The 56566-nt window shown below is 70.5% G+C and carries 55 protein-coding genes and 2 pseudogenes (1 of these 57 only partly in view); 25 read left to right on the top strand and 32 right to left on the bottom strand.

Annotated elements, in window-relative coordinates:
* Positions 1 to 86: 86 nt before the first annotated feature.
* Positions 87 to 860 carry a DeoR/GlpR family DNA-binding transcription regulator gene (locus LX88_RS20580; protein ID WP_258949405.1) on the bottom strand — a complete coding sequence of 258 codons (774 nt, stop codon included), beginning with the start codon at positions 858 to 860 and terminating at the stop codon, positions 87 to 89.
* A gap of 141 nt (positions 861 to 1001) precedes the next feature.
* Between LX88_RS20580 and LX88_RS20575 the strand changes: the two genes are divergently transcribed.
* Both LX88_RS20575 and LX88_RS20570 read left to right on the top strand, forming a co-directional pair.
* Complete coding sequence (locus tag LX88_RS20575) at positions 1002 to 1760, top strand: DeoR family transcriptional regulator (protein ID WP_258949404.1); 759 nt, start codon at positions 1002 to 1004, stop codon at positions 1758 to 1760.
* A 134-nt stretch (positions 1761 to 1894) separates the two neighbouring features.
* Positions 1895 to 3028, top strand: a complete 1134-nt coding sequence (locus LX88_RS20570; RefSeq protein ID WP_258949403.1) for a hypothetical protein — start codon at positions 1895 to 1897, stop codon at positions 3026 to 3028.
* Between the two features lie 21 nt (positions 3029 to 3049).
* On the opposite strand, the gene LX88_RS20565 is transcribed toward LX88_RS20570, so the two are convergent.
* Entirely contained in the window at positions 3050 to 3871 is an 822-nt protein-coding gene (locus LX88_RS20565) for an IclR family transcriptional regulator (protein ID WP_258949402.1), read from the bottom strand.
* A 687-nt stretch (positions 3872 to 4558) separates the two neighbouring features.
* Here LX88_RS20565 and LX88_RS20560 point away from each other — a divergent pair.
* Positions 4559 to 5203: pseudogene (locus LX88_RS20560) on the top strand (sensor histidine kinase); the annotation flags it as partial.
* Positions 5204 to 5212: 9 nt separating this feature from the next.
* Here LX88_RS20560 and vanX read toward each other — a convergent pair.
* The 4 genes from vanX to LX88_RS20540 form a co-directional block, all read right to left on the bottom strand.
* Positions 5213 to 5812, bottom strand: a complete 600-nt coding sequence (gene vanX, locus LX88_RS20555; protein ID WP_258949401.1) for a D-Ala-D-Ala dipeptidase VanX — start codon at positions 5810 to 5812, stop codon at positions 5213 to 5215.
* Positions 5809 to 6807, bottom strand: a complete 999-nt coding sequence (locus LX88_RS20550) for a D-alanine--D-alanine ligase family protein (protein ID WP_258949400.1) — start codon at positions 6805 to 6807, stop codon at positions 5809 to 5811. The genes vanX and LX88_RS20550 overlap by 4 nt, the downstream gene beginning before the upstream one ends.
* On the bottom strand, positions 6804 to 7766 hold the full coding sequence (locus tag LX88_RS20545; protein WP_258949399.1) for a D-isomer specific 2-hydroxyacid dehydrogenase family protein: 963 nt from the start codon (positions 7764 to 7766) through the stop codon (positions 6804 to 6806). Before LX88_RS20545 ends, LX88_RS20550 begins: the two co-directional genes overlap by 4 nt.
* A 70-nt stretch (positions 7767 to 7836) precedes the next feature.
* Positions 7837 to 8475 carry a TetR/AcrR family transcriptional regulator gene (locus LX88_RS20540; RefSeq protein ID WP_258949398.1) on the bottom strand — a complete coding sequence of 213 codons (639 nt, stop codon included), beginning with the start codon at positions 8473 to 8475 and terminating at the stop codon, positions 7837 to 7839.
* 134 nt (positions 8476 to 8609) lie between these two features.
* Between LX88_RS20540 and LX88_RS20535 the strand changes: the two genes are divergently transcribed.
* From LX88_RS20535 to LX88_RS20525, 3 genes are read left to right on the top strand one after another with little or no spacing between them, the layout of a single operon-like run.
* Positions 8610 to 9413: an SDR family NAD(P)-dependent oxidoreductase gene (locus LX88_RS20535; protein WP_258949397.1), complete on the top strand. Its 804-nt coding sequence runs from the start codon at positions 8610 to 8612 to the stop codon at positions 9411 to 9413.
* Between the two features lie 4 nt (positions 9414 to 9417).
* Positions 9418 to 10545, top strand: coding sequence for a DUF5938 domain-containing protein (locus LX88_RS20530; RefSeq protein WP_090063387.1), 1128 nt, complete (start codon positions 9418 to 9420; stop codon positions 10543 to 10545).
* Positions 10545 to 12083 (top strand): acyl-CoA synthetase, encoded by a 1539-nt coding sequence (locus tag LX88_RS20525; protein WP_258949396.1) that lies wholly within the window; start codon positions 10545 to 10547, stop codon positions 12081 to 12083. Before LX88_RS20530 ends, LX88_RS20525 begins: the two co-directional genes overlap by 1 nt.
* 2 nt (positions 12084 to 12085) lie before the next feature.
* Here the strand turns inward: LX88_RS20525 and LX88_RS20520 are convergent, their stop codons facing one another.
* Positions 12086 to 12847: an SDR family oxidoreductase gene (locus LX88_RS20520; RefSeq protein ID WP_258949395.1), complete on the bottom strand. Its 762-nt coding sequence runs from the start codon at positions 12845 to 12847 to the stop codon at positions 12086 to 12088.
* 27 nt (positions 12848 to 12874) lie between these two features.
* Positions 12875 to 13309 (bottom strand): hypothetical protein, encoded by a 435-nt coding sequence (locus LX88_RS20515; RefSeq protein ID WP_258949394.1) that lies wholly within the window; start codon positions 13307 to 13309, stop codon positions 12875 to 12877.
* A 101-nt stretch (positions 13310 to 13410) separates the two neighbouring features.
* Here LX88_RS20515 and LX88_RS20510 point away from each other — a divergent pair, with 101 nt between their 5' ends.
* Positions 13411 to 14019, top strand: a complete 609-nt coding sequence (locus tag LX88_RS20510; RefSeq protein ID WP_258949393.1) for a TetR/AcrR family transcriptional regulator — start codon at positions 13411 to 13413, stop codon at positions 14017 to 14019.
* On the opposite strand, the gene LX88_RS20505 is transcribed toward LX88_RS20510, so the two are convergent.
* Together LX88_RS20505 and LX88_RS44335 are read right to left on the bottom strand one after the other, a co-directional pair.
* Positions 14016 to 17018, bottom strand: coding sequence for an MGH1-like glycoside hydrolase domain-containing protein (locus LX88_RS20505; protein WP_258949392.1), 3003 nt, complete (start codon positions 17016 to 17018; stop codon positions 14016 to 14018). The two genes, LX88_RS20510 and LX88_RS20505, sit on opposite strands and share 4 nt — an antisense overlap.
* A gap of 24 nt (positions 17019 to 17042) precedes the next feature.
* Positions 17043 to 18200 carry a glycosyltransferase gene (locus tag LX88_RS44335; protein WP_258949391.1) on the bottom strand — a complete coding sequence of 386 codons (1158 nt, stop codon included), beginning with the start codon at positions 18198 to 18200 and terminating at the stop codon, positions 17043 to 17045.
* 57 nt (positions 18201 to 18257) lie between these two features.
* Here LX88_RS44335 and LX88_RS20495 point away from each other — a divergent pair, with 57 nt between their 5' ends.
* Positions 18258 to 18911 carry a class I SAM-dependent methyltransferase gene (locus LX88_RS20495; protein ID WP_258949390.1) on the top strand — a complete coding sequence of 218 codons (654 nt, stop codon included), beginning with the start codon at positions 18258 to 18260 and terminating at the stop codon, positions 18909 to 18911.
* Here LX88_RS20495 and LX88_RS20490 read toward each other — a convergent pair.
* Together LX88_RS20490 and cmtR are read right to left on the bottom strand one after the other, a co-directional pair.
* Positions 18868 to 19289 (bottom strand): annotated as a pseudogene (locus tag LX88_RS20490) (hypothetical protein). The gene LX88_RS20495 and the pseudogene LX88_RS20490 overlap by 44 nt on opposite strands.
* Positions 19282 to 19599, bottom strand: coding sequence for a Cd(II)/Pb(II)-sensing metalloregulatory transcriptional regulator CmtR (cmtR, locus tag LX88_RS20485; protein WP_258949389.1), 318 nt, complete (start codon positions 19597 to 19599; stop codon positions 19282 to 19284). Before cmtR ends, LX88_RS20490 begins: the two are co-directional and overlap by 8 nt.
* Positions 19600 to 19828: 229 nt before the next feature.
* Here cmtR and LX88_RS20480 point away from each other — a divergent pair, with 229 nt between their 5' ends.
* Both LX88_RS20480 and LX88_RS20475 read left to right on the top strand, forming a co-directional pair.
* Positions 19829 to 20413, top strand: a complete 585-nt coding sequence (locus LX88_RS20480; RefSeq protein WP_258949388.1) for a class I SAM-dependent methyltransferase — start codon at positions 19829 to 19831, stop codon at positions 20411 to 20413.
* 118 nt (positions 20414 to 20531) lie between these two features.
* Positions 20532 to 21896: an alpha-amylase gene (locus LX88_RS20475; RefSeq protein WP_258949387.1), complete on the top strand. Its 1365-nt coding sequence runs from the start codon at positions 20532 to 20534 to the stop codon at positions 21894 to 21896.
* Between the two features lie 52 nt (positions 21897 to 21948).
* Here the strand turns inward: LX88_RS20475 and LX88_RS20470 are convergent, their stop codons facing one another.
* The 4 genes from LX88_RS20470 to LX88_RS20455 form a co-directional block, all read right to left on the bottom strand.
* The gene (locus LX88_RS20470; RefSeq protein ID WP_258949386.1) at positions 21949 to 23082 is read right to left on the bottom strand and encodes a S1 family peptidase; all 1134 of its coding nucleotides are present in this window, start codon (positions 23080 to 23082) and stop codon (positions 21949 to 21951) included.
* 158 nt (positions 23083 to 23240) lie between these two features.
* The gene (locus tag LX88_RS20465) at positions 23241 to 24341 is read right to left on the bottom strand and encodes a zinc-binding dehydrogenase (RefSeq protein WP_258949385.1); all 1101 of its coding nucleotides are present in this window, start codon (positions 24339 to 24341) and stop codon (positions 23241 to 23243) included.
* Positions 24338 to 24751 carry an acyl-CoA thioesterase gene (locus LX88_RS20460; RefSeq protein ID WP_258949384.1) on the bottom strand — a complete coding sequence of 138 codons (414 nt, stop codon included), beginning with the start codon at positions 24749 to 24751 and terminating at the stop codon, positions 24338 to 24340. The genes LX88_RS20465 and LX88_RS20460 overlap by 4 nt, the downstream gene beginning before the upstream one ends.
* A 13-nt stretch (positions 24752 to 24764) precedes the next feature.
* On the bottom strand, positions 24765 to 27134 hold the full coding sequence (locus LX88_RS20455) for a helix-turn-helix transcriptional regulator (RefSeq protein ID WP_258949383.1): 2370 nt from the start codon (positions 27132 to 27134) through the stop codon (positions 24765 to 24767).
* A gap of 225 nt (positions 27135 to 27359) precedes the next feature.
* Here LX88_RS20455 and bdeA point away from each other — a divergent pair, with 225 nt between their 5' ends.
* Positions 27360 to 28175 carry a bis(hydroxyethyl) terephthalate hydrolase gene (bdeA, locus tag LX88_RS20450; protein WP_258949674.1) on the top strand — a complete coding sequence of 272 codons (816 nt, stop codon included), beginning with the start codon at positions 27360 to 27362 and terminating at the stop codon, positions 28173 to 28175.
* A 195-nt stretch (positions 28176 to 28370) separates the two neighbouring features.
* On the opposite strand, the gene LX88_RS20445 is transcribed toward bdeA, so the two are convergent.
* Positions 28371 to 29615 (bottom strand): MFS transporter, encoded by a 1245-nt coding sequence (locus LX88_RS20445; protein ID WP_258949382.1) that lies wholly within the window; start codon positions 29613 to 29615, stop codon positions 28371 to 28373.
* A 279-nt stretch (positions 29616 to 29894) separates the two neighbouring features.
* Here LX88_RS20445 and LX88_RS20440 point away from each other — a divergent pair, with 279 nt between their 5' ends.
* Positions 29895 to 32150, top strand: coding sequence for an NHL repeat-containing protein (locus tag LX88_RS20440; RefSeq protein ID WP_258949381.1), 2256 nt, complete (start codon positions 29895 to 29897; stop codon positions 32148 to 32150).
* Positions 32151 to 32189: 39 nt separating this feature from the next.
* Here the strand turns inward: LX88_RS20440 and LX88_RS20435 are convergent, their stop codons facing one another.
* Positions 32190 to 33161 (bottom strand): helix-turn-helix transcriptional regulator, encoded by a 972-nt coding sequence (locus tag LX88_RS20435; protein ID WP_258949380.1) that lies wholly within the window; start codon positions 33159 to 33161, stop codon positions 32190 to 32192.
* Positions 33162 to 33256: 95 nt separating this feature from the next.
* Between LX88_RS20435 and LX88_RS20430 the strand changes: the two genes are divergently transcribed.
* The gene (locus tag LX88_RS20430) at positions 33257 to 33652 is read left to right on the top strand and encodes a RidA family protein (protein WP_258949673.1); all 396 of its coding nucleotides are present in this window, start codon (positions 33257 to 33259) and stop codon (positions 33650 to 33652) included.
* Positions 33649 to 34116, top strand: a complete 468-nt coding sequence (locus LX88_RS20425) for a DUF488 family protein, N3 subclade (RefSeq protein ID WP_258949379.1) — start codon at positions 33649 to 33651, stop codon at positions 34114 to 34116. Before LX88_RS20430 ends, LX88_RS20425 begins: the two co-directional genes overlap by 4 nt.
* A 70-nt stretch (positions 34117 to 34186) precedes the next feature.
* Here LX88_RS20425 and LX88_RS20420 read toward each other — a convergent pair whose 3' ends face one another.
* Positions 34187 to 34978 carry a PaaX family transcriptional regulator gene (locus LX88_RS20420; RefSeq protein ID WP_258949378.1) on the bottom strand — a complete coding sequence of 264 codons (792 nt, stop codon included), beginning with the start codon at positions 34976 to 34978 and terminating at the stop codon, positions 34187 to 34189.
* Between the two features lie 90 nt (positions 34979 to 35068).
* Here LX88_RS20420 and LX88_RS20415 point away from each other — a divergent pair, with 90 nt between their 5' ends.
* The 5 genes from LX88_RS20415 to LX88_RS20395 are packed head-to-tail and all read left to right on the top strand — an operon-like array spanning position 35069 to position 39990.
* Positions 35069 to 35947, top strand: coding sequence for an SDR family NAD(P)-dependent oxidoreductase (locus tag LX88_RS20415; protein ID WP_258949377.1), 879 nt, complete (start codon positions 35069 to 35071; stop codon positions 35945 to 35947).
* A gap of 11 nt (positions 35948 to 35958) precedes the next feature.
* Positions 35959 to 36834 carry an amidohydrolase family protein gene (locus LX88_RS20410; RefSeq protein WP_258949672.1) on the top strand — a complete coding sequence of 292 codons (876 nt, stop codon included), beginning with the start codon at positions 35959 to 35961 and terminating at the stop codon, positions 36832 to 36834.
* On the top strand, positions 36831 to 37289 hold the full coding sequence (locus LX88_RS20405; RefSeq protein ID WP_258949376.1) for a MaoC family dehydratase: 459 nt from the start codon (positions 36831 to 36833) through the stop codon (positions 37287 to 37289). The genes LX88_RS20410 and LX88_RS20405 overlap by 4 nt, the downstream gene beginning before the upstream one ends.
* A gap of 9 nt (positions 37290 to 37298) precedes the next feature.
* Positions 37299 to 38615, top strand: coding sequence for an MFS transporter (locus LX88_RS20400; RefSeq protein ID WP_258949375.1), 1317 nt, complete (start codon positions 37299 to 37301; stop codon positions 38613 to 38615).
* On the top strand, positions 38554 to 39990 hold the full coding sequence (locus LX88_RS20395; protein WP_258949374.1) for an acyl-CoA synthetase: 1437 nt from the start codon (positions 38554 to 38556) through the stop codon (positions 39988 to 39990). The genes LX88_RS20400 and LX88_RS20395 overlap by 62 nt, the downstream gene beginning before the upstream one ends.
* Here LX88_RS20395 and LX88_RS20390 read toward each other — a convergent pair.
* Positions 39959 to 40591 carry a TetR/AcrR family transcriptional regulator gene (locus tag LX88_RS20390; protein WP_258949373.1) on the bottom strand — a complete coding sequence of 211 codons (633 nt, stop codon included), beginning with the start codon at positions 40589 to 40591 and terminating at the stop codon, positions 39959 to 39961. The two genes, LX88_RS20395 and LX88_RS20390, sit on opposite strands and share 32 nt — an antisense overlap.
* A 97-nt stretch (positions 40592 to 40688) precedes the next feature.
* Here LX88_RS20390 and LX88_RS20385 point away from each other — a divergent pair, with 97 nt between their 5' ends.
* The gene (locus tag LX88_RS20385) at positions 40689 to 41459 is read left to right on the top strand and encodes an SDR family NAD(P)-dependent oxidoreductase (protein WP_258949372.1); all 771 of its coding nucleotides are present in this window, start codon (positions 40689 to 40691) and stop codon (positions 41457 to 41459) included.
* Here the strand turns inward: LX88_RS20385 and LX88_RS20380 are convergent.
* Positions 41448 to 44270 carry an ATP-binding protein gene (locus LX88_RS20380; protein ID WP_258949371.1) on the bottom strand — a complete coding sequence of 941 codons (2823 nt, stop codon included), beginning with the start codon at positions 44268 to 44270 and terminating at the stop codon, positions 41448 to 41450. The two genes, LX88_RS20385 and LX88_RS20380, sit on opposite strands and share 12 nt — an antisense overlap.
* Before the next feature lie 53 nt (positions 44271 to 44323).
* Here LX88_RS20380 and LX88_RS20375 point away from each other — a divergent pair, with 53 nt between their 5' ends.
* Positions 44324 to 45187, top strand: coding sequence for an alpha/beta fold hydrolase (locus LX88_RS20375; RefSeq protein WP_258949370.1), 864 nt, complete (start codon positions 44324 to 44326; stop codon positions 45185 to 45187).
* Positions 45188 to 45209: 22 nt separating this feature from the next.
* Here the strand turns inward: LX88_RS20375 and LX88_RS20370 are convergent, their stop codons facing one another.
* From LX88_RS20370 to LX88_RS20345, 6 genes are all read right to left on the bottom strand, one after another.
* The gene (locus tag LX88_RS20370; protein WP_258949369.1) at positions 45210 to 45578 is read right to left on the bottom strand and encodes a sunset domain-containing protein; all 369 of its coding nucleotides are present in this window, start codon (positions 45576 to 45578) and stop codon (positions 45210 to 45212) included.
* Positions 45579 to 45587: 9 nt separating this feature from the next.
* Complete coding sequence (locus LX88_RS20365) at positions 45588 to 46553, bottom strand: hypothetical protein (RefSeq protein ID WP_258949368.1); 966 nt, start codon at positions 46551 to 46553, stop codon at positions 45588 to 45590.
* Between the two features lie 199 nt (positions 46554 to 46752).
* Positions 46753 to 47271 carry a hypothetical protein gene (locus LX88_RS20360; RefSeq protein WP_258949367.1) on the bottom strand — a complete coding sequence of 173 codons (519 nt, stop codon included), beginning with the start codon at positions 47269 to 47271 and terminating at the stop codon, positions 46753 to 46755.
* The gene (locus LX88_RS20355; RefSeq protein WP_258949366.1) at positions 47264 to 48364 is read right to left on the bottom strand and encodes a hypothetical protein; all 1101 of its coding nucleotides are present in this window, start codon (positions 48362 to 48364) and stop codon (positions 47264 to 47266) included. The genes LX88_RS20360 and LX88_RS20355 overlap by 8 nt, the downstream gene beginning before the upstream one ends.
* Positions 48365 to 48375: 11 nt before the next feature.
* Complete coding sequence (locus LX88_RS20350; RefSeq protein ID WP_258949365.1) at positions 48376 to 48762, bottom strand: FixH family protein; 387 nt, start codon at positions 48760 to 48762, stop codon at positions 48376 to 48378.
* Entirely contained in the window at positions 48759 to 50090 is a 1332-nt protein-coding gene (locus tag LX88_RS20345; RefSeq protein WP_258949364.1) for a DUF8832 domain-containing protein, read from the bottom strand. The genes LX88_RS20350 and LX88_RS20345 overlap by 4 nt, the downstream gene beginning before the upstream one ends.
* Before the next feature lie 135 nt (positions 50091 to 50225).
* On the opposite strand from LX88_RS20345, the gene LX88_RS20340 reads away from it, so the two are divergent.
* Together LX88_RS20340 and LX88_RS20335 are read left to right on the top strand one after the other, a co-directional pair.
* On the top strand, positions 50226 to 51359 hold the full coding sequence (locus LX88_RS20340; protein WP_258949363.1) for a sensor histidine kinase: 1134 nt from the start codon (positions 50226 to 50228) through the stop codon (positions 51357 to 51359).
* Entirely contained in the window at positions 51356 to 52009 is a 654-nt protein-coding gene (locus LX88_RS20335; RefSeq protein WP_090063441.1) for a response regulator, read from the top strand. Before LX88_RS20340 ends, LX88_RS20335 begins: the two co-directional genes overlap by 4 nt.
* Here the strand turns inward: LX88_RS20335 and LX88_RS20330 are convergent.
* The 5 genes from LX88_RS20330 to LX88_RS20310 form a co-directional block, all read right to left on the bottom strand.
* Positions 51987 to 52331, bottom strand: coding sequence for an EthD domain-containing protein (locus LX88_RS20330; RefSeq protein WP_258949362.1), 345 nt, complete (start codon positions 52329 to 52331; stop codon positions 51987 to 51989). The two genes, LX88_RS20335 and LX88_RS20330, sit on opposite strands and share 23 nt — an antisense overlap.
* 62 nt (positions 52332 to 52393) lie before the next feature.
* On the bottom strand, positions 52394 to 53023 hold the full coding sequence (locus LX88_RS20325; RefSeq protein WP_258949361.1) for a hypothetical protein: 630 nt from the start codon (positions 53021 to 53023) through the stop codon (positions 52394 to 52396).
* Between the two features lie 96 nt (positions 53024 to 53119).
* Positions 53120 to 53764 (bottom strand): response regulator transcription factor, encoded by a 645-nt coding sequence (locus tag LX88_RS20320; RefSeq protein ID WP_258949360.1) that lies wholly within the window; start codon positions 53762 to 53764, stop codon positions 53120 to 53122.
* A complete protein-coding gene (locus tag LX88_RS20315) occupies positions 53749 to 54801 on the bottom strand; it encodes a hypothetical protein (RefSeq protein ID WP_258949359.1) in 1053 nt (350 codons plus the stop codon). The genes LX88_RS20320 and LX88_RS20315 overlap by 16 nt, the downstream gene beginning before the upstream one ends.
* Positions 54794 to 55822, bottom strand: coding sequence for a sensor histidine kinase (locus LX88_RS20310; protein ID WP_258949358.1), 1029 nt, complete (start codon positions 55820 to 55822; stop codon positions 54794 to 54796). Before LX88_RS20310 ends, LX88_RS20315 begins: the two co-directional genes overlap by 8 nt.
* 102 nt (positions 55823 to 55924) lie before the next feature.
* Here LX88_RS20310 and LX88_RS20305 point away from each other — a divergent pair, with 102 nt between their 5' ends.
* Both LX88_RS20305 and LX88_RS20300 read left to right on the top strand, forming a co-directional pair.
* A complete protein-coding gene (locus tag LX88_RS20305; protein ID WP_258949357.1) occupies positions 55925 to 56491 on the top strand; it encodes a VanZ family protein in 567 nt (188 codons plus the stop codon).
* Positions 56492 to 56529: 38 nt separating this feature from the next.
* Positions 56530 to 56566 carry the 5' end (the start) of a response regulator transcription factor gene (locus LX88_RS20300; protein WP_258949356.1) on the top strand. It continues 656 nt past the right edge of the window, so the window shows 37 of its 693 coding nt (coding positions 1–37); its start codon is at positions 56530 to 56532; the stop codon falls past the right edge of the window.

Below are 56566 nucleotides of genomic sequence, written 5' to 3'. Positions count from 1 at the left end.
GACGCTAACAAGGCTCGCCGGGCGGGAATGCGCTCGTTCCACTCAGCGGCACAAGCTGCCGCACCGCGGGAAAGCGCTTCGCCGGGTCAGGAGACGGCGAAGATCCGGAGCCCCGCGGCGCGCAGCGGCCCGGCCACCGCTTCGTCGAGGGCCCGGCTCGTGATGCACGCGTCGACGTGGTCCAGGGAACAGACCAGGTGCTCCCCCGGCGCGTCGAGGGCGTCGGGCGGGACGACGACGATGCCCCGCCGGGCGGCGAAAGCGGCACGGCGGCGGGCGAAGGCCTCGGGTTCGGTGCGCGCGAGGAGTCCGTCGACGCTGACGCCGGCACCGCCGAGCACGGCGAGGTCCGCGTTCGTCTCGGTCTCGCGGTCGGGCACGACGCGGTGGGTCGCGTCCAGCGTTCCTGCGGGCACGACGACGGTGAAGCGGTCGGAGTGACCCGCGAACGGCGCGAGAACGGGGAGCGACTCGGTGTGCACGACGATGCCGGACAGGTCGCGCCGGGAGACGAGCGCTTCCGCGACGGCCCGGATGCCGGTGGCGTGGTCGAGGACGATCGTGTCCCCGCTGCGGACGAATGCGGCCACCATGGTGCCCACGGCGGGGTCGGCCCAGTCCGCGCGCGCCGGTCGTGCCGGCGCGGTCGTGCCGGAGGTGGCCGCCGCTCCCCCGCGGACCCGGTGCAGCGCACCGCACTCCTCGAGCGATCGCAGGTCCTGGCGGATGGTCACCTCGGACACGCCGAGCTCGTGCGCGAGCGGTCGCACCTGGACGAACCCGAGCTGCCGGACCACGGCGACGATGCGGTGCCGGCGTTCGGTGACGGTGAGATCACCGGGTGCCTGCTCGGTGGCCACGACTCCTCCTCGCTCGCCGTGTCGTACCGGATCTTCACATTCGAAGGCGAGAATGTTGAAACCTAAATGTACACTGGGTGAGCGGCGGCTCCAGAACGCTCACAGCCCGTGGCGACGCCGGCCAGTGGCGAGGAGGACGGGATGGCGGGACGACCACCGTCGGACCGTGTCCGCAGGCAGGGACAGCTCCTGGAGATCGTGGCACGGGCGGACTTCGTCGGCATCGGCGACCTCAGTCAGCAGCTCCGGGTTTCGGAAGTGACGATCCGGTCCGACCTGCGTGACCTGGAGGCCGCCGGGCACGTGCGCCGCGTGTGGGGAGGCGCGCAACCAGCCGCGAGCGCGTCACTGCGAGTTCGCCGTGATCCCGTGGCGGAGGCGGTGATGGCCGCGGCCCTGCTGCGCTCGCACGACACCGTCTTCCTCGGTGCCGGTCGGCTTTCGGCCGACGTCGCCGCCGCGTTGAACCGGCGCTCCGACCTCACCGACATCACGGTCGTCACCGGCGATCTGGCGGCGTGCGCGCAGCTCGCGGACGACCTCGGCCGCTTCACCGTGCGCGTCACCGGCGGAACGCTGCACGGCGAGGTGCTGAAGCCGGGTTTGGAAGACGGACAGCGCGATCGTGTCGACGTGGCCTTCCTCCCGTGCCACCGCGTGGACGCCAACGGCGTGGTGCACCTCGACGAAGACCAGTCTGCCGCCGTCGAAGCGTTCTCCACTGTCTCTTCCGGACGCACCGTTTTGCTCGCCTCCGCTGATGTTCTCGCCGCGACCGGCGGAACGCCCTGGCTCGCACTGGGCGGAGAACACACCCTCATCATCGCGCCGATCCAGAACCGCCGGGCTCTCGAACGACTGCGCGCCACCGGAGCACAGCTGCTCGTGGCAGCGTCCTGAGCGAGCTCGATGTCGATCGTGGAAGCGCATTCACCAACCAGCCACAGTGGACTGTTACCAGCCACCGCTGGAGGGCACCTCACCCAGGCGGACGCGGTTGCGCGCCGATTCGCCCTGCACGAAGATGACCGTTCGTGTTCGAAAGCAGGTTGGCCGAAGATCCCCTGATCGCGCGGATGAGGCACTTCCTCAACGCTTGCCAGTTCGTCGAAGTCGTGGAAGGCACAGCTGATCTGGGCCCTGAACCGGCCGATCCAGGTCCGCGAGCCCGATGGCGCGAACTGCTGCACCTGAGACTGGCGGCGTTGGTCGTGCTGGTGCGCTACGCAGAGGCCGAGGACACCTGCCGGCTTGTTCTCCGGTCGGCCGAGGCCGACGGCGACCAGACCGCGCGGGCCAGGGTCCTCGGGTACGGCTTGGCCACCGCCTACTTCCTGGGCGAGACCGAGCAGGCGGTGGACCGGCTCGACGAGGTGCTGGCGGCCGCGGAGACCATGCCGCCGGGGGCCGAGCGGATGTCCACACTGGTCGCCGCCGCGATCGGGTCCGGCATGATCGGCCTGACCGAGCTGAGCGATCTGCTGCTGAGCGGTCTCGTGGACCAGGTCGCCGCCGCTCCGGAAGGAGTCGTCCCCGCGGGAATCGTCATGTTCCTGCACGCCCTGATGACGACCCGCCGCTGCCAGCTCGCCATCGAGCTCGAACAACGGGAGCCCGCAAAGTCGGCCGGCCTCTACCGCGGTGTTCTCGACCTGGCAGCCAAGATCGGCGTCGACGTCCACGCCAAGGGAGCGCATGGATCACTGGCGGCGCGGCCCGCCGAGCTGTACCTGGCCCACCTGTGCTTCGCCAAGACGGCGATCGGTGAGACCGCCGACGTCGAGGAAATCGTGCGTTCCAAGGCGGTCACCGGCCTTGTCGACCCCTTCGACGCGGTCGGCGCGACCACGGAGATCATGTGGGGTCTGTGCCGGCTGCGCATCGGCTTGCAGGACGACGAAATCGACCCCGCTCTCCTGGAGGACCTGGCCCAACGCCTCACCGAACTCGCCTATCGCACCAGAACGCTTGTGCTGCAAGCGGAAACGACCCGCGTGCTACTGGAGGTCATCCGACTCGGCAGCGACCCGCTCAAGTGTGCAGCGGTCCGGGAACGCCACGAAGCGGCACTCGACGAGCTGGACTGGACCACGCGGTTGGAGCGGGCACGGTTCGCGGGTCTGCGATCGCAGACCATGCGCGACATCGTCCGACGCATCGCAGAATGAGTGATCGGCCCGGAAGCCGCGCTAACCGCAGGAACGACCGGCAATTCCGGATCCAGGCGAGGGCGAGTCGTCCGGAAAACCCTGAACGGGCGAGGTGCGGATGCTCTGGTTCACGGCGTGACAGGTCGCCATGACCGCGGTGCGCAGAGCCGGGACATTGCAGCCGGGCGCCCGCACGACGACGGCGAGCGAAGCGATCACCTGTCCTCTGTGGTCCACCACCGGCGCGGACACCGCGGTGTGCGCCTCCGGCACCGCGCAACTCACCACCGCCACGCCCTCGCTCCGCACGGCCGCCAGGCGCGACCGCAGCCGTTGAGGACAGGTCGGGACGTTCTCCGGCACCGCGAGCAACTCACCGGCGAGGACCTGCTCCTGCAGAGTCGCCGGGCCGTTCGCCAACAGGCACTGCCCTTGCGCGGTCGCGTACAACGGAGATCGGCTGCCCACGCGGTACGGCATCCGCACCGCATCCGGTGCTGACAGCAACTCGGTCATCACCGCTTCCACACCGTCGAGCACGCTCAGAACCACGTGCTGCCCGGTGACTCCGTGCAGCTCTCGCATGAACGGGAAAGCTCTGACACGAAGCCCTTCTGCCCGCGGCGCGAGCGTCGCGAGCTCCCACAGACCGAGCCCGATGGTGTACCCGCCCTCGGCGCACCGTTCCAGCGCCCCGAGACGCACCAGCGTCCGCGTCAACCTCAGCACAGTGGACTTCGGCAAGCCGGAACGCGCGCTCAGCGAAGTCAACGACAGCGGCCTCCGTTCCGCACCGAACGTGCGCAGCACCCGAAAAGCCCGTTCGAGCACCGGTTCGCCAATGGTCTTCGTCTCGTTCACGTCCGCTCGCGCCTCCATCCGTCCCGAAGTGGTGGTGGCAGCCACACCTGTTGTGTCGTCGCGTCGTCTCGCCCGCGTGTCAACGGGTGCGCACAACCCGCGAAACCCGGCTCACCGCTCGATGTGCACTGTCGATCACTTTCAAAACTGTAAGTTCATTGTTTCTGATGTGTCAAGAAAGCTGAGCTACCGTCTCAACTGGACAAACTTCGACACATGAGGAGTACTCGCACCAAGTCTGAGACAGACTGGAACACCAGCCTGATCGGCAGCGCAAGAACAGGCGTGGGAACTTGTCCACTTGGTTTCACTTTCGAAAGAAAGTTCGTGTTCGCCGCGACGTGTGCCACCTAGCGGTATGCGCCTTGTCCCGGCATGTGCCCCTCCATAGCTTCTCCGGGAAACAGAAACGGCGACATCTCCCGTCGCCGGGACATCGAGGAGATCCAGGATGTTGTCGACGAGAAATCAAGGCATCAGAAGGCTGCAGCCTCAGCCATCGCACTGTTCGCCATCGGGATGTTGATCGCCGGTTACGGCGCGGACCAGACCGCGAGCACGTCATCGGCCTCCGGGAAGAACACCGCGGCCGCACTTGAGGTCCAGGAGGAGACAAGGGCGGCGAAGACGATCGCGGGCATCCGCACCGCCGGAGCCCTGCAGGCCACCTACGACCGAAAAACGGCCAGGTACAGCGCCGCCAACGCCTCGCACGAGCTGCGCACGCAGCTGGCCATCACGCAGACTCTGCTCGACGTGGCGCGCAAGGACCGCGACGCCGACGAGCTCGTCGACCGGCTGCACTTCGTCAACGCGCGGGCGATCGACCTGACCGAGGCGTTGCTCCTGCTCAGCCGCGCGGACCAGCGGACGTTCACGTGTGACCGCGTCGACCTGTCGCTGCTGGCCGAGGAGGCCGTCGAGACGTTGCTGCCCCTGGCGGACAAGCACGGCGTCGCCGTCGAGACGTCCGGCGACATCGCCTTCGCCGCCGGTTCTCCGGCGCTGTTGCTGCAGATCGCGACGAACCTCGTGCACAACGCGATCGTGCACAACGACCGCGGCACCGTGTGGATCAGCACGGTCGTCGGGCCCGCGTTCGTCACGCTGACCGTGGAGAACACCGGCGAACGGCTGACGCAGCGGCTGGTGTCGACGCTGACCGAACCGTTCCAGCGCGGCACCGAACGCGTCCGCCGCGACCAGGCGGGAGTCGGCCTCGGCCTGGCGATCGTCAAGAGCATCACGCACGCGCACGACGGCACCCTCACGCTCACGCCTCGGGCCGAAGGCGGACTGCGTGTCACGGTGCGACTGCCCGCCGCACCGTGACAAGGCCACTCAGCCGATCGGGAAGTCGAAGTAGGTGTCCGGAAAGGGCTCGTCGATCAGCGTGTAGTGCCACCACTCGCTGTCGTAGCGGCGGAACCCGCAGGCTTCCATGATCGAGCAGAGGTGCTGCCGGTTCGCGGTTTCCACCTCGCCGACCGCGGCACCGTGGTGCGAGACCGGGTCCATGAGGTCGTGACCGCCGCCCATCGAGGCTAGCTCGCCAGTGCCCAGGTGGTACAACGTCAGGTCGACGGTGCTGCCGCGGCTGTGGCCCGACTTCCTGGCCACATAACCCAGTTCGAACATCTCGGCCCTGGTGATGCGCGGGTGGTAACGCGCCTTGGTCGCAAGGTCCTCGGATTGTTCGGCCCAACACAGGAAGCAGTCGACGGCGCGTTGCGGGCGATAGCCGTCCCACAGCAGCAGGCCGTACCCGAGCGACTCGGCCTTCTCGTGCGCCATCGACAGGGCCGTGACCAGCGCCTTCGTGCCGACGATCCGGTTGACCAGGTAACCGTCGACGGGCTTGCCGGTGAAGTTGTCCCACGTCGCGTACTTGGCGTCCCAGCGGATTCCGGGCACGTCCACGAAGACGAACTCGGCGTTCACTGGAGCTTTCCCGTCAGCGCGAGCGACACCAGCCGGTCGATCACGTCGCCGAGCGACAGCCCCGCGGCCGCCATCATCCTCGGGTAACGGCTGTAGGACGTGAGACCGGGCATGGTGTTGACCTCGTTGAGGACCACCTTCCCGTCCGGTGTCAGGAACATGTCGACCCGTGCGAGGCCGGAGCAGCCCAGCGCGCGGTAGACGACCTTCGCCGTCTCCTGGACGAGAGCACGCGACTCCGCCGGGATGTCCGCGGGCACGATGAACGCCGAGTTCTCCGAACCGGTCTCGGGACTGCTCTCCTGGTGGATGCGGAAGAAGCCGTGGGTGAGCGCGACCCGGTCCAGTTCGCCGACCACCAGGTCGTCCCCCGTGCCCAGGATCGAACAACCGATCTCGCTGCCCGCCACCGCTTCCTCGACCACGACCTTCGAGTCGTACTGCCGGGCGACCTCCAGCGCGACCTGCAGCTCGTCCTCAGTGGACACCTTGGTGACGCCGAACGACGATCCCGACCGGGCCGGTTTGACGAAGACCGGGTAGGCTGGCGAGTCCGGCGTGCCGGTCCAGAACGCCGGCGTCGCGACTCCCGCGCTTCGGGCGACGACGTAGGTGAGCGACTTGTCCATGCACAGCGCGGAACTCTGGACGTCGCACCCGACGTAGGGGATGCCCGACACCTCCAGCAGGCCCTGCACCGTGCCGTCCTCCCCCAGCCGGCCGTGCAGCACGGGGAACACGACGTCCAGACCCAGCGCCTCGAACCGCCCGTCGCCCAGGACGAGCAGGCCCTCGGAGCAGAGCACGACCGGGCGGCCGTCCTGCGCGTCCGGGCCCGCGCAGAGCTTCCAGTCACCGCTGCGCGTGATCTTGATCCAGAACGGGTCGTACTTCGCGGGGTCGAGGCTCCGCGCGACCTCTCCCGCGGACTTCACCGAGACGGGATGTTCCTCGAACGTCCCGCCGAAGATGATTCCGATCTTCACCTTGGTCACCGCATTCCCCCGTTCGCGAAGCTGAGACAATTGATGAGACTGTTTTCGACGGTGTCGCTCAGGGCGTGGTCCGTGTAATAGGCGGTGTGCGGAGTGATCAGCACGTTCGGCATTCTGCGCAGTCGCAGCAGCGCCTCGCTGTCGATGTCGCGGGAACGGCAGTCGGTGTAGAAGATCCCCTCCTCACCTTCGAGGACGTCCAATGCCGCTCCGCCGAGACTTCCGCTTTCCACTGCCTCGACCAGGGCCTTGGTGTCGATGAGCGGCCCACGCCCGGTGTTGATGACGATCGCGCCGTGTTTCATCAGCGCAATTCGGTCGCGATCGAGGAGGTGGTGTGTTCCCGGGTTCAACGGGGTGTGCAGCGTGACGACGTCGCTCACCCGCAGCAGTTCGTCCAGCGGCACGTAGTCGGCCGAGTTGCGGGGCCGGCTGTCGTGGGCCAGCACGCCGCAGCCGAAGCCGCGCAGCCGGTCCATCACCGCCACGCCGATGCGCCCGGTGCCGATCACGCCGATCGTCAGGTCGCGCAACTCCCTGCCGCGCACCGCGTTCAGGCGGTAGTCGTGCAGTTCAGCACGCCTGAGGACGGATCGGACGTCCCGCACGGCCATCAGCATCAGCATCACCGTGAAGTCGGCGACGCTGTCGGGCGAGTAGGCGATGTTCCCGACGGTGATGCCCAGGCTCTCGGCGTACTCGACGTCGATGTGGTCGAAGCCGACGCTCCTGGTGGAGATGTACCGGACACCCGCGCGGTCGAGCGCACGCAGAGCGGAATCGTTGATGCGCGATTTGTGGCCGACGCTGACGCACTGGTTCCCGCGGGCCAGTTCGGCGTTGGCCTCGGACACCGCCGACTCGATGATGGTCGGCGTCACTCCGCAGCGGGATGCCATTTCCCGGAACAGGACGGCCTCGTCCGGCCCGCACCCGTAAATCGTGATGCCTGTTGCCATGCCTCCCAGTCAAGGAGACATGGCGTTGCCGGTCCGTATGCGGTTTTTGATATGTCCGCGATACGGGCTTTTATCCGACCTTGGTCACCAGCAGGTCGATCACGGCGGGCAGTTCGGTGCGCAACCGCGCGACGGCGTCGGCATTACCCGTGAAATGGTGCAGCAGCGCCCGCTGGAAGATGCCGTCGAGCGTCACGTAGGTGGTGCCCGGCGACGCGGAGGGCATGCCTCCGAGCAGTTCGGCGTAGCGGCTGACGACCCGCCACACCATGTCCTCGCGGTGGCCGTCGATCTCCAGCACGTCGGCGCGGAACGACTCGTCGAACAGGCTCTGGGTGCGCAGGTCGTACCAGAGGCGGTGCAGCGGCGCGTCCTGGCCGAGGGTGTCGAAGAACATCGCCACGAACTCGGCGCGCAACTGCTCCGCCGTCGTCGACGTAGCCACGACCTCGTCGTAGCGCGTCACGCACACGACCTCGTACTGGCGGACCGCCTCGGTGATCAGGTCGCGCTTGTCGGCGAAGTAGTAGTGCAGGACCCCGTGGGAGAACTCGGAGTTCTGCGCGATCTCCCGCAGGCTGGTGCGGGCGTAGCCGAGGTCGGCGAGCGTGTGCAGCGTCGCCACGGCGAGCTCGGTCCGCCGGGCGTCGAACTTGTCGACCTGCCGGCGGGCGATCCGGTCCTGCTTGCGCGAAGCGACTTCTGTCACGCCCCGGATCCTAACGCTCACTGCGACAAACCTTGACCATTCGTCCAAAAAATCTTGGACAGTCGTCAAAGAAAAACTTGACGACTGTCAAGGAAAAGCTAGTGTGTGAGCCATCTCACCGAGGAGGCGACTCAATGACGAGTTATCAGCTGAGCGGGCGGAAAGCGCTGGTCACAGGCGGTGCCCGAGGGCTGGGCGCGGGCATGGCGCAGGCCCTCGCGGCGGCCGGGGCGTCGGTTCTGATCGGCGACGTCCTGGAGGACGAGGGCAAGCAGACCGCCCAGGCGTTGCGTGACTCGGGGGCAACGGCGGAGTTCGTGCCGCTCGATGTCACCGACGACGCGAGCTGGGCCTCAGCGGTGAGCACGGCCGTCGACGTGCTCGGCGGCCTCGACATCCTCGTGAACAACGCGGGCATCGAGATCACCAGCCTGATCACCGAACTCGAGAGCGCCGACGTCCGCAAGATGCTGGACGTGAACGTGCTGGGCACCGCGCTCGGCATGAAGCACGGCCTGCGCGCCATGCGTCCGGGAGGAGCCGCGGGCAACGGCGGCTCGATCATCAGCATCGCGTCCGTGGCGGCGACCATCGCCTTCCCCGGCATCAGCGTCTACTCGGCGACCAAGTCCGCGATCGACCGCCTGACCAGGGTCGCGGCCGCGGAATCCGGCAAGCTCGGCTACGGCGTGCGGGTCAACTGCATCTACCCCGGCCTCACGCCCACCGCGATGGGCAACCAGCTGGCCGTCGACTGCGCCCAGCTGGGCCTGTTCCCCTCGGTCGAGGCCGCGGTCGGCGCGGTCGTGGAGCTCACCCCGCTCGGCCGGCTCGGGCAGGTCGACGACATGGCCGACGCCGTGGTGTTCCTCGCGTCCGACGCCTCGAAGTTCATCACCGGGGCGGGTATCCCGGTCGACGGCGGCATGGGGATGTGACGCGATGCCCACCGACAAGCCAGTAGTCGTCTACGGGGCTTCCGGCTACACCGGTCGCCTGATCTGCGAGTACCTGCGCGAGTACGGCATCCCGTTCCTCGCCGCCGGCCGCGATGGCAAGAGGGTCAAGGAAGCCGTCGACGCCGTGCCCGGCATCGACACGGTCTCCTACGACATCGCGGAGGTCGAGCACACCGAGGAGGCGCTGACCGAGGCATTCACCGGCACCAAGGTCGTGCTCAACACCGTCGGCCCGTTCTCCCGCTACGGCCACGAGGCGGTGCGGGCGAGCCTGAACGTCGGCGCGCACTACACCGACACCAACGGCGAGCAGGACTGGATGATCGACGCCGACGCGCAGTACGGCGCCGAGTTCGCGAAGCAGGGCCTGCTGATCTCCCCCGGCATCGCGCAGATGTACACGGTCGGCGAGATCGCCGCGCAGATCTGCCTGGAGCAGCCCGGACTGGACACTTTGGACATCGGGGTGTTCTGGAAGGGTTACCCGACCGTCGCCTCCACCAACACCATCCTCACGAACGCCGCGTTCTCGAAGGCGTACTTCCTGGAGCAGAACGAGTACGTGGAATGGCCTGCGGACGCGGGTCTCTACGAGCTGGTCGTGCCCGGCCAGCACGAACTGGGCCTGGCGCTGCCGTGGGGCGGCACGGCGCATCCCGTGTGGTTCAAGAGGGATCCGCGGGTCGCGTCGGTCCGTGCGCTCGGCGGTGTGTTCAACCGGCCGTTGATGCTCGGTGTGCCGCAGATCGTCGCCGCGGCGCTGGAGCAGATGGAGGGCAAGTCGGACGCGGAGAAGTACGAGATCGTGGACGCGTTCTCCGCTCAGGTGCGCAGTGAGATGCCGCCGCGCGAGAACCCGCGGATCAACATCTCGCTCGACTCCGTGCACGCCTCGGGTCCGCTGGGCCGCGCGCACTGCGTGATCCACGGCAACTGCAACTACAAGCAGACGGCGCTGCTGAACGTGCACGCCGCTGTGCACCTGTTGCAGGACGCGCCCCGCCGGACCGGGTTCGCGTCGGGCTGCCAGGCGTTCGGGCATCGGGAGTTGCTGGGTGCGCTGCGGTCGTTCGGCCTGGTGCTCGACCCGATCCTCGAAGTGCACCGCTGATGCGGCTCTGCGACTACCTGGACAAGGGGGCGTCGCTCGGAGGCGACGCCCCCTGTCTGACCATCGACGGCTCCTCGCAGAGCTATTCCGAGGTCCAGCACCGTTCCCGAGCCATCGCGGGAGCGTTGCAGGGCAGCGGAATCGGGCCGGGTGACCGGGTCGCGGTGCTCTCAGCGAACGACCCGTTGGCGCTCACGTGCGTGTTCGGCATCTCGCGGGCAGGGGCGGTGTGGTGCCCGGTCAACCCTCGCAACGAGGCGGCGGAGAACCGGGAGCTGCTCGACCTGTTCGGGTGCCGCTGCCTGTTCTTCCAGGCGAGGTTCGCGCCGCTGGTCGACCGCATCCGGGGCGACCTGCCCGCGCTGACCACGCTGGTGTGCCTGGACGGCGAGGTGGAGGGCGCGGTCACCTTCACCGACTGGCTCTCGCGGTACGACCGTGAGCCTGACCCGGTGACGGTGGCGGACGACGACCTCTGCGTGCTGGCGGGCACCGGTGGCACGACCGGGCGACCCAAGGGCGTGCGGCTGACCGGGCACAACCTGGAGACCGCGACCGCACTCACCCTGATGAGCTACCCGTTCGGCCACCGGCCGCGCTACCTGGCGCTCGCCCCGCTCACGCACTCGGCGGGCGTGCTCACGTTCCCGATCATGTCGCTGGGCGGTGAGACGGTGATCATGCCGGCGCCGGACCTCGGCGAGTTCCTGCGGCTGATCGAGCACCACCGGATCACGCACGCGTTCCTGCCGCCGACGGTGATCTACGGCCTGCTCGACCACCCCGCGCTCGACTCGACGGAACTCGGTTCGCTGCAATGCCTCTGGTACGGCGCCGCGCCGATGTCCCCGGTGCGGCTGACCGAGGCGCTGCACCGGATCGGGCCCGTGATGGGGCAGCTGTTCGGGCAGACCGAGGCGCCGAACATGATCGCCACACTGGCTCCGGCGGACCACTTCCTGCCCGACGGTTCGATCGCGGTGGACCGGCTTTCGTCGGCGGGCAGGCCGAGCCCGCTGACCCAGGTGGCGATCATGGCCGCGGACGGTGGGCTGCTGCCCGCCGGTGAACGCGGCGAGATCGTCGTGCGCGGGCCGCTGGTGATGGCCGGGTACCACGAGAACCCGGCCGCCACGGCCGAGGTGAGCGCGCACGGCTGGCACCACACCGGTGACATCGGGTACCTCGACGCCGACAACTACCTGTTCATCGTCGACCGCGCCAAGGACATGATCATCACCGGCGGGTTCAACGTCTACTCGGCCGAGGTCGAGCAGGCGTTGCGGGCGCATCCGGCGGTCCAGGACAGCGCGGTGGTCGGGCTGCCCGACGAGAAGTGGGGCGAGCGGGTGACGGCGGTCGTGCAGTTGCGTGCCGCCGGCCAGGCCGACCCCGCCGCGCTGATCGCGTTCGTGAAGGAGCAGCTGGGCGGCGTGAAGGCGCCCAAGCAGGTCGAGATCTGGCCCGACCTGCCGCGGTCCAAGGTGGGCAAGGTGCTCAAGGCGGAGATCAGGCAGCGGCTCGCCGCCGGGACCTGACGTCACCGCACGGCTGACCGGCGGGCCTCGAGTTCGGCGAGGTGGTGTTCGAACGTGCCCGGGGCCTCGGTGAACGGCCCCTTCGGCAGCAGGGCGCCGCCGGTCATCGCCTTGCCCGCCCGGCCGGGCAGCCGCACCGGGATCAGGACCTTGCGGTCACCCCGTGCGCGGGCGATCCGCTTCGCCATGTCCTCCATGCGCCATTCCCGCGGCCCGGCGATCGGCTGCACGTACCCGCCGGCCGGCCGTCCCGCCAGCTCCACCAGCCTCGCGGCCACGTCGGCGGTGGACACCGGGCGGCTGAGCATCTTCGGCACCACGACGAACGGGCCGCGCGCCTGGTCGAGCAGCGGTTCGGCGAACTCGTGGAACTGGGTGGCGCGCAGGACCGTCCACGGCAGCGGGCCGCCGCTGACCAGTTCCTCCTGCCGGCGCTTGCCCTTGTAGTAGCCCGTGGCGACCTCGTCCACGCCCACAATGGACAGTGCGACGACGTGGTCCACACCGGCCCGCACACCCGCGTCGAGCAGGTTGCTCGTCACGGCGCCGAAGAACTCGACCGCGGCCTTCTCGCGCAGCACCATCTTGTTGCTGACGTCGATGATCGCGTCGCAGCCCTTCAGCCGCTCGACGAGCCCGTGCCCGGTGGTCAGGTCCACTCCGGACGAACGGGTCAGCACCACGGCCTCGTGCCCCGCCCGTTCCAGCTGCCGCACCACTAGCCTGCCGACCGCACCCGTTCCGCCTGCCACTGCCACCCGCATCGCCGCACTCCTCTCATAACTTCGTCATCAGGTAGACGAGGTGGAGCGTCGATCTGTGACAGCCCCGGCCGGGATCACGAGGATGACGGACATCACCACGAGCAGTCCCAGCAGGACGACGTTCAACGCCCGGTCGAGTGGCGCGTACATGTGCAGCATCGTCAGGTGGTAGACGAAGTGCAGCGTGTTGAACACCAGCAGCGCGGCGCCCGCCAGCGGCACGACGGCCTGTTTCCTGGTGTGGGCGAGCGCCATCAGGCTCAGCGCGGTGAACGCGAGGTAGGCCGCGCCGACGTCCTTGGCGAAGTGCTCGTTGTACGGACCGAGTTGGGGCAGCCAGCGCAGGCCGAACCCCGGGAACGTGTCGAACCACGTCCTCGGGGCGAAGTAGGCGAAGATCCCGACGTAGGCGGACGTGACCGCGATGAAGGCCAGGCTGATCCGGTCGAGCAGGAGTTTCACGAGACGGTCCTTTGTTCGCGTTGCGGGGCTTCAGCAGGTGGACGAGGTGGCGCTTCGATTCGTGACAGCCCCGCCCAAGATCGCCGGGTAGCGTTCAGGCCGTGGAACCAGTCGCGCTGCCGTTGGGCCGTCCTCGGGAAGAGCGGGCCGATGCCGCGCGCAACCGAGCTCACCTGATCGAGGTCGCCCGGCAGATGGTCGCGGAACTGGGCGCGGACAAGGTCACGATGGACGGCCTCGCCGAACGAGCCGGGCTCGGCAAGGGCACGGTGTTCCGGCGTTTCCGCACCCGTGCGGGCATCTTCCACACCCTGCTGGACGAGGAGGAGAAGCTCTTCCAGGAACGGGTGATGACCGGCCCGCCGCCGCTCGGACCAGGGGCACCGGCGGCCGAACGGCTGGCCGCGTTCGGGCGGGCCCGGCTCGAGTTCCTCGTCGAGCACACCGTCCTGGCGCGGGCGTCCCTCGACCCCGGCCAGCCCGTGCCCGCCGGAGACAGCCCTTCGCTGTTCCACGTCCACATGCTGCTCAGCGAGGCGTGTCCTGACGACGCCGCCAGCGGCACCCTCGCGTTGCAGCTCGTGGCGGCGCTGGAAGGGCCGATCCTGCTCTACCTGCGGACCCAGGACGAGAACGCGCCCGACCCGGAAGCCGTGGTGAACGACCTGATCACCAGCTGGCAGGTCCTGGTCGAGCGCGTCTGCCGCTAGGCCCTGGCGCGCACGGTGAAGCGGTCGATCGCCAGCGAGCCCGCGTCGAGCCTCAGCCCGAGAGCGGGTGCCCATCCCGCGACCACCGACGGGTCCACCGCGGACCCGATCGGTGCTGAGCGCAGCAAAGTCCACCGACCGGCGTGCTCCTGCCAGCTGGTCAGCTGACCGTTCTCGACCACGACGGCGAGCCGGTCGCCCGGCGCCCAGGTCAGGGTGGCGCAGCAGCCGCCGGTCGCCTCGTCGCCGTGGCGGACGCCCGCCACGGTCACGTCGACGCCCGAGGCCTTGCCCGCGTTGTTGAACCAGGCCAGGGCGAAGTCGCGGTTCCCGGCGATCTGGCCGAGGAAAAGGCTGTCCTCCGGCGCCGAGCCCGCGAACGACCGGGGTTCGACGACGATCGCCGTGCCTCGGGCGGCACCGGTGACCGGCGCGGCGAGCACCGCGCCGGCACGCGTCCCGGCGCCCGCGGTCAGCACGCCGTCCGCGACCCGCAACGCCGGTGGCGGTTCGCCGAACGGACCGTCCACCCGGTACGAGACGAGACGGTCCGTCTCGAACGTGTCGTCCCAGACGACGGTGGAGTAGGCGGCGGGATCGAACACGGTCTGCGCGGAGCTCAGCGCCGAGGTGACGCCGCTGTCGCCGGAAGCCGTTGCCAGCAAACGGATCGGCGCCCGCTCACCCAGTCCCAGGCCGGCGGGTGCCGTGACGCGCCAGCGGGTGACGAGACTCCGGCCCGTCCCCAGCTGGGCGGCGTAGGCCGGCGACAGTGGCACCGCACTCCACCCCGGCGGTACGGCCACCGTCGTCCGGACACCGCGCAAAGGTTGCTGTGCCTGCAAGGTCGTGGTCGTCTCGACCGCGCCCGCACGGACCGCGAGGTCGTCCGGCACCGAGGCACGCAGCCCTCGCACCGGTGCCCGCCACGACGAGAACGACGTGATGCCGACAGCTCCGCCGTCCGCACGCCGCGGCAGGATCCGCACCCGGCTGGTGGTCACCGCCGGTTCCACCAGGACGCGGTTCAGCTGACGTGCCACCGGTTGCGCGGGAGTTCTCCGCTGGCCCGGCACGTCACGCCATTGGCCGTCCCAGTACTGCAGGTCGAAGGTCGTCGGCACGCGCACTCCCCCGCCGTCGTCGTAGAACACGACACGAAGGTCGGAGATCGGTGCCGGTGCGCCGAGGTCGACCTCCAGCCAGTCCGCGGAGTTCGGGCTGCCGTACGACGTCCAGCGCGTGCCGGGCACGTCGAGTTGGAAGTCCTGGCCGTCGATCGCCTTGGCGGGCGGGTCTGCGCTGTAGCTGTGGGACGCGCGGGCGGTGGGGAACCCGGTACGGCTGACGTTCGCGAAGTCGTCGACGAGTTCCGGGACGTCCGCCGAGTTCCGTGCCGGGATCGTCAGGCGCACCGGCGCCAGGCCGGCTTGTGTGTGCGTGAGCCTGCCGTCGAGCCAGACCCGCAGGCCCGTGCCTTTGCCGTAGCGGCTGCCGTCCCTGTCCCACAGCACGGTCAGGTTGTGCCCGTGGTACGGCACGTTCTCGGCGGCGAAGTGGCTCCAGGAGTCCGGGACCAGCGGCGCGATCGACACCGCGTTCCCGAGCTCCGGCCGGATGCCGAGCAGGCCGGACAGCACGTTGTCGTTGAACGTCGAGTGGTTGTAGTCCTCGCTGTGGCCCTTGCCGTCGTACAGCCAGCGGTTCTCGTCGGGGTGGTGCGCCTCGGCGACGTAGGGCTCGCCGTTCTTGCGCTGTGTCAACGCATAGCCGCGCAGCACCGCCAGGTAGTCGTCGCGGTCGACGTAGGACTGCGCCGGGTAGTCGATCAGCAGGTTGGCCAGCGCGGTCAGGGTCTGGCTGGTCGCGAACGGCCAGCTGGGACCGTTCCAGCGGCAACAGCCGTTCAGCGCGTCCCGCATGAACCACGGGCTGCGACGCTCGGCGGTGGTCGGGCCGTACGCAGCGGCGAACCCCTGCGGGTCGGTCAGCTGCGCCCAGGCCGCGCTGTTGGCGGCCGGCGGCATGTGGAAGTACCACGGCACGAAGCCGATCGCCTCGCGGTCGGCGAGCTTGGTGCGGCCGGGGTTGTCGTCGCGCATGACGTGCTTGTAGAACTTGCCCGCGTCGTCCCAGAGCCACCGCTCCTGGTTCGCCCGCAACGCGTCCGCGGCCTGGTCGAACGGGCGCGCGCCGGCGGCGTCTCCTCGCGCCTTGAACAGTTGCGCGATCGCCCGCGCGTCGCCGTACTGGTAGGCGTTGAGGGTCGGCCGGAAGCCGTCGCCGCCGTGGTAGGGATCGGGGCTCTGGTACGAGCTGGCCGTGTACTCCATCGCGTCCCACACCGGCGTCTGCCAGTAGAGCCCCAGGTCCTGGTCGAGCTGCGGCGACCAGCGCTGCCACTGCCGCACGAGCTCGGGCAGCCGGTCGGTGGCGAACCGGGAGCGGCCGTCGACGGCGGCGCGTGCGGCCACGGCGTCGGCGGCCCAGAACGAGTACTGGTGTGCCCAGTCGGTGGTGTTCTTGTTGAGGAAGTCGGTCGCGGGCTTCGGACCGGCGCCGGAGCCGCGCAGCCAGTAGTCGACGTAGTCGTCCAGGTAGCGGTGGTCGCGCAGCCAGCGGCCCTCGTAGACGTGGTGGCCCGCCGCGGCGACGATGCCGCCGTTCGGGGCGGAGTAGCCGACCGGGCCGAGGAACTCGGAGACGATCCAGCCGTCCTTCGGCCTGGTGTACTTGAGCGCCTCGCGGTAGGTGCGCCAGCGGTAGTAGTAGGTGTCGCGGATCTCCCGGTCGGGGAGGTCGACGAACGGGATGTTGGCCTCGTACCAGGCCGGCTCCGGGACGTTCCCCAGCAGCCCGGCGTGGTCGAGGAAGTTCGTGCCCGCACCCACTGAGGGGTACGGGTCAGGTGCCGCCGCGCGGTCCTGCCGTGCCACCGCCGGCCCTGCCGTCGAAATCGCTAACGCCGCCACCACGAGCATCGTCATTGACACGCGCATGGGCCCATTGAAGTGGGAGCGCTCTCAACGCGCAAGACTCAACGCAGTCCGACATACCTCCACAGGATCTCGAACATCCGCGATCGTCGCCGCCGCCCGTGCCGCCGCAGCGGCGAAGCCCGGGTCACCCAGCACCCGCGTCACGGCGTCGTGCAGGCCCTCGACCGTGGACGGCCGCACGAGCAGCCCGCTGCCCTGCCGCGCCACCCGGCACGCCATCTCCCACTGGTCGCCGCCACCGGGCACCACCACGACGGGAACGGCGGCCCGCAACGCCTTGACCAGCATCCCGTGCCCGCCACCGCACACCAGGACCGCGGCCTGGCGCAGCAGCGCGTCCTGGTCACCCGGCCCCGACCGAGCCCACGACGGCAGGTCGGCCGGTGCGGGCGCGAACGTCGACACCACTGCCCGCACGTCCTTGCCCCGCAACGCTTCCAGCGTCATTTCCGCCATGCCCCGCGTCCCGGTCCACGCCGTCGAGGGGGCGATCACCACCAGCGGAGCGTCACCCGGCGGCGGGGTCAGCGTCTCCTTGCTGGCCTCCCACAGCAGCGGCCCCACGACGTGCGCGTCGCGCGGCCAGTCCGGACGCGGCACCTCCAGCGCGGGCAACGTCGCGATCAACCGCGCCGCCGGGCCCGTTCCCTGGGCGTCGAGCCCGATCCGTTGCCGCACAACGGCACGCTGGCGTTCCCCTTGACGGAGCGACCTCGCCGTCATGGCCCGCAGCACCGAGTCGCGCAGCTTTCCGCGCACGCCGGTTCCGGCGGCCAGCCCGCTGCCCATCGGCGGCAGCCACTTCGACGGTTCGTAGAGCGGATGCGGCGACAGCTGCACCCACGGCACGCCGGCCAGTTCGGCGGCCATGCTCGCACCCAGCGCGAGGACGTCGCACACCACCAGATCCGGTTGCAGCGCGGCGAGTTGGGGGGCGAGTGCCAGCGCCAGCGTCGCGGCCTGGTCGTGCAGCGCACGCCCGAGATCCGGCGCGTCCTTCAAGTCGTCCAGCGCCAGGCCGGGCACTCGCGAGGCCGTGATCCCCTCGGCGGCGGCACGCTCGATCCAGCGTTCACCGGTCAGCAGGACCGGGGTGTCGCCGGCCTCCGTGAACCGCAGGCACAACGCGATGGCCGGCACCACATGACCGGGATCTCCCCCGGAGACAACCACGACTCGCACCGGGGCACATCTAGCCCTCTTCGCCCGGCCTGTCCAGTTTCGTGTTGGCTGGACGGCATGGACGAGCACCGCTGGCAGAGGTACTGGGACCGCAAGTCGGCGAACTACGACGCGGAGATCGGCGTCCTGGACCGCCGGGTCTTCGGCGACTCCCGCCAGTGGGCCTGCGCCCAGGCCACCGGGGAGGTGCTGGAGGTCGCCGTCGGCACCGGCCTCAACCTGCCGCACTACCCCAGCGGCGTCACGCTGACCGGCCTGGACCTGAGTGAGCAGATGCTCGGCCTCGCCCGCTCCCGCGCCGCGGACCTCGGACTGGAGGTCGTGCTGCGGCAGGGCACCGCGCACGCCCTGCCGTTCGGCGACGCCTCGTTCGACACGGTCGTGTGCACGCTGGGCCTCTGCGCCATCCCCGACCACGAGACCGCGGTGACCGAGATGGTCCGGGTGCTGCGGCCGGGCGGACGGCTGGTCCTCCTCGACCACGTCGCCAGCTCGTCCCGTCTCGCGCGGGGCGTGCAGTGGCTCGTGGAGCGGATCACGGTCCCGATGGCGGGCGAGCACTTCCTGCGCCGCCCGCTGCACCTGGTCGAGGCCGCCGGCCTGGTCGTCGAGCAACGGCAGCGCTTCAAGCTCGGGGTCGTGGAACGACTCGTCGCCCGCAAACCGGTCAGCAGCAGTGGTGACCCCGCCACGCCTCCCGACCTTCCTTGACCGCCACCGCGGCGATCACGAGTGCCGCCAGCGGATCGGCCCACCACCAGCCGAACAGGCTGTTCACCACGAGTCCCACCAGCAGCACCGCGGACAGCTAGGGAACGACACGGCGATCACCTTGAGCGCCGTCCGTTCGCGCTTGCCGGGGTCGCGCCCGGCGAACTACCAGGCCACCGCGGTCGCCGACGCCACCTCGATCACCGAGTCCAGCCCGAACCCGATCAGCGCCGTCGACCCCGCCACCGTGCCGGCCGCGAGCGCGATGACCGCCTCGACCACGTTGTAGGTGATCGTGGCGGCCACGAACATCCGCACCCGCCGCCGGAGCACGAGCTTCCGCTCGTCGGCGACGGGCGCGCAGCAGGCGTCACTCATCGGCGCAGTCCGGTCCGGGCTCGACGGCCAGCACGACGTCCACGAGCTCGCTGATCGCGCGCTTCAGGCGCGGGTCCGCCAGCTCGTAGCGCACCTGGCGACCCTGGTAGGTCGCGACGACCAGGCCGCAGCCGCGCAGGCACGAGAGGTGGTTGGAGACGTTCGACCTGGTCAGCCCCAACGACTCGGCGAGCTGCGCGGGATAGCCGTGCCCCTCGAGCAGCGCGATCAGGATGCGGCAGCGCGTCGGGTCGGCCAACGCGCGGCCCAGCCGCGCGAGGGCCGTCTCCCGCGTCTCACAGGTCAGCATGAATCGAACTGTACAGCCGGAGCTGAACAGTTCAGCGCACGCGGTCCGTTGCGCAGCCGACGAGGAGCACGACCAGGACGGCTGCGAGCGCGTGGTCACCGCTGAGCGCGAACACGCCCGCGAGTGTGAGCCAGAGCACAAGCCTCATGGGTCGAGGTTAGGGACCGTACGACGGAGTCCGCATCTCATTTGGGCAAGGCTTGATGGTCCCTTAAGCAAAACTGCAAACGTGACGACACGCGAGTTCTGGGACCGGCACGCTGCGACGTTCGACGACGAGCCCGACCACGGCCTGCGCGATCCACGGGTGCGCGACGCCTGGGCGCGGCTCCTCCTGCCGCTCGTCCCGCCGGCCTCCTCCGTCGTCGATCTCGGGTGCGGCACCGGCAGCCTGTCGGTGCTGCTCGCCGAAGCCGGCCACGACGTGCACGGCCTGGACCTGTCCGAGGAGATGGTGAAGGCCGCGCGAGCCAAAGCCGCCGCGTTGGGTGTGGCCGCCGAGTTCAGCGTCGGCAACGCGGCTCACCCGCCGCACCCGAAGGCCTCGTTCGGCGTCGTGCTGGCGCGGCACGCGCTGTGGGCGTTGCCGGATCCGGCCTCGGCGCTGGAGGAGTGGGTGTCGTTGCTGGCGCCGGGCGGCGTTCTCCTGCTGGTGGAGGGCCGGTGGTCGACCGGCGCCGGACTGACCTCCGCGCAGACCCGCGAGCTGGTGCTCGGGGTGCGCGCGGAGGCCGTGGTCACCCCGTTGACGAGCGAGGACCTGTGGGAGCGTTCGATCGAGGACGAGCGCTACCTCGTCGCGAGCCGGCGGTAGGGCAGGTCGGCGGAATGCGGCGCAAGGCCGAATTGCTCCAGAAAGTTCTTGCAACGCTTTGCTCGGTGTGCCTGCGGGTGCTACGACCTTCAGTGAACCCCTGCAGCAAGGAGACAACGTGGTTTCCTCGGCTTCGCGCACCCTTCTCGCGGTGTTGCTGATCGTCGGACTGTCCACACCGGTGCAAAGTCTTGCGGCGCCACCGGGCGCCAAGGACGTCACCGCCACCCTGTTCCAATGGCCGTTCGCCCGCGTGGCGGCGGAATGCACGAACGTCCTCGGCCCCAAGGGCTACGGCTACGTCGAGGTCTCCCCCGCGACCGAGCACGTCCAGGGTCCGCAGTGGTGGACCAGCTACCAGCCCGTGAGCTACCGGATCGCCGGGCGCCTCGGTGACGAGAACGCCTTCCGGAACATGGTCAGCACCTGCCACAACGCGGGTGTGAAGGTCATCGCCGACGCGGTGATCAACCACATGAGCGCCGGATCGGGGACGGGTACCGGCGGCACCGGCTATTCGAAGTACAACTACCCAGGTGTGTACAGCGACTGGGACTTCCACCCGTGCCGCTCGCACATCAACAACTACCAGGACCGCTACAACGTCCAGAACTGCGAGCTCGTCGGTCTGTCCGATCTGGACACCGGCAGCGAGTACGTGCGCGGGGCGATCGCCGGGTACCTGAACCGCCTGATCTCGATGGGCGTCGACGGGTTCCGCGTCGACGCGGCCAAGCACATGGCCGCGGGCGACCTGGCGGCGATCAAGGGGAAGCTGAGCAACCCCAACGTGTTCTGGGTGCACGAGGTGATCTACGGCGCGGGCGAGGCCGTGCAGCCCGGCGAGTACACGGGATCGGGTGACGTGGACGAGTTCCGCTACGCCTACGACCTCAAGCGGATCTTCCAGAACGAGAACCTGGCCTACCTGAAGACGTTCGGCCAGCCGTGGGGTTTCCTGCCCAGTGGTCAGGCACGGCCGTTCGTCGACAACTGGGACACCGAGCGCAACGGTTCCACGTTGACGTACAAGGACGGTTCGACCTACACGCTGGCAAACGTCTTCATGCTGGCGTGGAACTACGGTGCACCGCAGGTGTATTCGGGCTACGAGTTCAGCGACAAGGACGCCGGTCCACCCGGCGGTTCCGTCTGCTACAGCAACGGCTGGAAGTGCCAGCACGCCTGGACACAGGTCGCGAACATGATGGCGTTCCGCAACACCGTGGCGGGCACCGACGTGAACAACTGGCAGGACAACGGGTTCGACCTGATCGCGTTCGGTCGCGGCGGCAAGGGCTTCGTGGCGATCAACAGCGAGACGTTCGCGGTGACCCGCACGTTCCAGACCGCGCTGCCCGCCGGGAGCTACTGCAACGTCCAGGAGAACGGCTGCGTCCGCGTGACCGTCGACTCCTCGGGCAGGTTCACGACGACGCTCGGCGCCGGCACCGCCCTGGCACTGCACGTCAACGCGCGCTGAAAGAACCACCGGCTGTCCACCGCATCGCGCGGTGGACAGCCGGGAGTTCCTATCAGGCGGTGTGCAGCCTCAAGCCGTAGACGTTGAGGATCTCGTTGATCGGTTGGAACCACGTGCGACCGCCGCTGGAGCAGTTGCCGTAGCCGCCGGACGTGACGCCCTGGGCCTGGTCACCGGTGATGAACGAACCACCGGAGTCGCCACCCTCGGCGCAGACGCTCGTGCCCGCCATCTGGTGCACGTCGCCCTGCGCGTAGCGGATCGTCTCGTTGCGGCTCTGGATCACGCCGCAGTGCCACTGGGTCGTGGAACCCGAGCGGCAGACCGAGGTGCCGACCGGCGCCTCCCACGAACCGCGCACCAGCGCGTCGGGCACGCGGCCCCAGCCGAGCACGACCGGCACGGTCCACCAGCCGCCGCCGGTGCGCACCCACGCGTAGTCGTTGCCGGGGAAGGAGGATCCGGCGAAGTTGCCCTGGAAGGAGCGGTCCCAGCCGTAGACGGCCGCGCCGTTCCCGCCGCAGTGGCCCGCCGTCACGTAGCCGCCGTGCACCGAGAAACCGATGGAGCAGCGGACGTTGCCGGTGTAGTACGGGTCGCCGCCGACCGTGCCGGCCGCGAACGGCTGCGGCTGCCGCACACCGTCGGTGCGCACGGTGATGGAACCGAGCTGACGTGCCTTGTCCAGGAACGAGGCCACCTCAGCGGTCTGCTTGCCCGCCTCGACGTTCACCACGACGGTTCCCGTGCGCGGGTCGGGGTGCCAGCTCGCGACGGCGGACGGCACCGCTCCGGACGCGGACAGGGCGTCGAGGCGGTTCTTCTGCGCCGTCATGGACCCGGCCGACCGACCGACGACCACGGCGTCGGCGCCGGTGGCCTCGACCTTGCGTGCGGCGGTCCTGTCCGTCACGGCCACGACCAGGCGGTTCTTCGCCTCGTCGAACCAGCTGCCGGCGAGTGCGGCTCCGGCCTCGCTTTCGGCGCGCGGCGCGATGGCCGACGCGTGTTGCTCCTTCTCCAGGCGCAACCGCGCCTGGGCCTCGGTCAGCCCGAACGCCGAGCTCATCGCGGTGAGCAGGCCGGGTGACATCTCCTTCTCCGAGGCCTGGGCGGGCGCGGTGAAGGTGGCTCCGACCAGCACGAGTGCCAGCGCGGGCACGATTCTGGGCAGGGTTGAGCGCATGCTCTTCTCCTTGTCCGTGCAGGGATCGCTACCCGCCCCGTTGCGGGAAGCGGCGAACATGAGAGCGCTCCCACCGTGGCGCAGACAGCCCTCGGTGGTCAACAGCTGACACCGGAACTGTCCTGCCCGAATCGTGCCCGGACGGGCGAGAACGGGCATCACCGCATGACGACGACCTGACGGACGGCCTCACCGGAGGCGAGCTTCGCGAACCCGTCGTTGATCTCGTCGAGCTCCAGCCGCCCGGACAGCAGGCCGTCGACGGGCAGCCGTCCCGCGCGGTAGAGGTCGACGAACCGCGGCACGTCGCGGCGGGGTACGCACGAGCCGAGGTAGCTGCCTTTGAGCGTGCGTTCCTCGGCGACCAGGTTGAGCGCGGGCAGCGACACGGTGCGGTCGGGGTGCGGCAGGCCGACGGTGACGGTGGTGCCGCCGACGGCCGTGGCGGCATAGGCCTGTTCGAGCACCGCGGCCACACCGGTCGTGTCGATGACCTTGTCCGCGCCGCCGCCGGTCAGATCCCGGACGTGGGCGACGACGTCCGGCCCGCCCGCCGCCTCGTGCGTGGCGCCGAGCGTGAGAGCCAGCTTGCGCTTGTGCTCGACCACGTCCACCGCCACGACCTGCGTCGCGCCCGCCGTCACGGCCGCGAGCACCGCCGCCAGGCCGACGCCGCCGAGGCCGAACACCGCGACCTTGTCCCCCGGCTTCACCTCGGCGCTGTAGAACGCGGCGCCCGCACCGGTGAGCACGGCGCAGCCGAACAGCGCGGCGACGTCGAACGGCAGGTCCTTCGGGATTCGGGTGGCCGACCGGCCGGAGATCACCGTGTACTCGGCGAACCCGGACACGCCCAGGTGGTGGTGCGGGCGCGTGCCGTCCGGGAGGGTCCAGCGGCGCTGACCGCCGAGCAGCGTGCCGTCGCGGTTCGCCGCGGCTCCGGGCTCGCACAACGCCTGGCGGCCCGACGCGCACCGGCGGCAGGCACCGCACGCGGGCACGAACGACAGCACGACGTGGTCGCCCGCCTCGAACTCGGCGTTCGGGCCGGCCTCCACGACCTCGCCAGCCGCCTCGTGGCCGAGCACCATGGGCAACGGCCGGACGCGCGAGCCGTCGATCACGGACAGGTCGGAGTGGCACAGGCCGGTGGCGTGCACGCGCACCAGCAGTTCACCGGGACCGGGTGGGTCGAGTTCGAGCTCGACGACCTCGAGCGGCCCGCCGATTCCGGTCAGCACCGCGCCTCGCGTCTTCACGCCACCACCAGACCTTCCATCGCCGTGCGCAGGTTCGCGGGGATCTCCACCGGTTTGCGGCTCTCGCGGTCCACGAACACGTGCACGAAGTGGCCCTCGGCCACGACGTCCTCGCGTCCCTCGAAGAAGAACCCGACCTCGTAGCGCACGCTCGACCGGCCGAGGTGCCCCACGCGCAGTCCGGCGTCGAGCGCCTCCGGGAACGACACCGAGGCGCGGTAGTTGCAGTGCGACTCCACGCAGAGCCCGATGTGCTGCCCGGCCTGGATGTCCAGCCCGGCGCCGATCAGCCACGTGTTGATCACGGTGTCCATGAACGCGTAGTGGACGACGTTGTTCACGTGGCCGTAGACGTCGTTGTCCGCCCACCGGGTCGGAATCCCCTGCCAGTGCCGGTACTGCTCGCGCACGCATCCTCCATCGTCAATCGAGTCTCCTGGTGAGCTCGACCCTCGACCGCACGCCGAGCCGCGCGAAGATGTTGCGCAGGTGGTGCTCGACGGTGCGGTGGCTCAGGAACAACCGCGCAGCGACCTCGCGGTTGGTGGCGCCCTCGGCGACCAGCCTGGCGATCTGCGCCTGCTGCGGCGTCAGGCCGGGGTGATCTTTGGGCTCGCTCGTGGAGTCGCCGGCCGCGCGCAGTTCGGCGCTGGCCCGCTCGACCCAGTGATCGGCCTGGTAGGACTGGAAGATGCGCACGGCGTCGCGCAGGTGTTCGCGCGCCGCCTTGGGCTTGCGTCCGCGGCGCAGCCGGTTGCCGTACAGCAGCTCGGTCTTCGCGAGTTCGAGGGCGGTGCCGCTGGCGCGGTGCAGCCGGATCGCCTCCTCGAAGTGCTCGTCGGCGGTGCCGCTCTCCAGCAGGCCGCGGCAGCGGTGCGAGAGCGCGAGGCGGGCCGTGCTGCCCGTCGTGCCGGCCCACTTCTCGAACGGTTGCAGCGCTCTGTCCGCCGTGGACGGTTTGCCGCACGCCACGGCGGCCTCGACCACGTGCGGTGCGGCCATCACCTTGATGCCGGCATGTCCAGGCTGCAGCCGGAACCGGTCCAGCGCGTCGGCGGGCCGGTCGCGCGCCAGGTCGACGCAGGCGAACGCCCAGGCACCGAACGTGCCGGGCCTGGTCAGGCCGCGCTGGGTGATCTGCTCGGTGGCCGTGTCGATGCGGTGCAGCGCGGTGTCCGAGTCGCCGCGCAGGGCCGCCAGCAGCGCGAGGATCGTCAGGTGGTCGACCACGGCGTTGTGCTGCCCGATCGCCGTCGCCGCGTGCACGCCCTCGGTCGCCGCCGTCAGCGCCGCCGCGTGCTGGTCCAGCAGCAACGCCGACAACGCGCGGTACACCAGCGCCCACGGCACCAGTGCGGTGAACCCGCTCTCCCGTGCGGCCGTGACCGCGCTGGTCGCCATCTCGTGCGACCTCGTGGCGTCCCCGAGCACGTAGGCGGCCTGGCTCGCCCAGATCCGCGCCTGCGGTCCGGGCACTTCGTCGGCCAGGTCCACGACGGTGCGCAACGCGGGCAGCGCCTCGTCGTGCCTGCCGTCGAACGTCGCCAGCATCCCGGTGAGGTGGTCGAGCGTGAGCCGGGTGGCCGGTGGCTCGTCGCCGCGGCGGATCTCCTTCGCGAACTCGGCGACGGCGGCGAAGCGGCGGGGGTCCCCGGCGATGCTGGCCGCCTCACCCGCGAACCCCAGCGCGGCGACCGCGAGCTCCCGCCGGGTGCCGACCAGGCCTTTCGCGGCGCGGATGAGCCGGTCCGCCGCCACGTCCGGGAGGCTCTCGCCGAGGTCGATCCCGCCGACGACCAGGTCCATCAAGGCCCTGAGCTCCGGCGTGTGGGTCATCTTCGTCGCGGTGCGGAGGACGGCTCGCGACCGGTGCGGCGCGCCGTGCGCCCAGTGGTCGGCGGCGGCCTTGAGCAGGTGGTGCGCCTTCAGCTCGGGATCGGTCGTGAGGCGGGCCGCGCGGTCCTGGTCCCGGGCGGCCGTCGCGAAGTCACCACACCGTCGCGCGTGTTCGGCGTAGGTGGTGAGGACGTCGGCGAGCCCGGCGTCCTGCGTCGTGACCGCCTGGTGCCACGTGCGGCGGGCACCCGGCGGCAGGGTCTCCGCCAGTACGGCGTGGGCCCGGCGTCTCAGCGGCAGCGGCACGTCGGCCCGCAGCGCGGACCGGACCAGCTTGCGCGGGTCGAACAGCGGCCCGGCCTCGGTCACCGCGTCCAGGTCGAGCGTCTCGGGGTCGACCTCCTCGTCGACCGCCACCATCGCGACGACCTGCTGCGCTTCGGGGGACAGCGCGGCGAAGCGGGCCCGCCACCTCAGCCGCAGCGAGCTGTTCTCCGGCAGCACCTCCGGCGCCGGCGCGATGCCGCCGAGCTGCGCGGACGTGAGCGATCCGGCCAGCTCGACCAGCGCCAGCGGGTTCCCGCAGGCCAGCTCCACCAGGTCCGCGGCGAGGGTGGAGGGCAGGCCGGGCACGAGGTCGTGCAGCACGCGGATGCTCGTCACGGCGTCGAGTGGATCGAGGGTGATGCTCGGCAGTCCGCGTGGCTCGCCCTCGGTGGCGATGAGCAGCGCACCCCTCGTGCCTCCTACGTCACGCGCAAGCTGCAGAAGGTCGTCGTCGAGTTCGGGGACGTCCACGCACAACAACGCGTCGTAGGCGTCCTCCACCGCATTGAGCAGCGCAGTCTTGCCCGAGCCAGCCTCACCGCACAGCACAAGCACTCCGCCGCACCCAACGCGCGCACGCTCCACCAACGCGTCCACGGCGACGCGTTGCCGCTCTCGGCCACGCAGCATCGGACCAGTCTTACGGCGGTTGCCGCTCCTCCGGAAGGGGTAAGCGGCAAATTCACCTACCACCGTTAGTTTTGCCACCGAAGTTGTTCACCGAGACCGGTGGTTGCACCGATGCGCACGTGGAGTCAGTGGTTGCAGGGTCGAATCGTTCCTCCCCCAGTTCCCCTGCCGAATGAGGTGTACAGCGCTGTGCAACTCCGCACCCTGATTCCCGTCGCGCTCTCCATGGTGCTGCTCGGCGGCACCGTGGCCCAGGCCGCCGACAACCCGTACGAACGCGGTCCTGCCCCCACCAACTCCAGCATCGAGGCCAGCCGCGGCCCGTTCGCCGTCTCGGAGACCTCCGTGTCGTCGCTGGTGAGCGGTTTCGGCGGCGGCACGATCTACTACCCGACCAGCACCTCCGCCGGCACGTTCGGCGCGGTGGCCATCTCCCCCGGCTACACCGGCACCCAGTCGACCATGGCGTGGCTCGGCCCGCGCCTCGCGTCCCAGGGCTTCGTGATCTTCACGATCGACACGAACTCCGTCTACGACCAGCCCGACAGCCGGGCCTCGCAACTGCTCGCGGCGCTCGACTACCTGACGCAGCAGAGCACCGTCCGCACCCGGATCGACTCGTCCCGCCTGGGCGTCATGGGTCACTCGATGGGCGGCGGCGGCACCCTGCGCGCCGCGAGCCAGCGTCCGTCACTGCAGGCGGCGATCCCGCTGACGGGCTGGCACACCACGAAGAACTGGTCGTCCGTGCGCGTCCCGACCCTGGTCGTCGGCGCCGAGAGCGACTCCGTCGCCCCGGTCTCCTCGCACTCCGAGCCGTTCTACACGTCACTGCCGTCCACGTTGGACAAGGCGTACCTGGAACTCAACAACGCCTCGCACTTCGCGCCGAACTCGTCCAACACGACGATCGCGAAGTACAGCATCTCGTGGCTCAAGCGCTTCATCGACAACGACACCCGCTACGAGCAGTTCCTCTGCCCGGCACCGGGACGCAGCACGCTCATCGAGGAGTACCGGGACACGTGCCCGCACTCCTGATCGCCTGAGCACGGGTCGCGGCGCTGACCGAGCGCGGGGCGCCGCGACCCGCCCCGGGTAGATCGAGCACATCCCGGGCTGCCGGGGTGCCCCGCCCCCGAGCGGGGCACCCCGGCAGCCCTTTCCGCTTTCCGCCGGCGACCCGAACGCGCTGCCACGCTGTCGTGACGCTGCTCAGCAACCGCGATGGTGGGGTCACGTGTGGTTGCGGTACTTCTGCCCCCGCAGCACCGGGGACACCCACGCCGCGACGACGCCGGCCAGCAGCACGGCGAGGCCGGCGCCGAGCCCGGCCCGCGGATCGCCCGTCGCGACCGACAGGACACCGGCCAGCGCCGCGCCGAGGGGCTGGCCGAGACCCCAGGCGACCATCCGCGCCGTGGTGTTCACCCGCGACTGCAGGTCGTCCGGGCACACCTGCTGCCGGTAGGTGATCCCGTTGATCACCGCGATCGCGCCGGTGACACCCCAGCAGGTAGCCGTCACGCAGAGGACGAGCCAGTGGCCGCTGACCAGGACGAGGACTCCGCAGAGCAGGGACGACGGCAACGCCGCCAGCGCCACCTCCGCGTTGCCCCAGCGCGCCGTCAGCTTCGGGAAGACGCGGGACGCGACGACCGCGCCGACGCCCCAGCAGGTGAACAGCACGGCGAGCCGGGCGTCTCCCTTCGGCGCCACGCCCAGCACCTGGTCGGCGAACGGCACGAGGACGGCCATCCACGCGCCACTGGCCACCGAATGCGTGGCGCCGACGAGCGTGAGCAGCCGGATGATCGGTTCGTGCCAGAGGAACCGCAGCCCCTCTCTCACGTCACCGACGAGTTCCCTTCCCCCGCGCACCGGCCGTGGATTGGCCATGCTGCTGGTGATCGCACGCAACAACAACGCCGACCCCACCGCCGTCAGTGCGTTCACCGCCAGCAATGCCGCCGGGGCGACGACCGTCACGAGCAGACCGGTCACGCCGGGCACCACGAGTTCCACGACGGTCGTGCGCCCGTAGAGGGTCGAGAACGCGGCGGCCAGCTTCTCCTTGCCCACCAACGCCGGCAACGCACCGAAGTTCGCCGCGTCGAAGAACACGAACGCCGTCTGCGTCGCGAACGCCACCACCACCACGTGCGGCGCCGTCAGCCCGCCGGCCAGCCACGCCAGCGGCACGCTCAGCAGCACGGCGGCGACCGTGAAGTCCATCGCCACCATCATCAGCCGGCGGTCCAGCCGGTCCGCGAGCGCACCGGCCAGCAGCCCGAACACCAGGTAAGGCAACGCCTCCGCCGCCGTGACGGCCGCCGTCCAGCCCGCCGATCCGGTCAACTGGTAGACGAGGACGGGCAGCGCCACCGCGGACACCACGGCACCGACGACCGAGAGCACCCGCGCGTTCAAGTACCGGGTGAAATCGCGCTCGGACGTGCCGGCGGTTCCCATGGCCCCCATTGCCCCAGCCTATGATGCTCAAGGTAGAGCGGAAGATGACCGGACCGGCGCAATCCGGCCCGATTGCCGCAGATCACCGGTAGCAGCGATACGCGCCGTCACGTGCAGATTGATCCGTCAGTGCGAAGTTCGCGCGAAGACGGCCGTATTTTTCGAAAGTCACCTGATTACAACCGAAATGGCATTGCAAAGCGCCGGTAACGCATTTCATCACATGCCGACTCTTTTCGGTGTGTTCTGGGCGAATGTCCGGATCACCGCACCCCGAATGGAGCTGCCATGCGTCCATCAAGGCGCCGCGCCAGAGCGGCGCTCGCGATCACCACCACGACTTTCCTGCTCACAGCACTCGCCGTACCGGCTGCCGCCGCGGCGGTCTCCGGTACCGACGTCCTGTACACGCTCGACGCCCACTTCGACAACGGCACCGCGCAGGACGTCAACCACAACGCCCCGAACAACGACCAGCTTCAGCTCGACCGCTCGACGGTGTTCTTCCCCTACGTCAACGTCGCCGCCTCGGCGCGCGGAACAATGGTCCGCATCGACGTCAACACCGGTCAGATCGTCGGTGAATGGGTGTCGGCACCGGACGGGCGCGGGCGCAACCCGTCCCGCACCACCGTCGACAAGTTCGGCAGCACGTGGCTGTCCAACCGCAACGAGGGCGCGGGTGGCCGCGGCTCGGTCACCCGCGTCGCCGTGATCCAGGGCGGCACCCGCGTCAACTCCGACGGCACGCCCAACCCTGCGGGCGATTACCTCAAAGGCCCGTTCGCCTACAACAAGTGCGACGACCGGAACCAGGACGGGCTGATCGCCACCAGCCGCGGTCTCGGCGACATCCGGCCGTGGACCAACGCGGGCGGCGCGGACGACAACGGTGGCGTCACCACCGCGGCCGACGAGTGCGTCATCAACTACTCCCGCGTCACCGGCAGCAACACCCGCACGGTCGCCGTGGACGCTCAGAACCGGCTGTGGACGGGCGGTCAGGACCTCGACCACGAACTGCTCGACGCCAACGGCCAGGCCACCGGCACGCAGTTCAACGTGGGCTGCGGTGGCTACGGGGGCCTGATCGACAAGGCCGGCACGCTCTGGTCCGCGCGCAACTTCGGCACCCTGCGCTACGACCCCGTCGCCACCACCCACGCCTGCCTCAACGGCACCCACGGTGACTACGGGCTCGGCATGGACCCGGTCACCGGCGAGATCTGGCACACCAACTTCTCCGGCAACCGGGTCGCGAAGCTGGCGCCGGACGGCACGCTGCTCGGTGCGTTCGCCCACGGCAGCCAGAACGCGCAGGGCGTCGCGGTCGACAGCGACGGCAACGTCTGGGTCGCCCACTCGCTCAACGGCGCGACCACGGTCGGCCACCTGCGCACCGACGGCACGTACGTCGGCAACGTGCCGCTGCCCGGCGGCACCGGCCCGACCGGTGTCGCGATCGACAGCAACGGCAAGGTGTGGGTCACCAACATCTCCACCAACAACGCTCAGCGCATCGACCCGGACGCCGGGCCGGTCGGCGGCGGGGGCCGCACCATCGGCGCGGTCGACCTGACGGTCGATCTCGGCGCGGGCGCCGGTCCCTACAACTACAGCGACATGACCGGATCGGTGCTCGGCGAGATCACCGCGCCGCAAGGCACGTGGAGCGTCGTGCAGGACGGCGGTACCAACGGCCGGCCGTGGGGCACCGTCACCTGGAACACGGAGGCGCAGGGCAGCGTGCCGCAGGGCACGTCGATCGTGGTCGAGGCGAGGACGTCCGACACCGAGGCAGGACTGGCGGGCGAGAGCTTCACCCCTGTCGCGAACGGCGTGACGTTCGCGAAGACCGGCCGCTACATCGAGGTGCGGGCCACGCTGACCGCGAACGCGGCCGGTGACAGCCCCGTCCTGTCCGACCTGCGGATCAAGACCTCCGAGCGGACCGGGGTGTTCTCCTGCCAGGCCACCGCGCTCAACCTCGCCGGCATCGTCTCGACGCGGGCGAACCCGCAGGACGTGCCGTGCGTGGACGACCACGAGACGCTGGCGAACGTCCAGCTCAACGCAGGAATTCTGACCGTGCGCGCGACGGCGCTCGACGCCAGGACCGACCAGTCACCGGACGACCTCACAGGCACCGCACCCGCGACGACCGACCTCGCGACGGCACGGGCGCGCATCGAGCAGACCAGGGTGACCAGCGGCCTGCTCACGATCGAGATCGGCGTGATCGAGTCGAACGCGTCGGTCACCTGCGTGGCCGGTCCCGGTGGCCTGGTGCCGCAGTTCGCGGGCTCGTCGACGATCGCGTCGCTGAAGATCAACGGCCTGTCGGTGACGGTGGGCAGCGCTCCGCTGACGATCCCGCTGGTGATCGGGTCGTTGCGGCTCAACAGCACCACCACCACCGCGACCAGCGTCGTGCAGCAGGCCGTCGTCGTGGACACGCTGCTGACCGACGTCGTGATCGGTGAGGCGAAGGCCAACGTCGAGGCGAAGCCGGGTCACCCCGGCGGCTCGCCCTGCAAGGTCTGACCCGCAGGGGCGCGGACGGCACAGGCCGCCCGCGCCCCGTCAGCCTTCTTCGCCGTACCGGGCGGCGACCGCGGCGGCCCGATCTCTCAACGCGGCACGCAACCACGGCGGTTCCAGGACTTCCGCGCTCGTGGAGAGCTGCCACAACGCCCACTCCGCGTGCCGCGAGTCCTGGAACGCGACCTCCATCCGCAGCCAGCCGTCGTCGGGCGCCTCGGCGAGCACGGCCAGTGCGGTGCCCACCAGTTCCTCCCGTCGCGCCGGACGCACCCGCAGCACCACGGCGACCTGGTCACCACCGGTCCGGAACCGCGTGCTGCGTTCCTGCCAGGCCTGGTCGAGGTCGACCCGGCCCGGCCGCTGCGCGGGTTCGTCGAGCTCCTCGGCGGCCAGGATCCGCGACAGCCGGTAGGTCCGGTCCTCACCCTCCTTCTTCGCCAGGAGATATCCCTGCTCCCGCACGGTGACCAGGCCGATCGGGTCCACCGTGCGCCACTCCGCCGCCTGACCCCCGGCCTCGTAGTAGATCCGCAGCCGGTGTCCCGCGAACACCGCGCGACGGACCTCCGCCACCACCGCGTCCGGCAACTCCTCCTCCACCGCACGCCGCGAGAGGAGGTCGATCTCCGGATCGATGAGCAACCGCTCCGCCGCCCCCGCCGCGGTCAGCCGATAGCTCTCGGGCAGCGCGTCGACCACCTTGAGCATGGCCGAGGCGAGCGACGAGCCGAGACCGAACACCTGCGCGCCTCGTCGTGAGCCGGCGACCAGCAGGGCGAGCGCCTCGTCGTGGTTCAGGCCGGTCAGCTCCGTCTGGAAACCGGGCAGCAACGCGAACCCGCCGTGCCGGCCGCGTTCGGCGTAGACCGGGACACCCGCCGCGGACAACGCCTCGATGTCGCGCAGCACCGTCCGGGTGGACACCTCGAGTTCGCGGGCCAGGGTGGCCGCCGACAGCTGACCGTGCCGCCGCAGCAGCAGGACCAGCGACACCAACCGGTCGGCACGCATGCGAAAACCGTACGGGAATACGTGACACAGGATGTCGTGTATTGCTTGCGAGGCTGCAGAGCGTCATCCGAGTTCAGAATGGAGCTGTTGTGGCTTTGGAACGAACGCCCGTCAACCCGTGGACCTGGTCGGCTGCGCTGGGGTATCACCAGGGCGAGGTCGTCACCGGGCAGACCCGGACGCTGTACTGCGCCGGGCAGACCTCGATGAACGGCGACGGCAAGCCCGAGCACGCCGGTGACATGGCGGCACAGCTGGCTCTGAGCCTCGACAACCTGCAGGCGGTGCTGGCCGAGGCGGGGATGTCGCTCGCCGATCTGGTGCGGCTCAACGTCTACACGACCGACGTCGACCTGCTGTTCCAGCACTACGGCGTGCTGGCGGCGCGGCTCGGGGCCGCCCGCGTGGCACCGCCGACGACGATGCTCGGGGTGAGCAGGCTGGCGATCCCCGACCTGATGGTGGAGCTGGAAGGGACGGCCGTGGCGTGACGCTCGGGGTGGTGACGATCGGCGTGTACGGCTTCGACGAGGAGTCGTTCCTGCGGCGGCTGCGGGACGCGGACGTCCGGCTGCTGCTCGACGTGCGGCAACGGCGCGGTGTCCGCGGGCGCGAGTACGCCTGGGCGAACTCGCTGCGGTTGCAGGCGGCGCTCGCCCGTGCCGGCATCGCCTACGAACACCACCCCGAGCTCGCGCCCACCACCGAGCTTCGCCACGTCCAGTACGCGGAGGACGAGCGTCTCGGTGTCGGCAAACGCAGCCGTCGCGTGCTGGCCGCGGAGTACGTCCGCCGCTACGAGGCGGAGATCCTCGGCAGTGCCGACCTGGCTCCCGTCAGGCCGGCACTGCCGAAGGGCGCGGCGCTGCTCTGCGTCGAACGCGACCCGGAGGCGTGCCACCGCTCGTTGATCGCCGAACGGCTGGGGGTGCCCGTCCACCACCTGCTGCCGTGACGGGTCAGCCGAGACCGATCTGCTGGACGTGACTTTCTCGGCAGCGCGCTGATCAGATCAGCGCCGTGATCTAGATGGCTGGCACCTCGATCGACTCGATGGCGGCGGCCGCGAGCGGGGTCGCCGTCTGCGCGTAGCGGGTGGCCAGGGACTGGAACAGCTGTTCCGCCTCGATCGCGGGCCAGTCGCCGGCCAGCAGCTCGGCGGGCAGGTGGGGGTCCTGGCGCACGAGGTCGAGCCAGTCGCCGTGCAGCACCAGCTGGCGGGCCAGGTCGTCGGGCAGCGAGGCGTCCGGCTCACGCCACTTCGCGAGGAAGTCCTGGTAGCGGGCGGCGATGGCGGACGTGTCGAACGCGCGGCGCGCCAGGTCCGCCGCCTCGGTCGGCTTGGCGTGCTGGGCGGTGAAGACCGTGACGTTCTCCGCGAGCCCGTCGACCAGCCCGCTCACGTCGTGGGCGCCGGGGGCGATCCACAGGCCGTTCTGCACCGGGCCGAAGCCCGCCCACTGCAGCTGCGAGCGCAGGTCGTGCCGTTCGCCGCGCCGGCCTTCCGGCAGGGAGAAGCCGACCAGGGTCCAGGTGCCGTCCCAGTCCCGGTTCATCGCGCCGCGCTGCCAGATGCGCCGCTCGCCGTCCCGCAGCACCTCCGTCGCGCGCGCGGTGAGTCCGAAGTAGACCTTGCGACCACTGCGGTGCTTGGCGAGCAGACCCCGTGAGGCCATCCGGGTGAGCGTGGAGCGGACCGCCTCCTCCGAGACGTCCACGCGCCGGAAGACGTCGATCACGCTGCCCGAGTAGACCGCGATGTCGCGGCCGAACACGTACAGGCCCAGGAAGTTCAGCATCAAGGACTGGGGCGTCACGTCCGTCACGATACATGTTGGGCAGCATCTAGACGAGCGTCATGAATATGCCCTACTTTGGGTCGCGAACCAACGGAGAGGACTCGCCTGATGGAGTTGTCGGGAAAGGTCGCGATCGTCACAGGCGCCGGCCGCGGGCTGGGCCGGGCGTACGCGGAAGCGTTGGCGCGCAACGGTGCCCAGGTCGTCGTCAACGACGTGGACGAGGTCGTCCACGAGGTCGCGGCGAGCATCGGCGGACGCGCGGTGATCGCTCCGGTCGGGACGGCCGAGACCGCCCAGGCGCTCGTCGACGCCGCCGTCGAGGAGTTCGGCCGGCTCGACGTGCTGGTCACCAACGCGGGCATCCTGCGCGACCGCGTGCTGTGGAAGATGAGCGACGACGACTTCGACGCCGTGATCAACGTGCACCTGCGCGGCACCTTCACCTGCGCACGCGCCGCGGCCGTGCGGATGCGGGAGCAGGGAACGGGCGGCAGCCTCGTGCTGGTCTCGTCGCCCGCCGGCCAGCGCGGGAACTTCGGTCAGACCAACTACGCCGCCGCCAAGGCCGGGATCGCCGCCATGGCACGGACCTGGGCCCTGGAACTGGCCCGGTCCGACATCGCCGTCAACGCGGTCGTCCCCGTCGCCGCCACCGAGATGACCCGCACGATCCCGGCGTTCGCGCCGTTGATCGAGGAGTCGGAACGCAACGGCGCGCCACTGCCGGAGTGGGTGCGGCGCGACGAGGGCCTGGGCACCGTCGAGGACGTCGCCGAACTGATCGTGTACCTCGCCTCGGACGCGGCGAAAGGCGTGACGGGACAGGCGATCGGGATCGGCGGCGACCGGCTCGCCCTCTGGTCGCACCCCGCCGAGAAGCAGGTCCTGTTCGCGGACGGCGGCTGGCAGGCGGGCTCGATCGCCGAGCGGTTCGGCGAGTTCGAGCCCGAGACCTACGGGATCCCGCAGCCGGTGGCGCCGTGAACGTTCCCAGAATGGATGTGGACGGCCTCGTCGCCATCGACGTCCACACGCACGCCGAGATCTCCGGCGACGGCCACAGTTCACTGAGCCCGGCGCTGCTCGAGGCGTCCGCCAAGTACTTCAAGGCCGCCCACCGCCAGCCGACGATCGCCGAGACGGCCGGGATCTACCGCGAGCGCGGGATGGCCGCGGTGATCTTCACCGTCGACGCGGAGCACGCCACCGGCCACCCGCGCATCTCCAACGAGGAGATCGCCGCGTCCTGCGCCGAACACGCCGACGTGCTGATCCCGTTCGCGAGCGTCGACCCGTGGAAGGGCCGCACGGCCGTCCGCGAGGCGCGCAGGCTCGTCGAGGAGCATGGTGTGCGGGGCTTCAAGTTCCACCCGAGCCTCCAGGACTTCTCGCCGGACGACCGGATGGCGTACCCGCTCTACGAGGTGATCGAGGAGCTCGGCGTGCCCGCGCTGTTCCACAGTGGACAAACGGGGATCGGGGCCGGCGTGCCGGGCGGTGGCGGCATCAGGCTCAAGCACTCCAATCCGATGCTCGTGGACGACGTCGCCGTGGACTTCCCGCACCTGCGGATCGTGCTGGCGCACCCGTCGTTCCCGTGGCAGGACGAGGCGCTCGCGGTGGCCACGCACAAGCCGTTCGTGTACATCGACCTGTCCGGCTGGTCGCCGAAGTACTTCCCGCCGCAGCTCGTCCGCTACGCCAACACCGTGCTGCAGGACAAGGTCCTGTTCGGCTCGGACCACCCCGTCATCACCCCCGACCGCTGGCTGGCCGACTTCGCGAAGCTCGAGATCTCCGACGAGGTCCGTCCCAAGATCCTCAAGCACAACGCCGCCCGCCTGCTCGGACTCGTGAAGGAGGACGCGTGACCATCTCCGTCAACGGAATCGCAGAACTCAAAGCACTGGCGGGACAAAGCCTCGGGCACACCGACTGGCTGCAGATCGACCAGGGCCGCGTCGACACGTTCGCCACCGCCACCGACGACCACCAGTGGATCCACGTCGACCCGGAACGCGCCGCCTCCGGCCCGTTCGGCGGCACGATCGCGCACGGCTACCTGACGCTGGCGCTGCTCATCCCGCTGATGAGCGAGCTCCTCGAGGTCTCCGGCGTGCGGATGAGCCTGAACTACGGGCTGGACAAGGTGCGGTTCCCCGCGCCCGTGCCGGTCGGGGCCAAGATCCGGCTGCTCGGCCAGGTCGCGACCGTCGAGGACGTGCCGGGCGACGGCGTGCAGCTCACCGTCGACTTCACCGTCGAGATCGAGGGCTCCCCGAAGCCCGCTTGCGTCGCACGTGCCGTCTACCGCCACTACACATGAGGTGAAGCCATGGCGCCAACAACGCAGTTACGCCGTGCGGTCGCGTCGAGCTTTCTCGGCAGCGTGATCGAGTACTACGACTTCCTGCTCTACGCCACGGCCTCCGCGGTCGTGTTCAACAAGGTCTTCTTCTCCTCGCTGGACCCGCTGGTCGGGACGATCGCGAGCTTCGGCACGTTCGCCACCGGCTACCTCGCCCGGCCGCTCGGCGGAATCCTCTTCGGACACTACGGCGACCTGCTGGGGCGCAAGAAGATGCTCGTGCTGACCATGAGCCTGATGGGCGTGGCCAGCTTCCTGATCGGCCTGCTGCCCACCTACGCCCAGGTCGGCTGGCTCGCGCCCGCCGGGCTGATCCTGCTGCGGGTCCTGCAGGGCATCTCCGTCGGCGGCGAGTGGGGCGGCGCCGTGCTCATGTCGGCCGAACACGCCACGTCCCGGCGCGGGCTGTGGGCGAGCTTCACGAACGCGGGCGCGCCGTGCGGCATGGTGCTGTCGACGCTCGCCCTGAGCGGTACCGCGGCACTGGTCGGTGAGCAGGCGTTCCTCGACTGGGGCTGGCGGGTGCCGTTCCTGCTGAGCCTGGTGCTGCTGGGCATCGGCCTGTTCGTGCGGATGAAGGTCGAGGAGACGCCGGTCTTCAAGGCGGAGCGGAAGCGCGGCTCGATGCCGTTGCTCGACGTCCTGCGCAACCACCCGCGCACGTTGGCGCTCGGCATCGGCGTCGGCCTCTCGGCGTTCGTCGCGCAGTCGACCCTGACGACGTTCGTGCTGGCGTACGGCGTGCAGGCCGGCAACAGCAGGCAGATGATCCTCAACGCGCTGACGCTGTCCTCGGCACTGGCGGTGATCGGCATCATCGGCTGGTCGGCGATGTCCGACAGGGTGGGGCGGCGGCCCGTCGTGCTCGTCGGCGCCGTGCTCATGGCCGCGTTCGGGTTCGTGCTGTTCCCGATGGTGGACAACGGGTTCATCGTCATCGCGCTCGTGCTCGGCCAGGCCGTCATCCACCCGATGATGTACGGGCCGCTGGCCGCGCTCTACAGCGAGCTGTTCAACACCGGCAGCCGCTACACCGGCGCCTCGCTCGGCTACCAGCTGGCAGGGCTGGGCGCGGGGCTCGCGCCGTTGCTCTTCGCGCAGGTGCAGAAGACCTCGGGCACGGGCGCGATCCCGTTCATCCTCGCGGCGTTCTGCCTGCTCACCGTCCTCTGCACGGTGACGCTGCACGAGACCAGCCGGACCAGCCTGACAGGAGACAGGGATGCGCAACGCGGGACTGGGCAGCTGGCCACGCCGCCGAGCACGCATGGCGCCGAAGCGTGAGGCGTTCACCTTCGACGGCATCTCGACCTCGTACGAGGAGGTGGCCGTCCGCACGAACCGGCTGGCGTGGCGGTTGCGGGAGCTAGGGGTTCGGCACGGTGACCGGGTCGCGTACCTCGGCCCGAACCACCCGTCGTTCGCCGAGACCATGTTCGCCACGCACCTGCTGGGCGCGATCTTCGTGCCGTTGAACTTCCGCCTCACCCCGGCGGAGATCAACTACCAGCTCGCCGACTGCGGCGCGCACGTGCTGGTGCACGCGCCGTCGCACGTCGTGGAGCACCCGCGGGCGGTGTCGCTGGCGACGTACGAGGACTGGCTCCTCCAGGGCTCCGACGAGCCGCTGGACGAACCGGTCTCCATCGACGACACCGCGTTGATCCTCTACACCTCCGGCACCACCGGCAGGCCCAAGGGCGCGATGCTCAGTCACGCCAACCTGCTCTGGAACACCTTCAACCTGATGATCGGCGTCGACGTCGCCTCGGACGACGTCACGCTGGTCACCGCGCCGCTGTTCCACGTCGCCGCGCTCACCCAGACGTTGCTGCCCACGTTCATCAAGGGCGGGCACAGCGTGATCACCTCGCGCTGGGACGTCGCCGAGTGCGTTTCCTTGATCGAGAACCACGGCGTGACGTGGATGTTCGGGGTGTCCACGATGTACGCCGACCTGGCCGCCTCCGCGTCGTGGCCCGGCGCGGACCTGTCGTCGTTGCGGGTGCTGCTGTGCGGCGGGGCGGCGGTGCCGGACGCGGTGATCCACGCCTACCAGGACCGGGGCCTGGTGTTCTGCCAGGGCTACGGCCTCACCGAGACCGCACCTGGAGCGACGTTCCTGGAGGCCGCGGACAGCGTGCTGAAGGCGGGCTCGGCCGGGCCGTGCGTGTTCTTCGGCGACCTGCGGCTGGCGGAGAGCGGCGAGATCGAGGTGCAGGGCCCGAACGTCACGCCGGGCTACTGGAACGACCCGGTCGCCACGGCGGCCGCGTTCACCGAGGACGGCTGGTTCCGCACCGGCGACCTGGGACGGCTCGACGGCGGGCACCTGTACGTCCTCGACCGGCTCAAGGACATGTACATCTCCGGCGGCGAGAACGTCTACCCGGCCGAGGTGGAGAACGCGATCACCTCGCACCCGGACGTGGCCGAGGTCGCCGTCGTCGGGGTGCCGGACCAGCGCTGGGGCGAGGTCGGGCGGGCGTTTGTCCGGCCTCGCGACGGTGCCCTGGTGGACGCCGCCGGGTTGCGGGAGTTCCTGGTGCCGCGCCTGGCGAAGTACAAGATCCCGGTCCACGTCGAGGTGGTCGCCGAACTGCCCCGCACGGGGTCCGGAAAGGTCCTCAAGCCCGCGCTGCGCCGGTTGCCGCTGTGACCGCGTGGCGGGCCAGGACCGTCTGGACCGCCTCGTCCACCGAGTGGGCCATGGCCTTCTCGGTGGGCGCCCAGTTCACCAGCAGCATGCGGGGCCAGAACGCGAAGTTCGAGATCATGCCGAGGAACTGCGTGGCGGCCAGAACGGGATCTTCGACCGTGAGCGTGCCGGCCTCGTGTTCGGCGGCGAGGTAGTCGCGAACCGCGTCGAAGAACGGCTGCTTGCCCAGCTTGAACTGGGTCTGCCCGAGTTCGGGGAAGCGTGGCGCCTCGGCGATGACGATGCGGAACAACGCGACCATGCCCGGCCGGGTCAGCAACGCCACGTACCGGTTGCCGAGCGCGGTCAGGCCCTTCTCCGGGTCACCGGGCTGCGGCGTGAGCGCGCCTTCCTCCGTGCGCCAGTAGTCCGTGACGATCGCGTCGAACAGCTCGGCCTTCGTCGGGAACTGCTTGAACAGCGTCGCCTTCGACACCCCGGCCGCGTCGGCGATGCGCGCGAGCGAGGTCTTGTCGTAGCCGGATTCCAGGAACAGCCCCGTCGCCGCGTCGACGATCGCCGTCCGCTTCTGCTCCGCCATGCGCTCGTGGTAGGTCGGCACGCCGTCCAGTATGCCATGAGGTGAGTCACTTGACTCACCATGCCGCCCGCGCCTACCGTTCCGAGGTGAGTCACTCAACTCACCACTGGAGGACGTGATGGGACGCTTCGACGGCAAGACGGTGCTCGTCACCGGCGCGACGAGCGGGATGGGCGCGAGCCACGTGCGGGGCTTCCACGCGGAAGGCGCACAGGTCGTGATCGCCGCGCGCGACCTGGACGCGGGCTCGAAGGTCGCCGAAGAACTCGGTGAGCGGGCGTTCGCCGTGCGGCTCGACGTGACGGACGAGGACGCCTGGGCCGAGGCCGTCCGTGCCGCGGAGGAGCGGTTCGGGCCGGTGTCGGTGCTGGTGAACAACGCGGGCGCGCAGCACGCGGCCGCGTTGATCGAGGACACCTCGCGCGAGGTGTGGGACCGGACCCTGGCGGTCAACCTGACCGGGCAGTTCCTCGGCATCAAGCACGTCGCGCCGTCGTTGCGCAGGGCCGGCGGCGGGTCGATCGTCAACATCGCCTCGACCATGGGCAACGTGGGTTCGCCGTTCTACGCGCCGTACGTCGCGAGCAAGTGGGCGCTGCGCGGACTGACCAAGACCGCCGCGCTGGAGCTCGGCCGCGACGGGATCAGGGTGAACTCGATCCACCCCGGCGTCGTGTCGACGCCGCTGATCCACGAACCGGTCGAGGCCGGCCGGCCCGCGATCGGCGACCTCTACTCCCCCGCGCCGTTCGCCGTGCCGCGCCTCGGTGAGCCCGGCGAGTTCACCGCACTGGTGCTCTACCTGGCGTCGCCGGAGGCCGCGTTCGCGACCGGGTCGGAGTTCGTGCTGGACGGCGGTCTGCTGCTGGGACCGGCACTAGCCGCGTAGGTAATCCTTCACCGGGCCGAAGGTGAACAGCCCGGTACCCGCCACGAGTTCGTCCTTGGCGGGCAGGAGCAACGCATGTGCGCGCTCCGCGAGTTCGTCGTCCCGCAGCCGGGTCGCCGCCATCGCCAGCAGGCAGGCACGGACCTCCGTGAGCAGGTCCGCCGGCCCGTCGGGAAGTGCACGCGCGGCTTGCACCGCCTCGTCGTGCGGCAACGCCAGCGGGCGCACCCAGTCGAGGTGCGGGCCCCAGTCGTCGGTGAGGTCCACTGTGGACGAGCCGTGCAGGCTGAGCAGGGCCAGCGGCAGGAGTCCGCGTTCCATGCCCCACATGCCGGTGCCCCTGACGCGGTCGGCCGCGGCACGGTACGCACTGTCGGCTTCGGCCTTCTTCCCGGCTGCCGCCAGCTTCAACGCCGCGTACCAGTCGGTGAAGAGGCCGACCAGCGGCAGGTCGTGGCGTTGTGCCAGTTCGTCGGCCGCGGCCGCGTGCTGGTCGGCGGTGCCGAAGTCGGCCAGCGCGCAGCAGGCCTGGACTAGGACCAGGTGGCCCAGCACCTCGTGGGTCACCAGGCGGCCGGACGCGACCTCGAGGAGTTCCCTGCCGATCGCGGCACGGTCCGGAGCCAGGCCGGTGCGGTGAAAGGTGTGCATGAAGCGGGCGTTCAGGGCGAACGCCAGCAGTTCGGGGTCGCCGAGGGCACGCGCCGTGGCCTCGGCTTCCCGTGCTTCACCGAGGCGGGCGCCGGTTCCCCGGTCCTCCATCGCGATCATGGCGAGCAGGCGGGCTCGGGTGGTGGTCGGGCCGGGGAAGGCGGGCAGGACCCGTTCCGCGGCGGCGACGAGTTCGGCGGAGTGGGCAGGGTCGTCGTTGGTGGTCCAGATGCCGGGGACGTCGAACGACCCGATCACCTCGGCCACCTCGGCCGGACCTTCGGCCAGCCGCAACGCCGCCGACCTCCGCTCCCGCGCCCCTTCCAGGTCCCCGCTCACCGCCAGGGCTCTGACCAGGCCGGTCAGCAGGTCGAGCCGTTCCGAACCGGCCGCCGCGAGCGCCGCGCGCCACAACCGCACCGCCTCACGCGGTGCTCGGTTCCCCGCCGCGGCCTCGGCGAGCGCCCTCACCGCCTCAGGACTCCGCGTACCCGCGAGGGCGTGGTGGTGAGCGAGCAGTTGGACGTCGCCAGGTGGCAACGCCTCGGCCACCGCGGCGTGCCAGCGTGCGCGCCTGGTCAGCGACACGTCCTCGTACAGGGTGTCGCGCACCAGCTGGTGCGTGAACCTGGCGTGGCCGGGTGCCACCTCGACGACGAAACCGGCCTCGATCGCCAGGTCCAGCGCGTCGAGCACGTCGTGGCCGGCCAGCGCGGCCAGCAGGTCCACCTCGACGGCCCTGCCCAGCACGGAGGCCTGGTGCAGCACGGTCCGCGCCTCGGGCGGCAGCCCGGCGAGGCGGTGGCGCAGCACGTCCCGCACACCCACCGGCACCGAGCCGAGGTCGCCTCCCGAAGCGACCAGCCGGCCGAGTTCCTTGACGTAGAAGGGATTGCCGCCGGTGCGTTGGTGGATCACGCGCGCGTCCCGTGGTCCCACCAGTGCGGCGACGGCCTCTGCGTCCAAACCGCCGAGTTGCACGCGGACCGGTTCCGCGCGCGCCAGGGCCTCCGACGGCACCGCGGAGCGCGAGGTCGCGACGATCAGCACGCGACCGGAGAGCACCCGGCCGGTGAACGCGGCCAGCACCGCGAGGGTTTCCTGATCGGCCTGGTGCAGGTCATCCAGCACGACCAGCACCGGCGCGGCCGATTCCACAGTGGACAGGATCGACAGGCGGAGCTGGAACCGGTCCGCGGCAACCAGTTCCTCCCCCAGTGCCTCCACCACCTGCTGCCAGGGCCACGCCACGGGCGCGTCCTCCTGACAGCGCGCCCACACCGTCCTCCACCCCCGACCGGCCAGCAGCTCGGTGAACGCCGTGGCGAGAGCGGTCTTGCCCACACCGGCCTCACCCGTCACCAGCGCGAACCCCAGACCGGCTGCCGGGACGGCGGAGTCCAGCAGCGCCAGTTCGGCGGCGCGTCCCACCAGTGACGACTCGGGTGAGAGCAGCAGGCGCGGTGCCTGGGCCAGGATGTCCGACTCCAGCGCGCGGAGTTCCTCGCCCGGATCGACACCGAGGTTCTCCACGAGCGCGTGCCGCGCCTCGCGCACCGCTCCCAGCGCGTCGCCCTGCCGGCCCTCCCGGTACAGCGCCAGCGCGAGCAGGCTCCACGCCTTCTCGCGCCACGGGTGTCCGGCCAGGTGAGCGCGCAGGTCGGCGACGACCTCGGCGGAACGGCCCAGGGCGAGGGCGGCGGCGGCCCGGCGTTCGACCGCGACCAGCCGCAGCTCCTCCAGCCTGTCGATCTCGGCCCGCGCCCAGTGGAAGTCGGCGAACTCGGCGTACGCGGGCCCGCGCCACAACGCGAGCGCACCGTCCAGCACGGACAGGTCGCCGCCCAGCACCTCCTCGAACCGCCACGCGTCCACGTCTGTGGCGAGCAACGCGTACCCCGCGCCCTCGGTCACCAGGAGCGTCGAGGGAGTCCGGGGTGGACGATCGGGTTCCAGCGCCTTGCGCAGTGCGCCGACGAACGTCTGCACCGTGCCGACCGCGCCGTCGGGCGGGTCCTCCCACAGGTCGTCGACGAGCGTGCGCACCGGGACGACCCGGCGCCGGGCGACCAGCAGGCGCGCCAGCACAGCGCGTTGCTTCGGGCCGCCGAGGCGGGCGGATCCCGCGGTCAGCGGGCCGAGCACCCCGAACGTCACCACCCGCTGACCCTAACGCTGATCCGTTGCTGATCGGGCACCCGCACAGTGGGCCCGTGAACCACACCGCATTCGACCACCAGCGCGTTCAGGTCTCCGACGGCGTCGAGCTCAACGTCGCCACCACGGGATCGGGGAGCCCGGTCGTGCTGCTGCACGGCTTCCCGCAGACCCACCTCATGTGGCGGCACGTCGCCGCCGATCTGGCCGCCGACCACACCGTGATCATGCCCGACCTGCGCGGCTACGGCGACAGCGACAAGCCCGCCGACACCGGCCTCACCTACTCCAAGCGCACGATGGCCGCCGACGTCGTGCAGGTCGCCCGCGCGTTCGGGCACGACACGTTCGCCCTCGCCGGACACGACCGGGGCGCGCTCGTCGCGTTCCGCACCGGACTCGACCACCCACGGCACGTCACGCACCTCGCGTCGCTCGACGTGCTGCCGACGCTGGACATGTGGGACGTCATGCGCGGCACGTCCGCCGCCGTCGGCTTCCACCTGTTCCTGATGGCCCAGCCGCCCGGCCTCGCCGAGCAGATGATCGGCGCGACCCCGGACGCGTTCTTCGGCCACTTCCTCGACGTCTGGGGCGCCGGGCCGTTCCCCGAGGACGTCCGGGCCGAGTACCTGCGCGCGAGCCGCGAGGCCGTCACGTCGATCGTCGCGGACTACCGGGCGTCGGCGACGATCGACGTCGAGCACGACACGGTGGACAGGAACGCGGGCAACCAGCTGCAGATGCCGGTCACCGTGCTGCAGCAGGACTGGGGCGCGGCGCTCGGCTTCGACGCCAAGGCGCTGTGGCAGGCCTGGGCAACCGACCTCGACCACCGCACAGTCTCCTGTGGACATTTCATGGCCGAGGAGGCACCGGACGTCGTCGCGGCGGCGATCCGCGACCTGCTGGAGCGCTGATCCCTGTTGGCACCGGCCGGGCTCAGGCCCTGACGCGGCTCTTCGTGGTCCACATCCGGTAGCCGGCCGACACGGCGTCGTCCTCCGAGGCGAACGCCATGTCGCCCTTCATCCGCCGGTAGTACGGGGAGTCGGGCGTGTGGTAGACCATCGTCTTCGAGTTGCCCTTGACCGGCAACGACTCCTGCCGCGGCGGCTTCGGGGCGGCCGGTGCCGGGGGCTGTTCGGCGATCACCACCTGCTCGGCCGCCGGGCGGGGTGCGGGCAGGGCGAGGCGCGTCTTCGGGCGTTCGGGCTGCAGGCGGCCGCGGACCGACAGCCACGTCACCAGCGAGCCGACGGCGAACGACACCACGCACAGCAGGAACATCTGGGAGAACAACCAGAGCACAGCGAACTCCTAACGGACGACGACGTCGACCTGGCGCGTGGCCGGGTCGTACTCGCCGCCGGGGGCGGGACGGGTCTCGATGGCGATCAACGCGGGTGCCACACCTTGGCCGACGAGGACGTCGCGGACCATCTCGCCGCGTTTGGTCGCCATCGCCTGGTCGGTGCCGTGCGCCACCAGCGTGATCGAGGCGCGTGGGGCGACCAGCAGCATGCGGCCGACGCGCTCGATGAGCACGGGGCCGTGGCCCTCGTACGCCGTGGTGCCCTGCACGAACCGAATCGCGCCGTTGCCGTTGACCAGGCGGGAGATCGAGTCGTGCAGGGCCTCGACGTTCAGGTCGCCGGCGGCCGCGGACGAGCCGACCTCGATGCGGTCGGTGACCTGCAGGCCGTTCGCCGCCTCCCGGACGGCGTCGCGGACCGCGGTCGCCCTGGCCTCGTCGGGCACGCGGGCGGCGACCACGACCTGTCCGTTGTGGACGGTCGTGGTCACGTCCGACACCTTGGCGGACAGCGCGGCGGTGAGCACCCGCCCGATCACGGCCGGTGGGATCGGCAGCAGGCCGCCCAGCCGGAGCGCGGCCGTAACGCGGTGGCCGTCGGTCCGCACGGCCTCCAGCAGCGCACGGCGTTCCGCGTCGTCGGCGACCGCACCGGACACCAGGATCTCGCCGCCGCGCACCGCCAGGAGTAGCTGCTCGGGTTCGGCCGTGCGCACGTCGGTGACACCGACGCCGTTCACGTCGGACACCACGGCGCGCACCGCGTCGACCGAGCGCGGCGAGACCTCGCTGACCACGACCGACCGGCCGTCCACCGCGACCACGCCGTGGTAGCCGGCCTTTCCCAGCGCGGTACGCACGTCGGAGTGCAGCGTCCGTTCAACGCCACCGCCGTAGACGAACACGCCGGTGGTGGCGAGCAACGCGGGCACCAAGAGCCCGCCGATCCAAACAGCGTGAGGCAAGCGCACGGCGAACTGGGTATCGGACCTCGTCGCCGGAAATCCAGCCAGTCCAGCCATTCGGACCGAACTTCACCCGGTCAGGTTGCCGGGTGAAGCTCGGACCTCATCTGCTAAGCACCTGGCAAGGCACACCACACGACGTTGATGAGGGGAGCTTTCATAAACCTCAGGTTTATGAAAGCTCCCCTCATCAACGACACACGCCCTAAGCGACCGTGGCGCGCGTCCGTCGCCAGGCGACCACGATCAACGCGATCAGGCCGAACAGCGGGAACGTGCTGATCGCCCAGGACAGGCCCATCGGCGGCCCCGGCTGCTCCATCACCTGGAGGTTCTTCAGCTCGCCCGTGCCCGCGCCCGCCGGTCCGTCGATGTCGAAGCGCATCGTCCACGCCCCCGGCTCGGGCAGGGCGAAGACGTCCAGGCCCCACACGTCGCGCTTGCGGGGGTGCCGTGCCAGGGGGCCGCCGTCGCTCTCCACGTCCCCGCGGAACAGGGTCAGCGTGCCCTTCTTGCCCTCGAGCCCGTTCTCCGGCACGAAGGTGAAGTCCAGCGACTGCATGGCCTTCACCGGCCACGTGCTGAAGCCGATGGTCAGGTCGTACGGTCCCGCCTTCACCTTCTCCGTGTGCACCACGTTGACCGGCTCGAAGGCCAGCGCGGGAGTGGTCAGCCCGAACAGCAGGGCGGCCGTGCCCAGCAGGCCCAGCAACGTCTTACGCATGGCTGTCGTCCTTTGCTGGTGCGAGGTGGCGGAGCATGTGGCCGTACCGCCGGCCGAGCATCCCGGCGAGGGCGCCGAGCACCGCCCCCGCCACGACGGTGGCCACGTACCGTTCGAGGGCCGGGAAGTCGCTGCCCTGCACGAGCATCCGCTGCAGGGGCGCGCAGGCCGTGATGATCACGCCGCCGACGGCGCCGGGGATCCAGGCGGGCAGTCCCCGCAGCAGTTCCACGGCGACCGCGACGAGGAGCAGGCTCATCGGGATCATGTTGGGCAGTCCGGGGATGCCGTCGGCGTAGTCGCGCAACGGCAGGCCGGTGGCGTCCGCGTAGACCTCGGTGGCCCACGGGGAGAACCACCAGAACACGGCTTGCAGCACCGCGACGACGACTCCGACGGCGAGCGCGCCGCCGCGCCGGTTCAGGACGTACGCGCCCATGAACAGGATCATCACCGAGAAGAACGCGCTGCCGGCGTTGACCGTGTTGACGGCACCGCCGGGCACCGCGCGCAGGCCGAGCACGGTGACCATGCTGAACGCGAGCAACGTGCCCGCCGCGGCGGCGATGCCGTAGGTCCCCCAGCGCTGGTCGCGGGCGACCGCGAAGACCATGACCGCGCCGACCATCGTGATCGAGATCGACAGCAGCAGCCCGATGTGCGGCGGCGAGTCGATCACGGCGTCGAAGCCGTACAGGCCGTGCCACCACTGGTCCCACAGCCCGTAGACGAGGAACAGCGCCGCGCCGATGCCGGAGACCAGGTACCCGACGGGGGCGGCGAACGTGCGGCCGAACACACCGACCGCGCGGCCGCCGACCACCGGGTCGATCGCCTTGCCGCGCTTGGAGTTCGCCGTCGTCAGCAACACGACGGCGAGGCTAGCGAGGCCCGAGATCGCGCTGCCCGCGTACAGGAACAGGTGCGGCAGGGTGAAGAACGTGTCGGGCCCGACGTCGGAGTGCCACTGGATGTCCCAGGTCAGGCCGATCAGCGAGATCAGAGTGCCGCCGACCACGACGCTCGCCGGGACCAGCCCCCTCGGGACCGTCCTCGCCGGCGACGCTTCGGTCGCCGTGATGTGCACAGTCATTCCTCCCCCTTCTAGGTGAGCAGCAGCGGGATCACGACCCGCTCGCCGCGCAGTGACAAGGTGATTTCCCATTGACCGGCCATGAACAGGTCGACGCCCGCGACCTCGTACCTGCCTGGAGCCCGCGGTGCCGCCGTGATCGGGGCGAGCGCGTGGCCCATCTGCGGCATGGCCGGTTCGACCGTCACCTCGCCGTCGGCGGCGTTGCCGGACCGGTCGGTGACGAGCAGGTCGAACGAGTTGCTGCCGGACCGGGTGCTGGCGGGCGTGAGCTCGAACCGGAGCCGCGCGCTCTCCGCCAGGTGGGGCTGGGCCTCGACTCCGCGTGGCCACAGCACCACCACCGCCGCGACCAGCGCGATCACCCCGGCCACGACGGCCACAGCCGAGCGCTTCACTTCGAGGCCACCTTCCCGGCCGGGACGTCGACGACCTTCGGCACGGTGACGACCGAGTAGTCGCGTTCGACCTGGATCCACACGAGGTACCTGCCCGGCAACGGGAACGAGTAGGTGAACGGCACGTCCGGCCCGTAGGCGGCGACGCTCTCGTCGGGCTTGTCCGGCATTCCCGGCGTCGGCGGGAGCATGGAGTGCACGTGCGCCCAGATCGGGGCGTTCACGGCGTTGTCCGTCACCGGGCCGACGACGATCATGTGCCCGAGCATGCCCAGCCACGGCTGCAGGTCGCGCTCGCCGAACTTCGCGGTGATCGTGCTCGGCCTGCCCGCCTCGCGGATCTCCACCGCCGTCTCGGCCGTCGCGTCGTGCCGGGGCGTGGCCGTGCCGGAGACCTCGACGCTCGACCGCAGCAGCTGCACTCCCCCGCCACGCCGTGCGATCTCGGCGGCGACGGCGTGCGTGCCCTGTTCGGGATCGTTCAGCCGGGCGCGGAACTCACCGGGCGCCGTGCGGACCGGGTGCAGGTGGCGCAGGTGCCCGGACGGCGACACCACGACCAGGTGGACGAACGCGCTGTCGTGCACGAGCAGGTCGTCCACCGGCCGTCCCGACGAGCCGTCGGTCAGGTTCAGCACGAGGTCCTTGCCGTCCATGCCGGGCACCATGTTCACCGGCGGCCGCGAGAAGTCCACTATGGACGTTCGCTCGTAGGGGTTCGTGACGTTGTCGTACGTCGGGTCGAGCTGCGTGCCGGGCGCCGCGACCGGCGGAATGCTCGGCGCCAGCAACGCCGCCGTCACCCCTGCCGCCACCGCGGCGACCATGCCCGCCGTGGGCACGAGCGCGAGGCCGACCTTGCCGAAGACGGCCAGCAGGAGTGCCGCCAGCAACAGCACTCCGGCCGCGATGAACCCTCCGTAGGTCGCGTTCTCCCACGGCGACGGCACGAGCGCCGGCACGACGAACGGGATGGTCGCCTCGTCGACCGCGAGCTCCCACGGACCGGGCCGGTCCACGTGCAGCAGGCCGGAGTGGAAGCCGGGCGCGGCACCGAGGACCACCTTGGTGGTGCTGCTCGGAGCACCCGCCGCACGCAACGTCAGGGTCAGCTCGCCCGGCGGCGATCCGGCGTGCGTCACCACGTCGACGTGCACCGGCCCGGGCACCTCCGCGACCCGCCGGATGATCACCGTGAGGTCGCGGTCGCCGAGGCTCTGCGCGACGTGCACGTCGGCACCGGACTGGGCGCCGTCGGCCAGCGCCGGGGCGGCGATCCCCAGGAGCGCCGCCAGCGCGAGCAGGAAGGTCACACCACGTCGTTTCATCGCGGCCGAACGTATCGATCATGGCTTCGCCGCCGCGTCACTGCGAAGACGGAAATCGCATCCCCCGCCCGGGGGATGCCCGGCCCCTGCGAAGCGGGAGGTTCTCAGGGACGCAATCCGGCAGGATTGCGCTCGATGGATCTGATCAAGCTGCCCCTCAAGCACCAGTCGTGGCTGGTCGCGACCGTGTGCATGGTCGTGGACGGCGGGTTCGTGCTGCTCGACCGCGAACCGTTGCCGCAGACCGTGGTCGTGCTCCTGATGACGCTGGCCGTGGACGCGATGCTGGCCGGTCCGGCCCGGCTGTCGCTGTGGGTGGCGGCGGCGCAGGCGGCCGTGCCGGTGATCGTCCTCGTCGCGATGCGCAACGGGATCGACGCCAACGACGCCGGCCTCCTGATCGCCGGGTACCGGGCGGGGGCGTGGCTGCGCGGCACACCGGCGTACACCTCGCTCGGGTTGCTCTCGGCCAGCCTGATGGCCTGCATGGTCATCAACGGCTACGGCCCCCTGTACGCGGTGCTGGTGGCGGGAAAGGGCGCGCTGCTGCCGTGGCTCGTCGGCCGCTACACGACGGCGCGCCGCGCGTACCTGGCCGAGCTGGAGAAGCGGTCGGCGATGGCCGAGAAGGACGCGAAGGCGGCGGTGACCAAGGCGATCACCGAGGAACGCGGCGCGATAGCCCGCGACCTGCACGACGTGATCATCCACCACGTGAGCGCCATCAACCTGCACGCCGGCGCCGCCCGTCTCGGTCTGCCGGAAGGAAATCCGAGGCTGACCAGCTCGTTGCGCGCGGTCGAGACGTCCAGCCGCGCGGCCATGGCCGACCTGCGGCACCTGCTCGACCTGCTGCACGGCGACAAGTCCGAGGGCGCGCGGCAGCCCGGCCTCGACAACCTCGACGAACTGCTCGACGGCGTGCGCGCGGCGGGCAGGCCGGCCCGGCTCGAGGTGCGCGGGCAACGGCGGGACGTGCCGGAGTCGTTGGACATCACGGTCTACCGGATCATCCAGGAGATGCTCACCAACGCCCTGCGGCACGGCGACGCGTCCGGGGTGACGGTCACGCTGGAGTACGCACCGGACTCGCTGTCCGTCACCGCGCAGAACGTCACCGGACCCGGCGACGACTCCGGTTCGGTGCGCCGCGGCCTCGTCGGCATCCGCAACCGCGCGGGCATGTTCAGCGGCACCACCCGGTCCGGGCTCGAACCGGACGGACGGACCTGGCGCACCGTCGTCACGTTCCCCCTGGAGGCGTCATGACGTTGACCGTGCTGCTGGCCGACGACCACGCGATGCTGCGCTCCGGCATGCGCGCGATCTTCGACACGCAGGAGGACCTCCGGTGCGTCGCGGAGGTCGCGGACGGCAGGGCGGCGGTGGCGGAGGTCGCGCGGCTGCGCCCGGACGTGGCCGTGCTCGACATCCGGATGCCCAAGCTGGACGGGCTCGGCGCGACCGAGATGATCCTGGCCGACCCGGCGAACCGCACGAAGGTCCTGCTGCTCACCACCTACGACACCGACGAGTACGTCTACCGCGCTTTGAAGGCCGGTGCCAGCGGGTTCCTGCTGAAGTCGCTGCCGCCCGAGGAGCTGATCTCGGCCGTGCGGGTGGCTGCGCGCGGGGACGCGTTGATCGACCCGTCGGTGACGCAACGGCTGATCGCGCGGTTCGCCGTCAGCCTCGCCCCTCCCCCGACGCCGCCGGAGCTCGAGCTGCTCACCGCGCGCGAACGGGAGGTGCTGCAGCTCGTCGCGGCGGCCTGCAGCAACGCCGAGATCGCCGCACGGCTGCACGTCGGGGACGAGACGGTGAAGACGCACGTCTCACGGGTGCTGGCCAAGCTGGGGTTGCGCGACAGGGTGCATGCCGTGGCGTACGCGCACGTCAACGGGCTGGTGCGGCGCTGAGCCGTTCGTCCACGATCCAGGACTGCGTTCGCGCGCGGTCGAGGAAGCGCTCCTCGTCCTCGGCAACGCCGGAACCGGGCGCGAGGACGAGCGAGAGCCAGGTGCGGCGGGTCGCCGCGTCGGCGAACTTCATGTGCGTGACCACGTCGAACTCCGCCGGAAATCCCCGCTCGTCGTGGGGCGGCAGGTAGTTGCGCACGTAGTAGAACGGGCGGGGCGTGATGCTCAGGATCAGCGGCACGTGGTGGTTCTCGTAGTGGTCGACGAACTCGTCCCTGCTCATGCCCGCACGAGCCCTCAGGAAAGCCATGGTGGTGATCACGGCTTCCGAGACTAGCGGCGCTGATCCGCGAGGACCCCTCGTGCGCCACGCGGACCGGCGGCTCAGCTCTGCCAGACGACCGGCGACTTGACGTAGTCGTCGCCGCGGTTGTACTCGGCCCCCGCGACCTTCAAACCGTCCTGCGCCGCGCTCAGCACGCAGGTCTCGTACTTCTCGCCGGCCGCCTTGAACGTCTTGGGCGCGCTCGTGGAGTCGCACTTAGGGGTGTCACCGCTGATGATCACGCCGGTGCCCTTGCCGTCCTCGCCGAGGCCTCGCAGGCCGATCGAGGTGAAGCTCAGGTCCGTGCCGCTGAGGTTCTCGACCGTGGCCCGCAGGTAGAACGGCGTGATGTTCTTGGCCTTGTCGCCGAACTTCGCCAGGTCCTCCTTCGCGCCCGCCTCGATGGCCGTGACGGTGATGGCGATGGTGCCGCTCTTGTCACCGGTGACGACGGGGATGACCGCGCGGGAGCCGACCTTGAGCTTCGTTCCGGGAGCCGTGACGTCCCCACCGGCCGGGACCGGCGGCGCCTCCTTCGAGGTGGAGGTCTCCTTGGTGCTCGTGGCGGTGGTCGTCGTCGTGTCCGTGGCGGGGGTCGCGGTACCGCCGGTCTCCGAGCCGCACGCCGACAGCAGCAGGCCCGCCGTCGCGAGGGAGGCGATGAACAGGGGGCCACGGGCGTGCGTCACTGCGGATCTCCTCGGACTGCGGAACCTGGGGGCGCCCAGGACGTTAGGCCAGATGCCGGAACGGCGCTATCGGTCGTTCACACCACACGCCGGGGTTCAGAGGTCGTCGAGGCCGATCAGCCCGTCCTGGATCGCCCGCGCGACGAGTGCCGCCTTGGTCGGTGCCTGCCTGCCGATCGCCGCGTACTTGACCCTGATCCGCTCCAGGTGGGAGTTCACCGTGCTGAGCGTGATGTTCAGGCGTTGCGCCACGAACTCCTTCGACTCGGACTGGAACCACTCGACCAGGACCTCGGTCTCGCGCGGCGAGAGCGCGGGCCTCGTGTCCGACCTGTCGCCCGCCAGCGCGCCCGCGAGAGCCGGCGGTGTGTACGACTGTCCCTCGGCCGCCGCCTTGACGGCCTGCACGAGGTGCTCGGCGCCCTCGGCCTTGGTCAGGTAGCTGAGCGCACCGATCTCCAGGCACTGCAGGACGATCTCGTCGTCGGCGCGCATCGAGTAGACGACGACCCTGCGGCCGTCCTCGACGAGCTTGCGCAGTTCGGACGTGGCGGGCGCGACGCCGCCGAGGTGCAGGTCGAGCACGACGACCGCCGCGCTCGCGCCGGGACCGGTCCAGGCCACCCCGGGGTCCTCACCGCTCGCCACGAGTTCGATGTCCGCTGTGGACAGCCAGTGCGCGACTCCCGCGCGCACGACGGGATGGTCGTCGACCACGACCGCCGTCACGTCGTCCGCCATCGCGCCTCGCTCCTCACCAGTCCGCTGTGGACGCTCGTCTCGACGGTCACCGCTCCTGTCCTGCCCGAAGCCGGCAGCGTCTCGGGCGCGTCCGCCACCACCGCCACACGCACCTCCGTCGCGGTGCGCAACAGGCTCACCTTCGCACGTCCGTGCGCGACGGCGAGCGCCTGGGCCATCGGCGCGACCAGTTCGCGGCGCACCTCTGTCGGCACCGCCGTGGCCGTGCCGCTGACGGCGAGCGAGACGACGACACCGCGCCGTTCGGCGACGTCCACACACGCGGTCAGTTCGTGCAGCAACGGGTCGGGCACGTCGTCGTTCTCCGCGAACAACCTGCGCAGCTGCACGGCCGCGACCGAGCAACGCAGCCTGGTCGTCTGGTCGGCCACGCTCACGCGTTCGTCGGCGAGGTCGGCGAGCAGGGGCAGCAACGCGCCCAGCTGACCCTCGAACCCTGCTCGCAGGTCCTGTTCCCGCTGGCGGGCGAGCTCCTCACGGGTGCGGGCGGCGTCGTGCTCGGCGGCGGCCTCGGCGGCCAGCCCGGCGTCGCGGTGCAGCACCCGCGTGACCACCAGGACGCCGAGCTGGAAACTCGTACCGCTCAGGATCACGACCCCGGCCGTGCCGACGTCACCGCTTCCCTCGCGCGCGAACCACGCGATGCTGAAGCAGATGTGCGCGCTCAGGGCTGCCACCAGCGCCACCGGCCTCTCGACCAGCACCAGCAGCAGGTACCAGCCGACCAGGCCGAACCCCCAGTCGGCCGGAGTGAACGACGCCCCGGCGGGCAGCGCGGTCGTCGCCAGCACCGACGAGACGAGAGGCGCCACAGCGAGGTAGGCCGGTGTCGGCACCGCGGCCGCGACACACCCGGCCACGACGGCCATCACGGCCGTGAGCAGCCCGTACGCGACCCACGCCGCCGGGCCGTGCGGATGTGCGACGACCAAGGGCAGCATGAGGACGAGCTGGATGGCGAAGACGACGACCAGCAGGACCTGCCGAGTGGTGGTGGCGACGGTGTGGTCAGTCATCGGCGGTCCACTCCAGCCGCGCGGTGGTACCCGCCGGTCCCGACTCGACCACCGCGGTACCTCCGGCCGCTTCGAGGCGCCCGACCACCGACCCGCGCAGGCCACGCCGGTGCTCGGGCACGTCGGCGGGCACGAAGCCCCGGCCGCCGTCCTTGATCACGACCACCGCGCCGCGCGCCCGCGTCACCGTCAGATCGGCTTCGGTGGTGCCCGCGTGACGCTCGACGTTCGTGAGCAGCTCACGCGCGGCCCGCACGAACTGCAGCGCGACCCCGGCTGGCACCGGCACGACCTCTGCCTCCACCCGCACGTGCACGGCGCTGTCCCGCGCCACCGCCGTGAGCGCGGCCCCGAGGTCCACCGTCCCCTGCGCGTTGCCCCGTTCGGCCAGCACGACCAGGTCGCGGCGCGCCTGAGCCGCGACCTCCTCCGGATCACCACCGTGCGCGGCCATCAGGAACGTCGCGGCAGCCGTGTCGTGCAGCAGCGCGAGGTACTCCCGCTCCCGCCTGCCCTGGTCGAGCGCGACGGCCGCGGCCCGGCTCCGTTCGGCGGCGCGTTCCCTGAGCAGGTCCACCCGCCGGCCCGACCTGCGCAACAACTCGTACGACAGCCGGGCGAGCACCGACTCCAGCACCGCCCGCACGAGCACGCCGGGCCCGGTCGTCACGACCTGCACCGCGAGCAACGCGACCGTCGCGGGCACGCTGACCTTCGGCGGCCACTGCCACTGCCAGGTGATCAACGTCGTCGTGAGCACCGTCAGCACCCACTGGTCGGCATCGGCCCCCAGCACCACCGACAGCACCACGACCCGCAGGAACGCCACCGGCAACGCGACGCGCGGCAGCCGGAAGTCGGCGACCGCGCTCACCGCGACCGCCGCGCACAGCGACCAGCCCAGCGGCGAGTGGAGCGAGAGGGCGCCGAAGAGGCTGATCAGGACGACGCTCGCGCCGCGGATCGGACCCGCGAGACGGGACACCGTCGCAAGCAGCCTCGCCTCCAGCACGTCAGGCATTCTCCGCGAGGGCCTCGCCGACCGCCTGGCCGGGCCGCATATCGTCCACGTATCGAAAAACGCGTACGCCCTCGCAACGGCCGTGCGCCTTCACTGGGGAGCGTGCTCAACACCTGGCAGGAGTGGGTCGGTACGGAGACCGGGGTCGTGGTCGGCGCGGTGCTCGGGATTCCGGTGGCCGTGCTCGCGATGCTGCTCCTGGCTCTCCACCGCAAGCTCGGCAAGAACCCGCACCCGTGGCGGACGGCGCTGGCCGAAGTCGGCATGGTCTACGGGACGCTGCCCTGGGTGTGGATCATCATGCTGCCCGGTGCGGAGCCCGGCACCGCGGGAGAGCTGAGCCTGGTGCCGTTCGCGGACCTGATCGACCTCGTCGAGCACCGGGACGCGGGTCAGATCGTCGGCAACATGCTGGTGTTCGCGGCGCTCGGGTTCTTCGCCCCGCTGAGGTTCGCGGCGCTGCGGTCGGTGTGGCGGGTGCTGGCGTTCGCGGCGGCCTGCTCCGCGTTGCTGGAGATCGCGCAGTTCGTGCTGCGGCTGGACCGGGTGTCCTCTGTGGACGACGTGCTGCTCAACGCCGCGGGTGCGGCGCTGGCCTCGCTCCTGTCGCGGTGGTGGTGGCGCCCCAAGCCCGCGCCGGCGGAGGAACGGCACCTGGCCGCGGTCTGAATATGCGGGCGATATGCCTCGCTCCCTAGGCTGACGGCATGCGTGTGCTGATCGTGGAGGACGAGCCCTACCTGG

Origin of the sequence: Lentzea californiensis (assembly GCF_024648825.1) — a bacterium.
Lineage (GTDB): Bacteria > Actinomycetota > Actinomycetes > Mycobacteriales > Pseudonocardiaceae > Lentzea > Lentzea californiensis.
This window is presented reverse-complemented; position numbering and strand designations above follow the sequence as displayed.

Excerpts from the sequence above, each read along its gene's own strand:
- LX88_RS20470 (WP_258949386.1), bottom strand. The coding sequence starts at position 23,082 with ATGCGCTCAACCCTGCCCAGAATCGTGCCCGCGCTGGCACTCGTGCTG.
- LX88_RS20385 (WP_258949372.1), top strand. The coding sequence starts at position 40,689 with ATGGGACGCTTCGACGGCAAGACGGTGCTCGTCACCGGCGCGACGAGC.
- LX88_RS20415 (WP_258949377.1), top strand. The coding sequence starts at position 35,069 with ATGGAGTTGTCGGGAAAGGTCGCGATCGTCACAGGCGCCGGCCGCGGG.
- LX88_RS20505 (WP_258949392.1), bottom strand. The coding sequence starts at position 17,018 with ATGCGCGTGTCAATGACGATGCTCGTGGTGGCGGCGTTAGCGATTTCG.
- LX88_RS20440 (WP_258949381.1), top strand. The coding sequence starts at position 29,895 with ATGCGTCCATCAAGGCGCCGCGCCAGAGCGGCGCTCGCGATCACCACC.
- cmtR (WP_258949389.1), bottom strand. The coding sequence starts at position 19,599 with ATGCTGACCTGTGAGACGCGGGAGACGGCCCTCGCGCGGCTGGGCCGC.
- LX88_RS20520 (WP_258949395.1), bottom strand. The coding sequence starts at position 12,847 with ATGCGGGTGGCAGTGGCAGGCGGAACGGGTGCGGTCGGCAGGCTAGTG.
- LX88_RS20315 (WP_258949359.1), bottom strand. The coding sequence starts at position 54,801 with ATGACTGACCACACCGTCGCCACCACCACTCGGCAGGTCCTGCTGGTC.
- LX88_RS20340 (WP_258949363.1), top strand. The coding sequence starts at position 50,226 with ATGGATCTGATCAAGCTGCCCCTCAAGCACCAGTCGTGGCTGGTCGCG.
- LX88_RS20355 (WP_258949366.1), bottom strand. The coding sequence starts at position 48,364 with ATGACTGTGCACATCACGGCGACCGAAGCGTCGCCGGCGAGGACGGTC.
- LX88_RS20545 (WP_258949399.1), bottom strand. The coding sequence starts at position 7,766 with ATGGCAACAGGCATCACGATTTACGGGTGCGGGCCGGACGAGGCCGTC.
- LX88_RS20455 (WP_258949383.1), bottom strand. The coding sequence starts at position 27,134 with ATGCTGCGTGGCCGAGAGCGGCAACGCGTCGCCGTGGACGCGTTGGTG.
- bdeA (WP_258949674.1), top strand. The coding sequence starts at position 27,360 with ATGGTGCTGCTCGGCGGCACCGTGGCCCAGGCCGCCGACAACCCGTAC.
- LX88_RS20360 (WP_258949367.1), bottom strand. The coding sequence starts at position 47,271 with ATGCGTAAGACGTTGCTGGGCCTGCTGGGCACGGCCGCCCTGCTGTTC.
- LX88_RS20395 (WP_258949374.1), top strand. The coding sequence starts at position 38,554 with ATGCGCAACGCGGGACTGGGCAGCTGGCCACGCCGCCGAGCACGCATG.
- LX88_RS20320 (WP_258949360.1), bottom strand. The coding sequence starts at position 53,764 with ATGGCGGACGACGTGACGGCGGTCGTGGTCGACGACCATCCCGTCGTG.
- LX88_RS20535 (WP_258949397.1), top strand. The coding sequence starts at position 8,610 with ATGACGAGTTATCAGCTGAGCGGGCGGAAAGCGCTGGTCACAGGCGGT.
- LX88_RS20495 (WP_258949390.1), top strand. The coding sequence starts at position 18,258 with ATGGACGAGCACCGCTGGCAGAGGTACTGGGACCGCAAGTCGGCGAAC.
- LX88_RS20530 (WP_090063387.1), top strand. The coding sequence starts at position 9,418 with ATGCCCACCGACAAGCCAGTAGTCGTCTACGGGGCTTCCGGCTACACC.
- LX88_RS20310 (WP_258949358.1), bottom strand. The coding sequence starts at position 55,822 with ATGCCTGACGTGCTGGAGGCGAGGCTGCTTGCGACGGTGTCCCGTCTC.
- LX88_RS20525 (WP_258949396.1), top strand. The coding sequence starts at position 10,545 with ATGCGGCTCTGCGACTACCTGGACAAGGGGGCGTCGCTCGGAGGCGAC.
- LX88_RS20435 (WP_258949380.1), bottom strand. The coding sequence starts at position 33,161 with ATGCGTGCCGACCGGTTGGTGTCGCTGGTCCTGCTGCTGCGGCGGCAC.
- LX88_RS20445 (WP_258949382.1), bottom strand. The coding sequence starts at position 29,615 with ATGGGGGCCATGGGAACCGCCGGCACGTCCGAGCGCGATTTCACCCGG.
- LX88_RS20335 (WP_090063441.1), top strand. The coding sequence starts at position 51,356 with ATGACGTTGACCGTGCTGCTGGCCGACGACCACGCGATGCTGCGCTCC.
- LX88_RS20575 (WP_258949404.1), top strand. The coding sequence starts at position 1,002 with ATGGCGGGACGACCACCGTCGGACCGTGTCCGCAGGCAGGGACAGCTC.
- LX88_RS20400 (WP_258949375.1), top strand. The coding sequence starts at position 37,299 with ATGGCGCCAACAACGCAGTTACGCCGTGCGGTCGCGTCGAGCTTTCTC.
- LX88_RS20345 (WP_258949364.1), bottom strand. The coding sequence starts at position 50,090 with ATGAAACGACGTGGTGTGACCTTCCTGCTCGCGCTGGCGGCGCTCCTG.
- LX88_RS20410 (WP_258949672.1), top strand. The coding sequence starts at position 35,959 with ATGGATGTGGACGGCCTCGTCGCCATCGACGTCCACACGCACGCCGAG.